This window comes from Flavobacterium flabelliforme (genome assembly GCF_017948675.1).
In the GTDB taxonomy this organism is placed as follows: domain Bacteria; phylum Bacteroidota; class Bacteroidia; order Flavobacteriales; family Flavobacteriaceae; genus Flavobacterium; species Flavobacterium pygoscelis.
Window position 1 is genome coordinate 288,358 of record NZ_JAGFBU010000001.1, and the last position, 57,671, is coordinate 346,028.

The window sequence follows — 57,671 nt, forward strand, 5'->3', positions numbered from 1 at the left end:
AGCCAATAGGCATCATCCAGGAGAAAGTATCATTCGATTTGCCTTTACCGCAATAGGTGTTTTTATTATTGGAAGTCCAATGTGGATGGTTTTTTTATATCAGACTTTATCGGTGATTGCCACACAATTTAATCACGCGAACATTGCACTACCTAAAAAAGTAGATACACTTTTAAGTTATTTTATTGTCTCGCCAGACATGCACAAAGTACATCATCATCATGTAATGCCCTATACGGATAGTAATTATGGAAATATATTTTCTATATGGGATCGTTTATTTGGCACTTTTAAGACGCTGCCAAAAGAAGAAATAATTTACGGAATTGATACACATCCTAATCCTACAGAACACAATAATTTAAAAAATTTATTAAAAATACCTTTTCAAAATCAACCTGTAAAAGAAAAGAAGTAAAAAATATAAAAAAAAATAAGTTTTGATAGAATCTAACTATTTTTTTCTTAATATTGGTATCAAATTAGAAATGTAATTTATTAATCATTAACAACTTATTTGAATTAATTTTCACGTGATGAAAAAGAGTAACCGAAAAGAATTAAACTGGGAACAAACAGAAAAACTTGTTACAATGGCTTTAGAAGAAAAAAACCCTTTTGAAATCATCAAAAAAGAATTTGGTCTGGCAGAAAAAGAGATTCTGGAAATCATGAAGAAAAAAATGCCAGCAGAAAAATTTGAAATGTGGAAAAAGAAAGCAACAGCAAATAAACCAAAACCAAAACCAGTTAAAATTGATGATTTTGATGAAGATTTGGATGGCAAATATTATATAAAAAATAAACTAGATTAGTTTTACAAACTCCTATCATTTAGGAGTTTTTTTTTGTTTTAATCTGAATAAAAAATAAGTTTATAATTAAAAAAAATCCATTCTGCGAATTAATATTCACAGAATGGATTTTTTATATTCTAATCTAAATATTATTTCCCTTCTTTTTGAAAATCTTGTCTAATTTTTTGTTCTTTTAAAATAGACTCTACAAAAGGCTTTGTTACTGTTTCAATTTCATTTTCAGAAATAGTTAATGCTTTTGAATTTTTAACTAATTCTAACCATGGTTTAGGAGCTTTAAAATCATAACTACCAAAAACAATTACTGGTGTACCTTTTACCTTTACTGTTTCTGGATTGGCTAATTCCCATTGGTCTGCGAAATCATATAATTTACGAGCATCTTTTTCTTGAAGCCTCAAACAAGAATGAGAAGCAGGATATCCTGGCAAAGTATATTGATGCCATCCTACACCCAATTTATTTTCGATATTAAAGTTCCAACGCAAATCCCATTCGTCGTCAAAAGTACTAGTAGTTTCTTCAGCTTTCCAGTTCGTAAAAAAAAGTCCAGTTGGTGTTTTATCTTTCTCTCTACCCATATTAGTAGGTCCTGTATATACTAAATCGCCTTTTTCGTACGCCGCAAATGTTTGTGTTGGATAAGAGAAAAACACGATTTTATTAATCTCTTTTAATGAAGAAACCGATAATGGAAATGGCAAATAAAATTCAATGTCTCCACTCATATCATCTGGAATAACTACAGAATCCATTTTTTTAAAATTAGCAGCATCCGTTCTATTGACAGCATAAGCTATAGCAAAGTTCGTACTATCTGCACTATTTTTAGACAACCATTCTTTTGTGTTTTCGAGATGAAAAGAAGTTTTTTTAGGTTCATTTCTTACTTTAACGGCAATTTTGTCAATTGTAGACTCTGTTTTACTTTCTTGCTTGCAACCAATAAATAATAATGCAATACTGATATTTAAAAATAGAACTATTTTTTTCATAATAAAATCTTTTATTTTTGATTTATAACTTCAACTAAAATTCTGTTTTACAAACTTCAGCCATTTATGTGACCTTGATGTTACATAATTAGAGGGTTTTCTTGTCAAATTATTAGATGGAAATAATTTAAATTTTTAAGAGTTGACAAACGTTAATACTATCTTATTTTACTTTTTAATAACAGTTACAAAAAAGGGAATGGCTTAACTTTGTACTTCATTTTAGAAAAACAAAACATGAACGATTTAAAAAATAAAAATGCACTTATTACAGGTGCCGGAAAAGGTATTGGAAAAGCAGTTGCAATTGCATTGGCTAAAGAAGGTGTAAATGTAATCTTGATGGCAAGAACACAATCTGATTTAGATGAAGTCGCTAAAGAAGTAAATGCACTTGGAGTAAAATCTATGACTGTTATTGCTGATGTTGCAGACATTACTTCTGTAAACACAGCTGTAGAAAAAGCTTTAGCAGAATTTAAAACAATTGACATCCTAGTCAACAATGCTGGAATTGCTGCTTTTGGTAAATTTTTAGAACTAGAACCATCAGCGTGGGAAAACATTATTAAAGTGAACTTAATGGGAACGTATTATGTAACACGTGCTGTTTTACCTAATATGATTGAAAGACAAATGGGTGATATTATCAATATTTCTTCCACTGCAGGATTAAACGGAAATGCAATGACTAGCGCGTACAGTGCGTCAAAATTTGCTGTTTTAGGATTAACTGATTCGTTAATGCAAGAAGTTCGCAAGCACAATATTAGAGTAACTGCTTTAACACCAAGTACCGTTGCAACAAATATGGCGAAAGAATTAAAACTTACCGATGGGAATCCTGATAAAGTAATGCAAGCTGAAGATATGGCCGAATTAATTATCGCTCAATTAAAATTGAACCGAAGAGTTTTTATAAAAAACAGCAGTATTTGGTCAACAAATCCATAATCACATTGAGTTTAAAACTACAAAACCCCTTATAATAAAGGGGTTTTGATTTTATATATTGTTATGATTCTGAACTACCTTTTTTATGGACAGGATTTATACCAAAGCCGAAATAAACTCCATTCTTACGCTTCCGTCATCATCAATTTTAGTCAAATTGATTTCGTGTAATGTATTTACTAATTCTGGATTCCACGGTGTTTTTACTTTCACGTAATTTTCTGTAAATCCATGAATGTATCCTTCTTTATTTTCACTTTCAAAAAGCACGGTTCTGTTACTTCCCAATTGACTTTCATAAAAAGCACGACGTTTTTTAACAGACAATCCACGCATCATTTTACTTCTCTTGGCTCGAACATTGGCAGCAACTGCTCCATCCATTGCTGCAGCTTCTGTATTATCCCTTTCCGAATAAGTAAAAACATGTAAATAAGAAATATCCATTTCATTAAGAAAATTATAAGTCTCCAAGAAATGCTGGTCAGTTTCGCCAGGAAAACCAACAATCACATCCACACCAATACAAGCATGTGGCATTACTTCGCGTATTTTATTTACTCTTTCGGTATAAACTTCTCGCTGATAGCGACGCTTCATCAATTTTAGAATAGCATTGCTTCCAGATTGCAAAGGAATATGAAAATGCGGAACAAAAGTGCGACTTTTGGAAACAAACTCAATCGTTTCGTTTTTCAACAAATTAGGTTCAATAGACGAAATACGCAAGCGCTCAATTCCTTCTACCTTATCTAATTCTTGAACCAATTCTAAAAAAGTATGCTCGTGTTTTTTATTACCAAATTCCCCTTTTCCGTAATCGCCAATATTCACTCCAGTAAGAACAATTTCTTTGATGTTTTGTGCTGAAATATCCTTTGCGTTTTTCAATACATTCTCTAATTCATCACTTCTAGAAATTCCTCTCGCTAATGGAATGGTACAATAAGTACATTTATAATCGCAACCATCTTGTACTTTTAAGAAAGCGCGCGTTCTATCCCCAATAGAATAGCTTCCTACATAAAAATCAGCTTCAGAAATCTCGCAAGAATGAACTTCCCCAATATCATTTTTAGACAAGTCGTTAATATAATCTGTGATTTTAAATTTTTCTGTGGCACCAAGAACTAAATCAACACCATCTACTGAGGCTAATTCTTCTGGTTTTAATTGTGCATAACAACCTACTGCAGCAATAAAAGCTTGATTATTTAACTTCATTGCTTTTTTTACAATTTGCTTAAATTGTTTGTCTGCATTTTCCGTTACAGAACACGTATTTATCACATACATATCAGCAACTTCCTCAAAATCGACACGATCAAAACCTTCATCCTCAATAGAACGAGCAATTGTTGATGTTTCCGAAAAATTCAGCTTACAACCAAGCGTATAAAAGGCAACTTTTTTTCTATTTCCCATAATAAATCTTAAACTAATGAAATCGTTGTCAAAAAATTTAAGTGTGCAAATTTACAAACTAAAATCTATTAATGAGTAGAGGTTACGCATTTTATTAAAACACAAATCCGATACCTTATGATTCATACATAAGGTATCGGATTTATTTAATTTTTTAAAAAAAACTTACTGTAATATAAAACGTCTTACTACTTCGGCAACGCCATGATTATTATTTGAGGCAACAATAACAGTTGCTCTATCTCTCAATTCTGGATCTACATTATCAACCCAAACACCTAATCCTGCATATTCTATCATCGACAAATCATTACCAGCATTACCAACCGCTATAATTTCGCTTTGAACAATATTAAGTTTTTCAGCTAAGAATTTTATACTCGCTCCTTTATCAATACCGTTTGGAGCCACTTCTAAGAAAAAAGGTTTTGACATAGAAACACTCAAATGTGGCATCGCAGCTTTCAAGTCGGCTTCAACTTTTTTTAGATAAGTTGGTTCTTCTAATAAAATACATTTTACCGCAGATGAAGTGACCGCATCCTTGAAATGAGGAACTTTATTGTGTTGTAATCCTGTAATATTTTTTTCTACTTCAATATATTCTGAATCCGTTTCGCTTACAATTTTCCCATCAATATAAGTAATGATATGGGTTTTATTTTTTAAACTGTAATCGTATAACTCATGAATTTGTTGTTGTGTCAAGCTTTCTTCAAATAGGACTTTATCTTCTTTCAAATCTGTAATTACAGCTCCGTTATAAGAAAGCATAAAAGAATTATTGACATCTAGTTTTAATTCTTTAGCAAAAGCAATCATTGCTGAAGTAGGTCTGCCGGAGGCCAAGACAATGTAAACACCTAACTCCTGTGCCTTAAATAACATTTCCTTATTCTCGTCTGAGATTTTATGGTCATCAGTCAACAAGGTATCATCCAAGTCCAGAACCAACATTTTGTATTTCATTTTACTCTTTTAAGCAATACTAATGAGTTTAGATACTCATTCTAAATTCTTCGATAACTGGATTTACTTTTGCAAATTCTGTTTCTTGCACGAATAATTCAACTGCTAAATCTGAATTACCAAAACCACCTAATCGAGCCGATTGTATGTTGTTTTTAGCTACTACATCTACACCAATTGCTTCAATTTTTTCTTGTAAAGCCATTGCTAGAATTTCACTTCCCGAAAATACTTTCATTAATCCCATGATGTTTATTTTATTTATTAGTATTATTATTTTTCTTCTAAATTTTCATCTTCTAGATCATCTTCTTCACTTTCATCTTCATCTTCATATTCTTCCTCATATTCTTCTTCCTCATCCATTTCAAAAACGAAAGGTTCTATCAACATTTTATCCACTAAAATCTCAATACGATCTGTTATTCGATCAGCAAAAACGATTCTCTGAGTTTTGTTGATGCTATTAGATATGCGCATGATTTTAGTTTCATTACGCAATCGTAACATAGGATCTGGATCATCTACAATAAACATTTTTAAACGATTGACATTAAAACCTGCCGTGGTAAACATATCATTCAACTTAGTAGCCGTTCCTATTAGTACATCAACTCCTGTAGAAATATAATTTTTATCATATTCCATGTCGCCTTTATCATGAACACCAAACACCTGAAGATCGGTATATTTACCATATTTTTCAAAAAGATCTTCCATTTCTAAAACCTTCGCTTTGTCTTCAACAATAATTAAAGCACGTGGAGATTCTTCGGTTTCTTTAGCCAATTGCTGAATTACATTCAGTACAATTGTAGTTGTTTTTCCGCTACCTTTTTCAGAAATAATAAGGCAATCAGCACCACTTTTTATTGTAGAAAAAGTTTCTTGCTGCAATGCATTCGCTTCGGTTAGACCGTTCTCAATTAAACCTTCTTGTAACTTCTCGTTTATTTTTTTTAATTTCATTTTTTTATAGCTTAAAGCTCAATTCTATAATTTATTCGAATGCTATTATTTACTTGCAAAAAGTTTTACATCATTTTCGGAAATTTCGCTTCCGCCAAGGATAATCAAACGCTCTACTACATTTCTCAATTCACGTATATTTCCAGTCCAATCGTATTCTTTAAGCAAATTTATTGCAGCAGCAGAAAACTTCTTGACTGCGTTTCCTTGCTCTGTAGCAATTTTATTTGCAAAATGACTTATTAACATCGGAATATCTTCTCGTCTATCATTTAGCGCGGGCACTTTTATTAATATAACGGCTAATCTGTGGTATAAATCCTCGCGGAAACGACCTTCAGCAATTTCTACTTTTAAATCTTTATTTGTTGCTGCAACTACACGCACATCTACTTTTATGTCTTTATCGGCTCCTACTCTAGTAATCATACTTTCTTGTAGGGCTCTTAAAACTTTGGCTTGTGCCGAAAGACTCATGTCGCCAATTTCATCTAAAAAAATGGTTCCTTTGTCCGCTGCTTCAAATTTTCCTGCACGGTCCTTTACTGCCGATGTAAAAGCTCCTTTGACGTGACCAAACAATTCACTTTCTATCAATTCTGAAGGAATAGCAGCACAGTTTACTTCGATTAATGGAAAATTAGATCGTACACTTTTTTCGTGCAATTGATGCGCAACTAATTCTTTTCCCGTTCCGTTTGGTCCTGTAATTAAAACTCTAGCTTCGGTTTCTGCTACTTTATCAATCATCACTTTGATGTGATTAATCGCTTCGCTTTCGCCGATCATTTCGTAATTTTTACTTACTTTTTTCTTTAGAATCTTATTTTCGACAACCAGTTGTTTTTTGTCTAAAGCATTTCGAACTGTGTTTAGCAAACGGTTTAAATCGGGTGGTTTTGAGATGTAATCAAAAGCTCCCAAACGCATCGTATTTATAGCTGTTTCCATATCGCCATGACCAGAGATCATTACCATTGGAATTTCAGGTTTAATTTTTTTTACGGCCTCTAGCACCTCAACACCATCCATTTTTGGCATTTTGATATCACATAAAACAAGATCGTAATCGTTATTTTTTATTTTTTCGAAACCAGCAACTCCATCTTCTGCTTCTTCAACTTGATAGGTATCATTTTCTTCAGAAAGTATTTTACTGAGCACTCTTCGTATTGCGGCTTCGTCTTCTATTACTAATATTTTCGGCATTTTTTACTGTTTTTTTAATGGCTATAAATTGACCAAGGCTTAAATTTCTATTTTTTGTTAAAAGCATATATCCTCTTGCAAATAATATGCCCTAGCCCCGATTGCAATGAAAATCCTTTTGTAACTCGCCCTAGCGAGGTATAAAAGATTGTAATGAAAAGCGGGAAATAGCTCCTTAAAATTAATTGTTTATTGTGAAAATTCAAACAATTGAAATCTTAATATTTCAACCATTTGTATAATTCCAACCAACTTGGTTTTTTGCCGTACATCAATATTCCTATTCTATATATTTTTGCAGCAAACCAAACTACTGCAAAAAAGCTAGCAAATAGCAAGGTGACTGATATAGCAATTTGCCACAAAGGTACGCCAAACGGAATTCGCATGAGCATTACTATAGGAGATGTAAGCGGAATCATTGAAAAAACTACCGCGACGGTTCCGTGTGGATCATTGATTACTGTAAAAAAACCGATATAAACTGCTAAGATTAGTGGCATCATTATAGGCAAAAGAAATTGTTGCGAATCCGTCTGATTGTCAACCGCGGCACCAATTGCTGCATAAAAAGAGCTATAAAGGAAATAACCACCGATGAAATAAACGACAAATCCGATTAGAATACTGGCAATAGGCAAATTCCACAATTCCTTAATGTACATTTGTGCTGTTCCTGCCATTTCTTGCTGTGCAGCCTGCATTAATTCGGGTGATATTTTTGCCGTTGGTGACACATTTACGCCAAAAAAAGTAGAGGCTGCAAACATTAATGAAAGTCCTATGGCCGCCCAAATAAAGAATTGTAGTAAACCGGCCAATGAAGTTCCAATAATTTTTCCAATCATCAATTGAAATGGTTTTACTGACGAAATAATAATCTCTACAATTCTACTCGTTTTCTCTTCGATTACGCTTCGCATTACCATATTACCATAAATTATAATGAACATCATAATTAGATAACCAAAAGCACCACCAATTCCTATTTTTATTTCATTCAGTCCTTTGACACTTTCTTCTCCAGAAGCTTTTGTCAAGTTAATATTTACATTGGCTCTGGCTTTATTTATAGCAAGAGTGTCTAAATTAGCTTTAACAAGATTGGTCTTTGTCAACTTAGAAGCAATTATATCCTGAACTTTTTCTGTAAATGAAATACTAGGACTATTGTTTGAAATAAACTGTATGTTGTTTTCAAAATCCTTTGTATCAACTGCTTTTGGAATGTACAAAAGTCCTTCATAACTTTCATTAGTGATACTATCCTTTAGAGACTTTAAATCTATCCCTGATAAATCTAGGTATTTATAAGTTGCATTTTTGTTGTTCTTGGCTGTGAATTCTTGGACAAATAAACCGGATTCATCATGAATTGCAATTTGTTTTGTATCGGCTTTCATAGAACTTAAATATCCTACAAATCCTGCTAATGCAACAAACAATAACGGACTTAAAAAAGTCATTACGATAAAAGACTTATTGCGAACTTTCGAAATAAATTCTCTTTTTATAATTAATGAAATAATACTCATTTAGTTTTTTATTTATTAGTAGTGATTTTACAATATAGATTTAAAATCACAACATTAGAATTTATTTAATTTCCGCTAACGGTTTTGATAAAGATATCGTTGACACTTGGTATTTTCTCTAGAAAATGTGTGACTTGCCCACGTAGCGTTAAGAGATTTAACAACTCATTTGGCGTGGCATTACCCAATTGTATTTCTAATTTCAGAGAATCGTTGAGTGATTTAAAATTGGCTGGACTAACAGTGAATTTTTTAGTAATATCATACATCAACCCTTCAACGTTATCTGTCAATATACCTACTTCGTAAGAATTGGTTTTAAATTGTCGCTTAACATCGTTCAGCTTTCCTTCGATCAATTTGTTTGATTTATGAATTAAAGCAATGTGATCGCATAACTCCTCTACACTTTCCATTCGGTGTGTAGAAAAAATTATAGTAGCTCCATCTTCACGAAGCTTCAAAATCTCGTCTTTGATAACATTTGCGTTTACAGGATCAAATCCAGAAAAAGGTTCGTCAAAAATTAATAATTTGGGCTTGTGCAAAACACAAACAACAAATTGAATTTTCTGTGCCATCCCTTTTGATAATTCTTGGATTTTTTTGTTCCACCATCCTTGAATTTCTAATCTTTCAAACCAATATTCCAATTGTTTTTTTGCTTCTGCTTTTGAAAGTCCTTTCATTTGAGCCAAATACAAGCATTGCTCTCCTACTTTCATGGTATTGTACAAACCTCTTTCCTCTGGAAGGTAGCCTATGTGCTGAACGTGCTTGGGCTGTAATTTTTCACCATCAAGAATAATTTGCCCACTATCTGGTAAGGTAATTTGATTGATGATGCGAATAAGAGATGTTTTTCCTGCTCCATTTGGCCCCAGAAGTCCATAGATACTGCCTTTGGGTACGGATAATGTAACTTCGTTTAGCGCAACATAATCACCATATTTCTTTACTACTTTATTAACCTCAAGTATATTACTCATGCTTTATTTTTAATTGATGTAAAAGTAAATAATTAGTGCCGAAATAGGCATAATTGTTACACAAAAAAACCCATCCTTATCTAATTTAAGGATGGGTTTTTATTTATTGATAAGTCTGCGTTTGATCGCGAACCTATTTATGAAAACATATCTTTTACTTTCTCGAAAAATGATTTGTCTGATTTTTCAGGATTTGGAATAAAGTTATCATCCGTTAAGGCATTTTCAAAAAACTGTTTTTGCTCTTTGTTTAATGTTTTTGGTGTCCAAACATTTACATGAACCAATAAGTCTCCGTTACCATAACCGTTGATACTTGGAATTCCTTTACCTTTCAATCTAAGAATTTTACCGGATTGAATTCCTTCCTCTAATTTAATTCTTACTTTACCATTGATAGCCTCAATATCTTTAGAAATACCAAGAACGGCTTCGGCAAAGCTAATGTACAAATCATAGTGTAAATTCTCTCCTTCACGTTTCAACAAATCATGCTCTAACTCTTCTATGGCAACAATTAAATCTCCTGGAATACTATTTCCTGGAGCATCATTTCCTTTATTAGAAACTTTTAACTGCATACCATCTACCACACCCGCAGGTATTTTGATAGATACTGTTTCATCTTCTAAAATCATCCCTTGCGAATCTGCATTAGATGGTTTTTTATCTAAAATTTGACCAGAACCACTACAAGTAGGACAAGTAGAAGCAGATTGCATACGTCCTAAAATTGTATTAGTTACACGCATCACTTGCCCTTGACCATTACAAGTAGAACAAGTTTTATAAGTAACACCAGGAGCTTGAACCTTACGTTTTACTTTAACTTTTTTCTCAACACCATTAGCAATTTCTTCTAATGTTAGTTTTACTTTGATACGAAGATTACTTCCTTTAGCACGACGAACTCCGCCACCGCCTCCACCTCCGAAGCCTCCAAAACCGCCTCCGAAAATATCACCAAACTGGCTAAAAATATCATCCATATTCATACCGCCATGACCACCGCCACCAAAACCACCAGAACCATCAAATGCTTGATGACCGTACTGATCGTATTTAGCTTTTTTCTGAGGATCACCTAAGACTTCATATGCTTCTGCAGCTAATTTAAATTTATCTTCTGCCGATTTGTCTCCAGGGTTTTTGTCAGGGTGATGCGCTATAGCTTGTTTTCTATAGGCTTTTTTTATCTCGGCAGCATCAGCACTTTTAGTAATGCCTAAAATTTCGTAAAAATCTTTTTTCATTTTTATTTTTTCTTACAAATCTATAGCAGCAATAAATTACCACTATAAATTAAAGTATTACTGACCTATAACAACTTTTGGAAAACGGATAATTTTATCTCCAAGTTTATATCCTTTTTCAAGAACATCAACAATTTTTCCTTTCATCTTATCCGATGCTGCAGGAATTTGAGTAATCGCTTCAGCAAAATCAGCATCAAATACGTCTCCTGCTTTTACATCAACTTGCTCTAATCCTTTAGCAACTAAAGTAGTTTTTAATTTCTCATTAATAAGCGCAACACCTTCTAATAAAGGACCATCATCTGTCTTACTGATTTCTGTAATTGCTCTATCAAAATCATCTAAAACCGGTAACAATGCTAATAAAACTTCTTGGTTAGCCGTTTTGAATAACTCAATACGTTCCTTAGTAGTTCTTCTTTTATAGTTTTCAAATTCAGCAAATAATCTTAAATATTTATCTTTCTCTTTCGCTAAGTCTTGTGTTAATTGCTCTTCTAAGCTTAATTCCTCAACAACAACTTGCTCCTCACCGCCATTATTCTCTAATGTCGTCTCCTCTAATTCCTGATCGATTTCTGTATTTTCAGTAGTCATATTACTTGTATTTTTAAAAATATTCTTAAAGTTCATTGTTAATCTTTTCCATGGATTGCAAAAGTACTGCCAATTGTTTTAAAATGTCAAATTGTCACCTTTTTAGCAATTTGACTTCTGTTATTTATAAAAATGGAGTTTTTAATAAATTTTAGGATTATTTTAAGATTATTTTATTGTCTTTTTTTTTATTTTTGGAGTTGGTGTTATTTAGACCTTCAAAATAAAATTTGACAATTTAAATTTCAACTTTTAAAATTATTAATTCACAGTTTTTATAAAAAAAAGCTTCGTTTATATCTTAAACGAAGCTTTTTTTATATTTAGAAATAACGGACAGTCTATAATAACGTCGATTTTAAATTTTCAAAATCAATGACAACTTGTTCTCCCGTGACAAGATTTTTAAGAGCATACGAATTGGTTTTCATTTCATCTTCTCCAATAATAACAGCATAAGGAATTCCTCTTTTATCAGCATGTTGAAATTGTTTTCCCACTTTTGCATTTTCAGGATACAATTCTACTTTTACACCTAAAGCTCTTAATTTTTGTATGGCTTGCATGGCATAAAAAGCTTCTTTATCACCATAGTTAATAAATAACGCTTTTGAAGTTGCTGTTACGGTTTCTGGAAATAAACTTAACTCTTCTACAACCAAATAAATTCGGTCTAAACCAAATGATATGCCTACACCGCTCATGTTTTTTAATCCAAAAATACCCGTCAAATCATCATAGCGACCACCGCCTCCTATGGATCCCATAGCTACTGTTTTTGGTGGAGCTACTTCAAAAATGGCTCCTGTGTAGTAATTTAAACCACGTGCTAACGTTACATCTAAGTCTAAAACGGCACTGTTTAACCCTAATTTCAATACATTTTCACAAATAAATCGCAACTCTTCAACTCCTTTCATACCTTCTGAAGAAGCAGCAAGCAACTGCGATAATTTTTCTATTTTCTCCGTAATTGTTCCGGTAAAATTGAATAAAGGCTGTACTTTTTCGATAGCTCCTTCATTAATTCCTTTTTCGATCATCTCTTTTTTTACACCCTCTTCGCCTATTTTATCGAGCTTGTCTAAGGCAACTGTAAAGTCAATCAATTTATCCGAAGCACCTATTACCTCAGCAATTCCAGATAAGATTTTTCTATTATTGATTTTTATTGTTGCACCCACCAATCCTAAGTCGGTAAATACAGCATCATATAACTGCACCAATTCTACTTCCTGCCAAAGGGATTTAGAACCTACTACATCGGCATCACATTGAAAAAACTCTCTAAAACGGCCTTTTTGAGGGCGGTCTGCACGCCAAACCGGTTGAATTTGGTACCGTTTAAAAGGAAATTCAATTTCGTTTTGATGTTGCACCACGTAACGTGCAAAAGGTACGGTCAAGTCATAGCGCAACGCTTTTTCTGAAATGCTCGAAGTGAGCTTAGTACTGTCTTTATTTTCTAAATGACTTGCATTGGCTTTTGCCAAATAATCACCTGAATTTAATATTTTAAAGATCAATCGATCGCCTTCTTCGCCGTATTTTCCCATTAAAGTATCGGAGTTTTCAAAAGAAGGTGTTTCTATAGGTTGGAATCCGAATTTTTCGAAATTACTTTTTATAATTTGAATGATATACTGACGTTTTGCCACCTCGCTTGGTGAAAAATCTCTAGTTCCTTTTGGAATACTCGGTTTTGATGCCATTTTATGAATATTGAATTTTAAATTTTCAGATTGAAGAACATAAAAAACGAACAAATCTGATTGGGTGCAAATATCTTATTTTTTAAATTATTCTCTTTACAAATTACATCATTTTATTACACAAACCATAGCCCTGATTGTAGTGAAAATAAAGTTGTAAAAAATAATATTATTTTCTTGACTAAAAGAGCGGCCAGAGGAAGCTCCTTTTAGGCAATTGAAAATAAATTATTTTACAACTGGATTGTAACGTAAAGCAGGAAATTGCTCCAGATAAAAGAGATTACAGGAAATTATATTTTAGCTACAGAAAAATTGTAACAAAAATTGTATTTTCGTGTCAAACTTGTATGATGCTAAAATTATTTAAGGAAAATGTCCGAATTGCGTTTGGTTCAATACGTACGCAATTGCTAAGAACGGTTCTTACTGTGATGATAATTGCGATAGGAATTACGGCTTTAGTAAGTATTCTTACTGTTGTTGCAGCACTTGAAAACACTATTTCGAGTGATTTTGCATCGATGGGAGCGAACACTTTTAACATAAAACAATATGAAAACGTAACGCGAAATCGAGGTGGAGACGAGCGTGAAATCATAAATCCAATTATTTCTTATCCTGAAGCCGTTGCGTTTAAGAATAAATTTCAATATCCATTTACAGAAACCTCACTTTCCTTTACAGCTACCTCAACAGCTGAGATAAAATACGAAGCGATAAAAACAGATCCAGAGAATTCTATTCTAGGAGTTGATGAATATTTTATGTCTAACTCTGGATTAGAAACTAGTTTAGGACGCAACTTTACTGGATTTGACATAGATAACAATGCCTATGTATGTATTGTAGGATCTGATTTTGAGAAAGGTTTATTAAAAGACGTGAACCCGATTGACAAAGTAATTTCGATTCGCGGAGCTAGATTTAAAGTCATTGGTGTTCTTAAAGAAAAAGGATCCACTTTTGGTAACAATCAGGATTTACGGGTATTAATTCCCATACAAATTGCCCGTTCCTTATTTACGGCACCCAATATAAATTATACGGTAAGTGTAATGGTTGATAAAAAAGAATTACTGGAACAAGCATTAGATAATGCAACGAGTACCATGCGTAAAGTTAGAAAATTAAGTCCTGTAAAAGACAATAATTTTGGTGTGGTTCGAAGTGATGATTTAATCAATCGAATTTTAGGAATTACGAAATACTTAGGACTTGCTTCCTGGCTTATTGGTATTATTACTGTATTGGGCTCCTCTATTGCTTTGATGAATATCATGATTGTTTCGGTTACAGAACGTACTAGAGAAATTGGAGTTAGAAAAGCTTTGGGAGCCAAGAAAACGACTATTGCGATTCAGTTTTTTATAGAAACTTTACTCATTGGCCAATTAGGTGGTTTAGTAGGAATTATTTTTGGTATTCTTATTGGTTTTGGTATCGCTACCGCTATGGATTTTGCATTTGTAATTCCGTGGGGAGCAATAATGGCAGCATTCCTCACCAGTTTTATTGTTGCAATTGCTTCTGGATTATATCCAGCTATTAAGGCGGCAGTTTTAGATCCTATTGAGGCGTTGCGTTATGAATAATTTAGAGGTATTCTATTTAGTTTTTAAATCAGAAATATAACTATGACAATACTTTATGTTATTTTTTAAAAAAGCATAATCAATAAAAATCGTTTAATTATTTCTCCTAAACTTATGGTTTAGGAACATTAAAGTAATAGTAAAGTTTGCGTGAATTTTTACCTATTAGCAAAAATCATTCGATCGTTGCCATAAATGTCTTTTCGTAATTGGATATTTTTGAAATTCATTTTTTCGAGCAAATCAATCATTTCTTTGCCTAAATATTGATTAATTTCAAAATACAGTTGCCCGTTTTCGGAAAGGTTTTTTTGAGCTAATTCTGCTATTTTTTTATAAAAAATCAAAGCATCATTGTCTTCTACAAAAAGAGCCAAATGAGGTTCATTATCTAGTACATTTTTTTTGATTTCCTCTTTTTCGAGGTTTCTAACATAAGGCGGATTAGAAACGATAATATCAAACTGTTCCTCTAAGTCGTATGTTTCAAGAATGTTTCTATTCCAAAAAGCAACTTCAACTTTATTGTTTTGTGCATTTTTTTCGGCTGTAGCCAAAGCATTTTCAGCAACATCAATCGCAAAAACTTGAGCATTTGCAAAATTCTTAGCCAATGAAATAGCGATGCAACCACTTCCGGTTCCAATATCTAAAATTTTTATATTTTTGGAAAATGAATCTTTTGTATTGCTTTTAATTATCCAATCGACTAGTTCTTCCGTTTCTGGTCTTGGAATTAAAACATTTTTATTCACTTCAAAATCCAATCCATAAAAACTAGTATTCCCTAATATATATTGTACTGGGATTTCTTGTTTTAATTGTTCTAAAATGACATTCCAAACCTTAATTTCATTCTCAGAAAAAGTTAAATCAATTTGCAAGGCCAAATCAATTCTTTTTAATTGATGCTTTTCTTCTAATATTAAGTAGAAAAAGCTTTCCGCTTCATCTTCTCCAAAAATGGACTCTAGCTCTTGAATAAAATAGGATCTGTATGCTCTAATTTTCATGTTGTATTTTATAAAAGAAGTAGTAAAAGTATTTTAAATTAAAAGTGATGATTTAAAACTATAGTTTTTTCAGCATCCAAATAGGACAACTATCGTGACCAGTACTTCCCATGGGTGCATCAATAGACTCAAAACCGGATTTTTTATATAGTTTTTGTGCGTCAAGCATAAACGGCATTGTTTCTAAATAGCAACTTTCGAATCCAAAATTTATAGCACTTTGCAAACATACAGCCATCATCTCACTACCAATTCCCAAACCGCGAATTTCTGGTAGAAAATACATTTTTTGCAATTCACAAATTGTTTCAGCTTCATTTTCTAGTCGTGCTATACCGGCGCAACCTACTACTCTTCCGTTATGTTCTACCACATAATATACAGATCTAGGCTTATTATACTCTTCGTACATTAAGTCAAGATAAGGATCAGCATAGGCAGTTCCTACTTTAGGAATATCCATTTCATCAAAAACAGCACGTATTAATTGTGCAACTTGCTGATTGTCTTCTTTATTTATTTTTCTGATACTGTAATTTTCCATTTTATCTACAATCTAATTATATACGCAAAAATAGAAATTGTTTGTTGTAAATCTTCGTTGTTTTCAAACAAAATCATAAAAGCAAAAATCACTACTTTTGTATTGTGAAAATACATGAAAAATACATCAGAAGGTGCATAGAATTAGCTAAAAATGGACTAGGCACAACATATCCAAATCCACTTGTAGGTAGTGTAATTGTTTATGACGGAAAAATAATTGGTGAAGGTTGGCATAAAAAAGCTGGAGAACCACATGCAGAAGTAAATGCTATCAAGTCGGTAAAAGATAAAACGCTCCTAAAAAAAGCGACTATCTATGTTAGCTTGGAACCTTGCAGTCATTTTGGCAAAACACCGCCTTGTTGTAATTTGATCATCGAAAATGAAATTCCTAATGTGGTAATTGGCACCGTTGACCCCAATATTAAAGTAGCTGGAAACGGAATCAAAAGACTACTTGACGCCGGAATTAAAGTAACCGTGGGGATTCTAGAAGAAGATTGTTATGAATTGAATAAGCGTTTTTTTACTTTTCATGAAAAGAAAAGACCCTATATAATATTAAAATGGGCCGAAAGCCAAGATGGTTTTATTGCTCCAATAGAAAAATTCGAAAAAAAACCAGTCTGGATTACCAATTCTTATTCTAGGCAACTCGTGCACAAATGGCGCAGTGAAGAACAAGCAATATTAGTAGGAACACAAACGGTTATTGATGATGATCCAAAATTAGATGTGCGAGATTGGAAAGGTCATAATCCCGTTCGTATAGTTTTAGACCAAAATAAAAGAATACCAAATAGTAGTCAAATTCTTGACAATCAGACAAAAACAATTGTATTTTCTAAATCAAAAACTACTATTGAAAAAGAAAATACTATCTTTGAAAATATCGATTTTAAAGAAAACATTGCTTTTCAAATAGCACAAGTGCTTTATAAACATCAAATACAATCTGTTATTATTGAAGGCGGAAGCCAAACTTTACAGACATTTATTGATGCTAAACTGTGGGATGAATCTCGAATATTTATAGGGAAAATCGATTTCAAAACGGGTATAAAAGCACCTTCCTTGGCTAAGAAAAATTTTGAGAAATCAACAATTAGTAACGACGAACTTATAATTTCAAGAAACTATGATTAATACTATAATTTTTGATTTTGGAGCTATTTTTATCAATTTAGATTTACAAGGAACCGTTAATGCTTTTAAAAAACTAGGATTAACAGAATGGAATGAGGAGCTAATGCATTTGAATTCTCAGTTTGAAACTGGTAAAATATCCCGTGAAAATTTCCTATTAGGCATTCAAAAACACATTCCAAATTCGAGTATTGCCGAAATACAAACAGCGTGGAATGCTATTTTACTTGATTTCCCATTGTATCGTTTAGAGTTCTTGCAATTGCTTTCTGAAAAATACCGTTTATTTTTACTTTCTAATACAGATGCTATTCACATCGAAACTTTTGAACAAAAAAATGGCGTTTCTTTTTACAGTGATTTCTATAGTTGTTTTGAAAGAGTGTATTTTTCTTTTGAAATGGGATTAAGAAAACCAGATTTAGACACTTTCAAGCACTTAATTAGCAACCACGAATTAGATCCAAAGCGCACATTATTTGTAGATGATAAAAAAGAAAATACAGATGCAGCACTTTCGTTAGGCTTTAATGTTTGGAACTTACAAGTGGGAGAAGAAGATGTAATACACTTATTCGACAAAAAAATAATTTAGAAAAACCAGCTCTTTTTGGAAATTAAAGATACTTATAAAACGATAGCACAAACTCCAGAGATAGTGTTATTTAAAGAAAAAAATAGCAAATTTTTTGGTTACGCTTTCCCAATACAATCAGAAGATACAGTAAAATCCCAAATAGATGTTTTGCGAAAGCAATATCCTAATGCAGGGCATTTTTGTTACGCTTATCAAATTGGGACTGAAACAATATCATACAGAGCCAATGATGATGGAGAACCGAGCAATACAGCTGGGATGCCTATTTATGGTCAAATCCAATCGTTTTCGGTTACTAATATATTGGTAGTAATTATTCGGATTTTTGGAGGTGTAAAACTAGGTGTTGGAGGATTAATTAGTGCCTACAGAACAACAGCACAATTAGTTCTAGAAAATGCTGAAATTATTGAGAAAACCATCGATAAACATTTTATGATCACTTATGATTATAAAAATATGAATAAAATAATGCGAGTGATTAAGGAAAAAAAGCTCGAAATTGTGAGTCAAGAAATGGAAATTAATGAGGAATCCGGAATTCCATTAGGTAAAATTGAGATAAAAACACGAAAAAAAAATGCCGAAATAGTTTACGACATTTTTAATTCTATGTTTGAAATCGATATAAAACCTCTTTAATTTTTTAAATAAAACAGCATTATTTTCAACTTTATTCCATTGCTTTAAACAATTCTAAAATATAATCTGGCGGAGCCACTGGTTTGCCAGATTTTAATGACACAAATACTAAGATAAAATGGGCGGTTGTTAATAACTCATTCGACTCATTATAAATAGCGCAATCAAATTCTATCTTTACGGAGGACTGACTTTTAAAAACCGTGTGAACTGTCAATAACTCATCATAACGCGCTGATTTTTTATAATTTATAGTCATAGACACAATTGGCAGAGCAATACCACTTTCTTCCATACTTTTATATGAAATCCCTTTGTTTCTAAGCCATTCCACACGTCCTATCTCAAAATAAGGAACGTAATTCCCATGATATACCACTCCCATTTGGTCTGTTTCTGAATAACGCACCCTAACTTCTACCTTATGATCTTTCATTGATTATATATTAAAAATTTTAAATTTAAAGAACCCCTTACGACATTTATTCGTGAAATTTCCACCCCATAAATTTTTTTTTACAGAAATTTGTTCACATATTTGTTACCCCGATAAAAGACATCAAAACATCTTTTTTTTAGTAAGATAAAAATTACCAAATTAAAACAATTTAATAGAATATATGAACAAAACTGCTCAATCAGTATGGGAAAACTGTTTGTCTTTTATCAAAGACAACATTCAAGATCAAGCTTACAAAACTTGGTTTGAACCAATCAAGTCAGTTGAACTTACCGATAACGCATTATACATTCAAGTTCCTAGTAAATTTTTTTATGAATGGTTGGAAGAGCACTATGTAAAATTATTAAAAGTTGCCCTTACCAAAGAACTTGGAAAAAACGCTAAGTTACTTTATAAAATTAGAATGGAAAACACTTATGGTAACAAACAACCGTTTACGGAACAGTTACCAAGTGCCAACAGAGTTCCGATGAAACCGCAAGAAGTTGATGCTCCCTTTAAAAATTTAAACCCAGAATTAAAAAATCCTTTTGTAATTCCAGGAATTAGAAATTTAAAAATTGAATCGCAATTAAATGCTAATTATAGTTTTGATAATTTTCTTGAAGGTGATTCTAATCGTTTGGCACGTTCTGCAGGAATGGCTGTTGCGAATAAACCAGGTGGAACATCGTTTAATCCGTTATTAATTTTTGGTGGAGTTGGTCTTGGAAAAACACATTTAGCACATGCTATTGGTGTAGAAATAAAAGATAAATATCCAGAAAAAACCGTTTTGTACATTTCTGCTGAAATTTTCACACAACAATATATTGATTCTGTAAAGAAAAATAATCGTAATGATTTTATCCATTTCTATCAATTAATTGATGTATTAATCATTGATGATGTTCAATTTCTTTCTGGTAAATCAGGAACTCAAGATGTATTTTTTCACATATTCAATTACTTGCATCAAAATGGAAAACAAGTAATTTTGACTTCGGACAAAGCGCCAGTTGATATGCAAGATATCGAACAACGTTTGTTATCTCGTTTTAAATGGGGATTATCCGCAGAAATTCATCAACCCGATTATGAAACTAGAATTTCTATCTTGAAAAATATTCTTTATAGAGATGGAGTTGAAATTCCTGATGAAATTGTAGAATATGTTGCTCGCAATATTAAATCGAATGTAAGAGAACTTGAAGGAGCCATCATTTCATTGATAGCGCAATCTTCTTTTAACAAAAAAGAGGTTACTATTGAATTGGCGAAAAGCGTTGTCGAAAAATTCGTGAAAAATGTAAAAAGAGAGATTTCTATTGATTACATTCAAAAAATCGTTTCGGATTATTTCCAATTGGATTTAGAAACTTTACAATCTAAAACGAGAAAAAGGCACGTGGTACAAGCAAGACAATTAGCGATGTTTTTCGCAAAGAAATTCACTAAAGCATCTTTAGCAAATATTGGTTCTCAAATTGGAGATCGCGATCACGCAACGGTATTACACGCTTGTAAAACGGTAGACAACTTAGTGGCTACTGACAAACAATTCAAAAAATTTGTCGAAGATATCAATAAGAAATTAACGCTATAAACGCTTTTATGCCTATTAAAATTTTAATGGTTTGTTTAGGGAATATTTGCAGATCACCTTTAGCCCAAGGAATTCTGGCTTCAAAACTGCCAAAAGATAAATTTTTAGTTGACTCTGCAGGAACTGGTGCTTGGCATGTTGGTCATTCGCCTGACGAACGTTCTATTACAGTAGCGAAAAAAAATCAAATAAATATCTCGGAACAAAGAGGACGTCAGTTTAGCACTTCTGACTTTGATACCTTTGATTATATTTATGTGATGGATAGCAACAACTACAGTGATGTACTGGATTTAGCCAAAACTCAAGATCAAAAAGACAAAGTTCAAATGATTTTGAATGACTTATTTCCAAATGAAAATGTAGATGTGCCAGATCCTTATTTTGGCTTACCAAATGGATTTGAAATTGTGTACAACATGCTTGATGAAGTATGTGATGTGATTTCGGAGAAATTAATACAAAAACACCAATAACATTCTTTAGTAAAATAGCACTTCAATCTATTTTTTAGTTTTTATTTTCAATACAAAATAAAACTAATCTCAACTTTACTTTAGAATATAAATAAAGAATATGAAATCAAATACTGTTTTAGGAAAACTCTATCTAATTCCTACCACTATGGGTGATTGCGATCCTATGGATGTTTTTCCGCAGACTATAAAAAGAAGTATTGATCTTATTGATTATTATATCGTTGAAAATGATAAAACTGCTCGAAAGTCTATTAAAACAGTAAATCCGGAGAAGAAACAATCAGAATTAAAACTTTTTGTTTTAAATAAACACACGGAAACTAAAGAACATTTAGACTTTATAAAACCCCTGTTAGAAGGCATTAATATGGGGTTAATGAGTGAAGCAGGTTGTCCTGGAGTTGCTGATCCTGGTGCTGTTATAGTAAAATTAGCGCATGATAGAGGGATTCAAGTAATTCCATTAGTGGGACCATCTTCTATTCTTTTAGCGATGATGGCCTCAGGAATGAACGGACAAAGTTTTACTTTTCATGGCTACTTACCTATCGAGAAAGACGAAAAGAAAGCCAGTTTTAAAACACTAGAAAGAATATCTTTCGAAAAAAATCAATCACAAATTTTCATCGAAACACCGTATAGAAATAACAAATTACTGGAAGATTTAATACAAACCTTACATCCTGACACGCATTTGTGTATCGCAACAGATATTACTTTGCCAACAGAGTACATTAAGACCAAGAAAATTGCGGCTTGGAAAAAAGAGACAATCGATTTACACAAGCGTCCAACTATTTTTATCATTCATAAAATGTAAATATCAGAGTCAATTTTAAAGACTATAAAAGTTTATTTTACTTTCCTTAAAGTATTGTAACACTACCCAAATAGTAAATCATTAATTCTAATTATAAAATGTCTATTTTTATAATTAGAATTAATGATTTTTTTTATGAGCAAACTTCCCAATATTGCCACGAGTATATTTACAGTAATGTCGAAAATGGCTTCAGAACACAAAGCCATTAATTTATCTCAAGGTTTTCCAAATTTTCCAGTTGACAAAAGATTAACAGAAATTGTTGCTAAACTCGCTACCGAAAATGTACATCAATATACGCCCATTTCTGGCTATCCGCCGTTATTATCAAAAATAGCTGCACTTACTAAGAAATCCTATTCAAGAGTTGTTCATCCTGAAACCGAAATTTTAGTAACGGCAGGAGCAAGTCAAGGAATTTTTACAACTATTACCGCTTTACTAAAAACAAATGAGGAAGTACTAATTCTAGATCCGAGTTATGATTGTTATGAAGCACCCGTACTACTTTGCAATGCTAAGCCAATTCGAGTAGCTTTGAACGATGATTACACTCCCAATTGGGAAATTATAGACAAAGCATGCTCTTCGAAAACGAAGATGATTATCATTAATAATCCACACAATCCAACTGGAAAAATTTTAAAAGAATCTGACTTCCAATCATTAGAACTTTTACTAGAAAAATACCCAAACATTTTAGTCCTATCCGACGAAGTTTATGAATACATCACTTTTGAAGAAAAGCATATTTCAGCCAATACAAGAGAAAAATTGATCAATCGTTGTATTGTAGTTTCTTCTTTTGGGAAATCATTTCATATCACCGGATGGAAAATAGGGTATTTGATTGCGCCTGAACACTTAATGAAAGAAATAAAAAAAGTACATCAGTTTTTAGTTTTTAGTATAAATAGCATTTGCCAAGTGGCCATTAGCGACTATTTAGACGTAGTTTCTACTGATGATATTAAGAAAATGTACCAAGAAAAACGAGACTATTTCAGAGGATTATTACACGGAAGTCGTTTTGAACTCATGCCCTGCGAAGGAACTTATTTTCAAGTTGCTTCCTATTCTGCTATTTCAAACGAAAATGATGTTGATTTTTGTAAACGATTAATCACTGAATATGGCGTTGCTGCCATTCCAATCTCTACTTTTTATGGAGATGGAAAAGACTTAAAGTTAATTCGCTTTTGTTTTGCAAAAGACAATGCCACATTAGAAGAAGCTGCTAAAAGATTATGCACGATATAAAAGTGCTGATTTATTTATTTTTATTATGCATGCATACTATTTGATTTCGTTATATTTACAATTCAAAAAATAGAAATTATGAGTTATACAGATAAAATGTTACGCGATGATGCTCTTAAAGGCAAAGTGATTGTAGTAACCGGTGGCGGAAGTGGTTTAGGAAAAGCAATGACCCAATATTTCCTTGAACTTGGCGCTAAAGTTGCCATTACATCCAGAGATTTAGAAAAATTAAAAAACACGGCTAAAGAACTAGAAGCAGCAACTGGCGGATCTTGTCTTCCTATACAATGTGATGTGCGTCATTATGAAGAAGTAGAAAACATGCTACAAGAAGTTTTGAAAACTTTTGGTAAGGTAGATGTTTTATTAAATAATGCAGCTGGAAACTTTATCTCTCCTACCGAAAGATTGTCTGCAAACGCTTTTGATACCGTTATTGATATTGTTTTAAAAGGAACCAAAAACTGTACACTTGCTTTTGGAAAACATTGGATTGATACCAAACAAAAATCATCTACTGTTTTAAATATTGTAACTACTTATGCTTGGACGGGTTCCGCTTATGTAGTTCCTAGTGCTACTGCAAAAGCAGGAGTTTTAGCCATGACCAGAAGTCTTGCTGTTGAATGGGCAAAATACGGAATTCGCACCAACGCGATTGCTCCAGGACCATTCCCTACAAAAGGAGCTTGGGACCGATTATTACCAGGTGACTTAGCGGAGAAATTTGACATGGCAAAAAAAGTGCCTCTACAACGTGTTGGTGATCATCAGGAATTAGCCAATTTAGCAGCTTATTTAGTTTCTGACTTTTCAGCTTATGTAAATGGAGAAGTAGTAGTTATTGATGGTGGAGAATGGCTTAAAGGTGCCGGACAATTTAATTTGTTAGAAGCAATTCCAGAGGAACTTTGGGATCAACTCGAAATGATGATCAAAGCAAAAAAAAATAAATAATACGCATAAAAAGAGAGCCTCACAAAGGCTCTTTTTTTTATCTATTCTCTGCAGGAGCAATGGCGCTTAAAATCTCACTTTGCAGTAAACCACTACCACCTCCATAATGCTGAACTATTTTTATAGTGGGATTTACCTTTGTAAAATAAGAACGCAATTCAGACTCCCTTTCTTGTTCAATGCCAGGGCCCAATAATACAATAGAAAAATTCGTTTGCATAAAAACTTGTTTCGCTTTTTCATCACATAACATTCCAACTCCGTTCCAGTTGTCATTTGAATTAATAAGTCGGATTACGATATCGAGTATTTGAGCATTTCTTCCTATGTATAAAATATTAATAATTTCCATAGTTTTACTTTAAAAACAACAAATCCCCAAAAATTTTGAGGATTTGTTGTTTTATTCTTTAAATAAAAATTATTGTTTGATAAATTGTAATTCAATAACCAAACGTACTTCTTCACCAACTAAAACGCCACCCGTTTCAAGTGCTGAATTCCAGTTTAATCCCCAATCTTTTCTATTAATTTTCCCTTCTAATGAAAAAGCTAATTTTGTATTTCCCCAAGGATCTTTCATTAAGCCACTAAATTCTGCAGGTAATTTTATAGATTTAGTAACACCGTGCATCGTTAAGTCACCAGTTAAATCGTATTCAGAATCTTTAATTTTTGTAAACGATGTTGCTACAAATTTAATTTCCGGAAACTTTTCAGCATCAAAAAAGTCAGCACTTACTAAGTGTGTGTCTCTATCTGCATTACCTGTAGCTATTGAGTCAATTGCTCCGGTAAATTGAATTTTAGCATTTTCAAAATCAGTTTCATCAGATTCAATAGAAGCATCAAATTTGGTAAACTTACCTGAAACATTAGTAAACATCATGTGTTTTACTTTAAAACCAATTTCTGAATGTGTAGGGTCTATTGCCCATTTTGTTGTTGTCATATTAGTATTATTTAAATTAATTATTTTTATTTGTTAAATTATAATTCCATTGGTACTTCCATCAATAAAATTTCTGCTCCTTCGGAATCAGCAGTTATTTTGATAGATTCCGTATCCCAAATTCCTAAACCATCACGTTCATTAAGATGAATGTCTCCTACCGTAAAATCGCCTTTCAAAACAAAAGCATAAATTCCGTTTCCTGATTTTTTTAATGGATAAGAATTGGAGAATCCTTTATCAAATCTCCCTATATGAAACCAAGCATCTTGATGAATCCAAACCCCTTCATCCTCTGGATTTGGAGATAATATTTGCTGTAATTTATTATGGCGATCTTTTAGATCAAGAGTAATTTGGTCATAACGCGGAGTTACATTTTTTTTGTTAGGATAGATCCAAATCTGCAAAAACTTAACTAATTGATTCTGATTCTTATTTTTCTCACTGTGAAATATCCCTGTTCCAGCACTCATAATCTGTATATCGCCTTCTTTGATAACAGTGGTATTTCCCATACTATCTTGATGTTCTAAATCACCTTCTAGCGGAATAGAAATAATCTCCATGTTATCGTGCGGATGTTTTCCAAAACCCATTCCCTGATTTACTCTATCATCATTAAGCACTCGCAAAACACCAAAATTCATGCGATCCTTATTTTGATAATTCGCAAAACTAAAAGTGTGATAGGACTCTAACCAGCCATGATTGGCATGACCTCGAGAATCGGCTTTATGCAAAATGTAATTAGCAATTTTATGGTTTGCGGTAGTATCTTTATTTTCCATTGTCGTTTTCTTTAATTTTATGGTACAAAGTTGCGTCAAAAAAAAAGCCAATACATTGAACTAGGACAAGAAATAAAAAAAACTGAAATTTAATGTTTTGCCATTTTTGTTCTTATTTTACTCAAAAATTCAGCCGAAATACCCAAATAAGACGCTATGTAATGTTGAGCAACACGTTGCGGAAGTGCTGGATAATGTTCTAAAAACTCTATATATTTTTCTGTAGCAGTTTTAGAAATAGTATTAAAAAGTCGTTCTTGAGTAACGGCCAAACTGCGTTGCATCAAAATTCGAAAAGCACGTTCAAACTTTGGTGCTTTACTAAAAAGCTCTTCTTTCGTTTCGGGATTAAACATAAAGAACTCACAATCTTCTATAGTTTCAATATAAACTCTACTCGGATTTTTTTCATAGATACTAAACGAAATATCACTGATCCAAGCATTTTCAATGGCAAACTGAAGAATAACTTCAAAACCATTGGCATCAATATAATACTTTCGAACACAGCCTTTAATAACAAAAGCTTCAAAATTGCACATTTCACCTTCATGAAGCAAAATCGTTTTTTTAGGAACAGCTTTAAACTCCATTAAGGAATTAAAAATAGCTAATTCATTAGTGTCAAAAGAGACGTATCTTCCTATATTAGTATTGATTTGTGAATGCAAAGTGAGTAGTTTTAGAAACTAAAGATAAAAAATGTTTATCAAAAATGAATACTAGACCTATTAAATTAGCAAATATTTCTACTAAAACAAAATTCACTCCCGATTAAATTCCTACTTTTGTACCACTATAAATATAACAGAAATTTTATGCTCATTATTGGAATTGCAGGTGGTACGGGAAGCGGAAAAACAACCGTTGTACATCAGATTATGAATGAATTACCCGAAACAGAAGTCGGTATTATTTCTCAAGACTCGTATTACAAAGAAAATCACGGTCTCTCTTTTGACGAAAGAGCTTTAATTAACTTTGATCATCCTCGCGCAATTGATTTTGAATTATTGGTAGCACATCTCAAAGAATTAAAGGAAGGAAATAACATCAATCAACCCGTATATTCTTTTGTAACACACAACAGAACCGATGATACTGTTTTTACTCATCCCAGAAAAGTGATGATTGTAGAGGGAATATTAATTCTCGCAAACCCAGAGTTAAGAGAACTTTTTGATGTAAAAATATATGTTCATGCTGATTCTGACGAAAGATTAATTCGCCGTCTGAAAAGAGATATCGCAGAACGCGGACGGGATATGACAGAGGTTATTAACAGATATCAAACTACATTAAAACCAATGCACGAACAGTTTATAGAGCCTACAAAAGCATTTGCTGATATCATTATTCCAAACGACAAATACAATACAGTAGCCATAGATGTAGTCCGGGCAGTGATTAATCAAAAAATACTATAAATTAGTCGTATTTTTAAATTTATTAATGATTAGGAGCTATTCCCGCTTTTCATTTCAATCTTTTTCCCTCTAAAGAACGAGGAAAAAAGGATTTCCATTACAATCGGGGCTAAAAATAAAAAAATGAAAAATCCATATAAAGACAAACCTTGGTTTAAATTTTTAAGTAACAAATACGTTTGGGTACTGATGTTCTTTTGTATATGGATGACTTTTTTAGATAATTATTCTTATTTTGATCATCGAATTTTAGACCAGCAAATTCAAGATCTTGAGGATAATGCTTCCTATTATAAAGAAGAAATAAGGAAAGATCAGGAGAACATTAAGCAATTAAAAAACTCCGAACAGATAGAAAAATACGCCCGCGAAAAATACTATATGAAAAAAGATAGTGAAGATATTTATATCATAGAATTTGAAGGCGACACAATTGAAAAAAAATAATTAAGTTTTGATTATTAAAAACCATCACATAATAAACGAATAAAATGGCTGCTACTCTTTTCGATGATTTCAATCCCATTTCTTCTAAACAGTGGAAACAAAAAATTCAATTTGAACTCAAGGGAGCTGATTACAATGAAACCTTAGTTTGGAATTCTCCAGAAGATATTCAGGTAAAACCGTTTTACCATAAGGATGAACTGGCTAAAACATTTTCTGTTGCTACAAAAGCGACTCAATTTAAAATATGTCAAAACATCTTTGTGTATGATGTAGAAAAATCAATTGAAAGAGCCATAAATACACTAAGTCGTGGCGCAGACAGTATTCGATTTTCCATTGAAAATGAATCGATTGATATTACCAATTTATTGGAGAATTTGCCGTTATCTAATGTTACTGTTTATTTTAACCTAAGCTTTATTTCAACCGATTTCGTAAAAAAGATTGACGCTTTTGCTGCCAAAACTAACACAACTATCTTTTGTAATCTAGATCCAATTGGACAATTAGCCAAAGACGGCAATTGGTTTACGACCAAAGAAAAAAATAATTTTGAAACACTGAATTTACTTTCAAGACAAACTAAAGCGATTTCTTTAATCAGCATTAATTCTTCTTTGTATCAGAATGCTGGTGCAACTATTGTTCAGCAAATTGCCTATAGTTTAGGTCATGTCAATGAATATTTTAATAGAATAGAGTCGATCGAGCAACCTATAGTTTTTAAAGTAGCAGTAGGAACAAACTACTTTTTTGAGATTGCAAAATTACGTGCATTGAGACTACTGTTTAATCTTATCGCTAAAGAATACAACCATAATTTAGATTGTAACATTATAGTTTCACCTACAAAACGAAATAAAACATTATACGATTATAATGTAAACATGTTACGTACTACAACCGAATGTATGAGTGCTATTATTGGCGGTGCGAATGCTATTGCTAATTTACCTTACGATGCTTTATACCATAAAGACAATGAATTTGGTGATCGAATAGCCAGAAACCAATTGTTGATTTTAAAAAATGAAAGCTATTTTGATAAAGTAAATAATCCAGCTGACGGAAGTTATTATATAGAAAACCTTACCAATCAATTAGCGGAAAAATCGCTAGCGTTATTCAAAGATATTGAGGCAAATGGTGGTTTTCTTAAACAACTGAATGACGGAATTATCAAAAGAAAAATTCAAGAAAGTGCCGATGCCGAGCAAGATTTATTTGATACGGGAAAAGAAATATTATTAGGAACCAACAAGCATCCTAATAAACAAGATAGAATGAAAGAGGATTTAGAATTGTTCCCTTTCGTAAAGCAAAATCCAAGAAAAACATTAATCAAACCGATAATCGAAAAGCGTTTAGCGGAAAGCTTAGAACAAGAGCGTTTGAAATTAGAAGATAATTAAACGTTTTAAAAAATTGATTAGCAAGTTTTAATTTGGCAAAATAGAAATGAGAAAAGACATACAACATATAAAACTAGGACAGCCTGAAGATAAAGCAGTACGTGCAGACGAAAAAAGTTTTCTAACTGCTGAAAATATTGAACTGAAACAAACCTACTCCGAAAAAGATACAGAGAATCTTCATCATCTTGATTTTGGAGCTGGCTTTGCGCCAAATTTACGCGGACCTTATGCCACTATGTATGTTCGAAGACCCTGGACAGTTCGTCAATATGCGGGATTTTCAACAGCGGAGGAAAGTAACGCTTTTTACAGAAGAAATTTAGCGGCTGGTCAAAAAGGACTTTCTATCGCTTTTGATTTACCTACACATCGAGGTTATGATTCAGATCATGAGCGAGTAGTTGGTGATGTAGGAAAAGCTGGTGTTGCTATCGACTCTGTAGAAGATATGAAAGTATTATTCGACCAAATTCCGTTAGATGAAATGTCTGTTTCTATGACGATGAACGGTGCCGTTTTACCCATTATGGCTTTCTACATAGTAGCTGCCGAAGAACAAGGAGTGAAACCGGAATTACTTTCTGGAACGATTCAAAATGATATTTTGAAAGAGTTTATGGTGCGTAATACGTATATTTATCCGCCAACGCCGTCTATGAAAATCATTGCTGATATCTTTGAATATACCAGTAAAAAAATGCCGAAATTTAATTCAATTTCAATTTCTGGATACCACATGCAAGAAGCGGGAGCTACTGCTGACATTGAATTGGCTTACACCTTAGCGGACGGATTAGAATACATTAGAACTGGTTTAGCAACCGGAATGAAAATTGACGAATTTGCACCAAGATTATCCTTTTTCTGGGCAATTGGAATGAACCATTTTATGGAAATTGCCAAAATGCGTGCAGGAAGAATGATATGGGCAAAATTGGTCAAACAATTTGAACCAAAAGATGATAAATCATTAGCACTTAGAACGCATTGCCAAACTTCTGGTTGGAGTTTAACTGAACAAGATCCTTTTAACAATGTAGCACGAACTTGTATTGAAGCAGCAGCAGCAGCATTTGGCGGAACACAATCGCTACACACCAATGCGCTGGATGAAGCTATTGCATTACCAACTGATTTTTCTGCTAGAATTGCTAGAAATACACAATTGTATTTACAAGAGGAAACAAAAATCACTAAAACAGTAGATCCTTGGGCAGGAAGTTACTATGTAGAAAGTTTGACCAATGAAATCGCTGAAAATGCTTGGAAACTAATAGAAGAGGTTGAGGAATTGGGAGGAATGACCAAAGCAATCGAATCTGGAATTCCAAAATTGCGCATAGAAGAAGCAGCTGCGAGGAAACAAGCACGTATTGATAGTGGACAAGATATTATAGTTGGAGTCAATCAATATCGATTAGAAAAAGAAGACCCTTTGCAAATATTGGATGTAGATAACCAAATGGTTCGCAAACAACAATTAGAGCAATTAGACCGCATTAAGGCAACTAGAGATTCTGAAAAAGTGCAAAATTCTCTAAAAAAATTAATACTATGTGCTCAAACTGGCGAAGGTAATTTACTAGATTTAGCTGTTGATGCTGCTCGAAATAGAACCACATTAGGAGAAATTAGCGATGCATTAGAAACAGTTTTCGGAAGATATAAAGCACAAATTAAATCCTTTAGCGGTGTGTATAGTAAAGAGATAAAAGACGACAAAAGTTTTGAAAAAGCAAAACAAATGGCTGATGAATTTGCTAAGCAAGAGGGACGAAGACCTCGAATCATGATAGCAAAAATGGGGCAAGACGGTCATGATCGCGGAGCCAAAGTTGTTGCTACTGGTTATGCTGATGTTGGTTTTGATGTTGACATAGGTCCTCTTTTTCAAACCCCTGAGGAAGCAGCTAAACAGGCCATAGAAAATGATGTTCACATTTTAGGTGTTTCTTCATTAGCTGCAGGGCATAAAACATTAGTTCCTCAAGTGATAGAAGAGCTTAAAAAATATGGTCGCGAAGATATTATGGTAGTTGTTGGAGGAGTGATTCCCGCACAAGATTACCAGTTTTTGTTTGACTCTGGTGCTGTAGCGGTTTTTGGACCTGGAACAAAAATCAGTGAAGCAGCAATTAAAATATTAGAAATTTTAATGGGAAGTTTTGAAGAAAGCAAAGAATAATATTTTTACTGTTTTAAAAAAAAGAAGGCTATCAAATAATGATAGCCTTCTTTTTTTATTCTATATACTATTTTAAATATTTTTTGCTTTTGCATTTACGTCAGCAACAATGAATGAAGTATCATAGCCACCAAACATTTTCATATAACTTCTTATTGAAGTTCCATAGGCATCCGTAAAATTGCGTTTTCCATTGTAACGAAAGAATTTCTTTACAGAACCAGCACCACCAAGATGAGCAGCTGCTAATATTCCTGATTCTGTAATGCGAAGACCATTCATAACAGTACCTTCGTATTTTTCAATTTCATTTTTTAATTCCCATTTATTCTTAGCTAAAAGAGCCAAAAAAGCTTTTTCTTGCAATTCAGGACTATTCAGAAAAGCAACTCTATCATTAATACCTACAGATTTTAATGTTTCAATACCAAATTGGTATTTTCCCATATAACCTAAGGAATTAATTTTTTTGTATTTACTTTCAGATTCTTTAAAGCCAACTGCTTCTCTGAATCCAACAAAGAAATTACCAGTAAAAGGGATACTTAAATTAGTGTACTCCTCCGCTTCTTGAGATGGATATAAGTAGTGTGTACCATCTTCTTCATTTATTAGAAACCAGGGGTGGGTTTCTAAATTAGCAGGTTTAAAACCTAAACTTAAAAAAACTGTAATAACAGTTAGACTTGTATAAAAATACCATTTCTTTATCATAAATTGTTTTTCTTCAAACGCTGTCCCGTTATGAAATTTCTACGTGCAAAGATACAATAAAATTATTTATACTGATAATCAGATAGTTAAAGTTTTCTAAAAATAGATTAAGTGGTATTTTACATCGTTAAAACGCTTAAACTCAATTGTTGGGGCTGGAACCTTAATAGTATTTATAACAGAAAAAAGAGTTTTAAGTAAAGAAGAATTTGTGTTAATTTTTGTAAGATTAATATCTAAACTTAGATAAAACTGCCTAAATGGCCTTGTACCAGTTGAAGAATAAATACTATTATTTTTTTGATTTGCTGAAATCATTACTTCTGCTCCATAACCAACAGCCAGATTTAGCCATTTAGGAATTTTAGTTCCTTTTGCAAAAGAATATAAATTAAAGGAAAGCCAATATGTTTGACCATTATAATCCTTTAGAATTTGTTCAGAAAAAGAACTTCCCAAAACATCAGGTCTTAAATCAGCATATTTTGTAGTGTGAAAAGAGAATTTTGGGGTTATACGTTGTTCGTTCCAGATTAACTCTTGTGAAACATATAAAGCCGTTCCCGAAGCATTCGCTATAATATCTCCAGTAGAGGCTCCCCATTGTGATGAATATCCATCTAATACCTCAACAGCGGTAAGAAATACAAATCCCAAACCCGATCCGTAGAGTAACTGTTTTCTCTTAGAAACTCCACTCCATTTTAGCATTTCTGAACTCAATCGACCCAAATGGTAGGAAGAAAATGCATGCCCTGCTTTATCCATTTGTAGCCAGTCTGAATTGTCATTTATAAAATGAAAATTTGATCTGGGATAATCAGCATACCAAAGTTGATTTAAACCGATCAAAGTTCCCGCACCAATTGCAATTTCTGAAATAATAACAGTATTTTTTCTGATATGATTTAAAGAATCTGATGGCCTTAATGTATTTTCAAATGGACTCTTTTGAGAATAGCCCATTTGAAAATATATTAAAATAAAAAAAAGAAGTGGTACTTTAAATTTCAAAACTATCTTTTGACTCCTTGACTGTTAATCCAGTCAGAATATTTTTTTGCATTTAAATTATGTTCAGCTAATGTAGCAGCAAATTCATGATATCCAAAACGTTCAATACTTGCACAAAAATAAATAAAGTCATTTTTCTCTGGGTTCAATACCGCTTCAAGAGCAGTAATATCAGGCATAGCAATAGGCCCTGGAGGTAGTCCCAAATTTTTATAAGTATTATAAGGATGACTCATTGTCAAATCATTATAAAAAACTCTTTTAATAATTTGCTCAAAATCATTCGATTTCTTTTTGATGGCATAAATTACCGTAGGATCAGCCTGAAGTGGCATTCCTGCTCTTAAACGATTTAAATAAACACCTGCAATCCTTGGTCTTTCGTCTTTTTTAACCGATTCTTTATGAACGATAGAAGCTAATATTGTTGCTTCAATTGGGGTTAAACCTTGTTTTTCTGCTTTAGCCACTCTTTCCTTAGTCCAAAAACTACGGTATTCCTTGATCATTTTATCACGGAACTTAACCGCAGTGGTGTTCCAGTATACTTCGTAAGTATTTGGAATAAACATCGCTAACACATTTTCTTCATTAAATCCGTTTTCCTTTAAAAAAATAGAATCTTTAAAAGAAGTAAGTAGGGAAAGACTGTCTGCTTCAATTTGTGAACCCACACGTCCGGCTAAATCCTCAATACGCTCTTGATTATTAAAAGCTAATTTCACAGCAGAATTAAGTCTCATTGTTTTTACTAGCGCAAAACTATTCATGTCTTTTGTTAATAAAAAACGACCTGGAATCACATTGTCGGAATACCCTCGTTTATCTGCAACCAAATCAAAACGACCCATATTTTCTACGTAAGGTGCAAGTATTTTTTGTACATCCTTATAGTTAGAATCAGTAGGAACATATACATACACTTCGTTTTCTGAGAATTTTGTATTCGGCGAAAAAATTTGGTTTAAGAGAATAAAACCGTAAATTAATAATACCGTTATTAAAGCAACAGCTACTATTGTTATAATTTTTTTTAATTTCATTTGTGGCATTTTATTTTGTAGAATATCTATTTAAAAGCTTTGGTAACTGATTTTTAAATAAAAATCAGAAAGTAGTATTGATCAATTGAAAAAGAGCTTCGTCTTTGTATTTTCCTTTTACAAAAGTCCATTCTTTTTTCACACCAATCATTTCGAATCCAAATTTAGTAAAAAGCGCTTTACTTGCTACATTTTCAGTACCAATATTTGCATATAATTGATGTAAATTTAAATTAGAAAATGCATATTCAATTAATAGCTCTAATGCTTCAGAACCAATGTTTTGATTTCTGTTTTCAGCGCCTTGTAAAACAATACCCACTCCTGCTCTATTATTTTTTGGATCAAAATCAAATAAATCTACTAATCCTAATGCTGGAAAATCTTGATCTTTGCAAATAGCCAAACGCAATTGCTTGGCTTCGTAAATATCTTGATGTGCATTCTCTAAATATTGTTTCACTAAAAAACGACTATATGGGGTGTGAGTATTACTAACTTCCCAAATAGTTTGGTCATTTTCTATTGCATAAATAAACTCTAAATCATTTGGTTCTAATGCACGAAGATAAATAGTACTGCCTTTTAATGTTTTCATTTTTACGTTATTAAATTTCAATAATTCCATTAAAAACGAATTTTGCCGGCCCTTTAAGCATTACTTTTTTGAAAACAGAATCCTCTTTTACAAAAGAAACGATTAATTTACCACCTTGTACATTCAAATTTACACTACAAGAATCTGTTTTACCCAGTACATTCATTGCTATAGCAACTGCTGTAGCACCTGTTCCGCAAGATAGTGTTTCATCTTCTACGCCTCTTTCATAAGTTCTTAAAGTAAAAGTACTTTCGTCAATTTGCTTGACAAAATTGATATTACTTCCTTCTTTTCCATACAATTCACTGTATCTAATTTGAGAACCGTTTTCTTTTACATTATACTGTTCTAAATTGCTGACTAACTGAACATGATGTGGAGATCCTGTATTAAGGAATACAAATTCCGGATTAACATTCACATCAGAAACATCAATCATTTGAAGTGCAACTAATCCATCGTCACTAATATGAGCATGATGTAAGCCATCTGTTGCCATGAAAGTAGTTGTTTTTTGGATCACATTTAATTTTTTAGCAAAAGCAACTAGACATCTACCTCCATTACCGCACATTGAACTTTGATTACCATCAGAATTGTAATAGACCATTTTAAAATCTGTTTCGGTATCGTTTTCCAACAAAATCAAGCCGTCTGCACCGATGCCAAAACGTCTGTCACACAATTGAGCAATTAGTTTTGTATTCTCTTTTGGAAAAAATTTGGTGCGATTATCTACCATTACAAAGTCATTGCCTGTTCCTTGGTATTTAAAAAATTCTAATTGCATTTTAGGATGTATTAATTTACACAAAAGTACGAACTATTAATGAAATGTTAATCATTGTTAAAGAGCGTTAAACTAGAAATTATGGAATGATTTTAGTGTTAATTTTACGTATAAAATATTTTAAAACGAATTTAATATGAAAAAATTTTCAACACTTTTATTGGTTTCGTTATTAAGTGGAACAGTAACACTAAGCGCTTACAAAGTATTATTTGAAACAAATGGGTATTTTTCTCAGCAGAAAAATGGAACCGTAACCACTGCTCCAGATTCTTATTCTAAAAAAATAGGATTATCAGCTGATGTGCTCGATTTTACTGAAGCTGCAGATAAGACAATTCATACCGTTGTTCACGTTAAGAACGTTTCTAGAAGAACGGTAAGCAATCCGATCTTAGAATATTTTTATGGATACAAAGGAGGACAATCTCAAGAACAAGTAGGAACAGGATCTGGAGTAATAATTTCAGAAGATGGATATATTGTTACTAATAATCATGTAATACAAGGAGCATCTGAAATTCAAATTACCTTGAATAATAAAAAATCGTATCAGGCAAAATTGATTGGAACCGATTCAAAAATGGATATTGCCTTATTGAAGATTGATGCTAATGAAAAATTACCGTACACCGTTTTTGCCAATTCAGATTCTGTTAAAGTTGGAGAGTGGGTTTTAGCAGTAGGAAATCCTTATAATTTAACCTCAACAGTAACTGCCGGAATTGTTTCAGCGAAAGCGCGAGACCTTAACACTAGCGGAATACAATCGTTTATACAAACAGATGCGGCTGTAAATCCTGGAAACAGTGGTGGTGCATTAGTAAATACTCGTGGTGAATTAATTGGTATTAATACCATGATTTCTTCGATGACAGGATCGTATGTTGGATATTCATTTGCTGTACCCTCCAACATTGCAAGAAAAATAATCGAAGACTTGATGGAATTTGGTAATGTTCAAAGAGGAATTTTAGGGGTTGAAGGTGGGGAATTAAACGGAATCGCATCTAAAGAATTAGGTATTTCTCAAACACAAGGTTTTTACATTAATAAGGTAACTAAAAATTCTGGTGCCGAAAAATCTGGATTAACAAAAGGAGATGTTATCATCAAATTAGACGATCAAAGCATTTCCACTTTTGCAGATCTTTCTGGATACATTAATACAAAAAGACCCAATGATAAAATACAAGTTACTTATATTAGAAATGGAAATACAAAGGTCGTTCCTGTAATTCTAAGTAAAAATGAATTTTTTAGTACTGAATTTAAAGGAATCGAATTAGAAAACTTAGACGCAGCAGACAAAAAGAAATTTAAAATTGATTATGGTGTCAAAATAAAATCGATCACAAGTGAAAACTTGAAACAATATGATGATGAATTAAGAGGAAATATTATCTTGAGCATTGATAATGTAAAAGCAACAGATATTGAAACTGTAGCTAAGATTATTAATAAAAAAGAAGAAAATCAAACTGTACGTTTAGAAATGATTAATAAAAATGGAGAAGTAATCCGTGTTATCATTTAAACTAAAATAAAGTTATTGTTAAATACCAAATTGTAATTAAGTCTCCTAAATTTATTTTTAGGAGACTTTTTTTTAAAATTATTACAAGTAACTTTTCAGCAAGTTTTTTTTAAACTTTCTTAATAAAATAAATCATGTATTTATATTTAAATTATTTTCTAGTTTTCCGTATCGACTTCCTAACTTATTTTTCAATCTTTGTTTTGATTTCTTTATCGCGTCAATGGTAACACCTAACAATTCAGCTATTTCACTATTACTAAAATTAAGTTTTTGCAACAATAAAATACGCATATTAGAATCGGTAATTTCTTTAAATTCAGATAAAATCATTTGATAAAAATCAGGAAACTCTTTTTTAAATTCCCTTTTAAAGAGTAACCAATTATTTTCTGTCATCAAATGAGACTCTAATAGAGCAGTTAATTTTCCGTTTTTTTCTTCCAAATAATAGGAAGAAGAGTGTTGAATAGCACTTATTTCACTTTTCAATTTCTTAATTTGAATATTCTTATTTTTTAAATAATCAATTTGCGTGTTTAAATTTTCATTTGCCTCCGACAATTTTTTTTCCATTTCAAGCATATTCATCTCTATTTGAATTACCTTTTGATTGTATTCTAACTGTCTATTTTTAATTTTTCTTTTAAAATTAAAGTAAATAAATAAAGTTAAAAACATAATTAGTAAAGCAGTAATCAAGTAAATATTTTTAAAAAATGATTCGTTTTGATATTTCAGTTTAGAAAAATTTATTTTCTGCTCGAATTTTGTCTTCTTTATATTCCAGTTTGCTGTACTAACAGCCATTTCTCCGTCAGTATTTCTTAAGGAATCTTCTAAGGTTATTAATTGGCGTCTAAGTGCTAATTCTCCTTCAGTCTTATGCTGTTTTTGCATAATTGATAATTGAAGCTTAATTATTTTATATTCTGAAACATTAAAATAAGATTTTGATTTCGCAATATATGTTGCTTTGTTAAGAAACTTTTCTGCCATTTCCAATTCATTACAATCAAGATACAGCTCCGATAACAAAATGGATGCATACATTGTATTTTTATCGTTTTTGCAACTTTCTGATAGTAAAATATCTTGATTTATTAACGAAATTGCTTTTTTAAGATTCCCTTGTTTTTGGGATACTAATGCCAAATATCCTAATGACTTAGCGTAACTTAATGTGTCTTTAATTTGTTTAGATAAATGAGCAGTTCTATTAAAATAATAAGCGGAGTTCTTTAAGTCATTTTTATATAAATAATTGGATCCAATAGCATTTAAAACATCTAAATATTCAGAAGAATTTTTAGATGTATAATTCTTGGCTAATTTTAAATAATATTCTGAATCTTCATAATCCCCAAAAGTCTGTAAAATCCAACCTATTTTTTTAAAAGATAAGCCAGGCAAAATCATCTCAGAGGGTTTTATACTTTGTATTTGTTTAATTACTTCTAACAAAATAGGTGTTAGCTTTGAATAGTCTCTGTAATTATACAAATAGTTAACATAATTAATTTGTGTCCAAATTACTATAGCTACATCTGTTTGTTTTTTGGCTAATGAGATCGACTTTAAAAAATGAAAGTCACTAAATTTATTAATTTTATCAAAATCCTTCAGAGCACCATTGGCCAATAGTGCATGATAAACAACTTCGAATTCTGCAGTTTTTAATAAAGGATTTAAATATTTTTTTAAAGAAAGACTATCTTTTCCAAAATTTTCATTTTGAAGCAGTATCTGTTCAATCGTTTTATTTTTATTCTTAAACAGCGTTAGAGTCGAGACCTGAGCCTTACTTTGTAATAATACAAAGACAAATAACAAAAAAAAGTTGCATCTTTTTTTATGCATTGATTTCTTAAAATTTCATGGTAACAGATTAATAAATAGAGATTTATTTATAAGAAATCAATTTAAACTGACTTAAAACAAACTAATCAATTAAGATATAATTTACAAATAAAGTAATTACTATTAAAAAAACCTAAAATATAATATTTACATATTAAAAAATTATTAAAGTATAATTAGATTGTTTTTTGAAAATTGTAGTTAATTAAAAAACAAAAATCTAATTCAGCTATAAAAGTTTGAAAAGTGTGAATTAATAAAAATAAAAAAACCTTCAAAATCAAAAAAATGAAGGTTTTTAATAAAATTAATTTTAGTGCTTCAAAAAAGCTGATTTATATTGTTTGGCAATTATTCGACTAATTCAAAATCACCTTGAGTAATATAGTTAAAAGAAGATTTATAATCAGTTCCTATTATGTAGGCTGAATTATTCCCTTCAGCTAATTCAATTGGATTGATTTGGGCGCCACTCATTGTAAAATTCATAGTGTATAAAACTCCGTTCACAGAGTAATCTACTTTTAAGGGTATTCCATTTGCATTAGACTTAGATGTCGTTTGAATTTTTACTGCATATTTTAAATTAGAATTATTACATTCATTAACAGAAATTGCTGTTCCATCTGCGTGTACAAAAGAAATCTCAGAGGCATAAATAGTATTAGGAACTTCTTCAGTAGAACAACTAAAAAAGGTGATAATTAACAGTGCTAGAATAAGAAAATATTTGTTTTTCATGATTATTTCTTTTGTTTGATGATTATTTCTTTATTCAATCCTGCAATCTCAATTTGATATGTTCCCGATATTAAATTATTAAAAAAGGTTTCACCATTAATTATACTTTTCCTGTCAATAATAGCACCGTCTTTTGATAAAATTGTTTCTGCGTTATTCTCTGGATAAACCACTTTTATCTCACCACCTGCATAACATACTACATCTTTTTTATAAAATTTTGCTGCTCCTACTTTCAAGTAAACTATCCATTTTTTTAAAACAGATCGATTCTCTGATAGTACTTGAAATACAACTGGTTTACTAAAATCTATACTATTTGATCCTGGAATTTGAATTGTATTTTCTAAATATAACTGGGCTCCAGTACTTAACTCGAATAATGAATTAAGTGTTGAAATATTTACTACATTATCAACAAAAATTGTAATATTAGATCCAACTATAGTTTTATTACTTATTTTCAAATCCTTAAATCCAAAATCAACAATATCAGCTTCATTGTTTAAAGTTGGACTTGCAAAACTGAAGGCTTGAAAAAGATTACCAAAATGTTTATTGTTTTCAAATACTTTTGAATTTTCTACATTTTTAATTGAATTACTTACCGAATCATAAATTTTAAAACTGATATTTTCGTTCTCTGTATTAGAAAAAACAGTTAGATAAACAAAGTATTTTTTTTCACTTGCAACATAAAGTAATGAGGCAACACCGCGGCATTCTCCGTTTACGAAAGCTGCAACTTTATCATTGGGACTAGACAAATCTCTACCATCAACAGTAACAAAGCCTTCAAAAGACATGGTGTACTGAAAATTATTTTCATTTACTACCCAGTTTGGAGATTGCCCAAATGCATTTATACTTATAAAAATAAGTAATAACGTATGTATATAATTTTTCATATTAAATTGATTATAAACTCTTAAAAGTAGCAATAAATGCTACTTTTAAGAGTTTAAAGATTTTACAATTAATTTTTTATTACTTTAAAAGTTTCTATTTTTCCGTCAATTTTTATTTGTAAGATGTAAACACCTTGAGCAACATTAGGAACTATTTCTACAACACTTTCTCCAACTTCTACTTGCATATTTTTAGTGAAAAGCAGTTGATTTGCCATAGAAAAAAGCTGAATAGAAATTTCTTGTTTTTTATCTGCATTTAACTTTATATTTAATTGCGATTCAAATGAATTTGGATACACACTAACTTGGGTAGAAACTGCTTCTAAAACAATAGGTGACAACACAGTACCAAGTACTTCGTTCCCTTTAAAAACAAATGATTTAGAAGTAGTTTTTTTATTGAATCCATCGCCAATAGAAAAAGATAACTTTTGAGGATTTTCTCCAAAAATTGTGATAAAACTAAGTTCTTTGCCATTCACTATTTGATTTTTGGCAATTCCTTTAAGCACTCCTCTATCATCATACACAAACAGTTCATTGTAGCCTTTTGGCAATAAAACAATAGCATTCATATTCTCAGAGTATTGTTTAAACTCCGTTCTAATACCCTCTTGTTCGTTGTCTAAAACCCCTTTGGATATTGTTCTTGCGTTATCTTGATAATAAGGGTATTTAAAAACCTGCTGTTTTGCTGACTTCATCATATATCCTTTTCCAGTTTCTAAGTACTTTAGTGTACCATGCCATCCGATAATTGGATCATATACCGCAAATAAATTTTGAGATTTTATTACATCACCATCAGTCGCTTCAAAATAAGCTAAAGCCTCATTAGTTGCTCTATTTGATGCTAGAGGATAAGGGAGCCAGTTCCAATTTTCTTTAATTGGAAAACTCCATTTAGATAAATCTACCCGTTTTCCTTTGATCTCTAGTATTTGCTCATTACTGGTATTAAACTTATACATTTTAGAAGCAAACAATCCTCCATTAGCACTTATGGATCCAGACCACTGGCTGTTTGAAGGTTTTGATAAGTCCTTAAAATAGGTTTCAAGTTGTGCCGGAGAATGGCTCAAAATGCGGTTGGAAGTTTCTAGGACTAGACCTTTAGTTAGTTTGTTTATATCTGAAAAGCTCTCATCATAAATATTTAAGGAGGTCCATGTCCAGCCTTTATTAAGTACAATTTGTTGTTCAATCAAACCTGTATTTGAAAATATACTTGATTTACTTAAAGTTCCAATTACATCATTATCTAAAAAAGTAATAGCCATTTTAGAATCTATAGTTGCTTCTAAGACCTTACCTTGTGAGGCATCCCATATTTTAAACCTCAACTCTTCACCAGAATTAGTATTGCTGTAAACTGTTAAAAAGACAAAATATTCTTTATACAACTCGTTATAAACAAGCTTAACTGTTCCTCTAACTTCATCCTTATGAAAAACTGCAATTTTATCATGAGAATCAGTTGATAATAGTTCATCAACTTTTATTTTACCAATGATATTCATACTATAGTCAAAAAGCTTAGGATCTACAGACCAATTTGGTTCTTGAGCTAATACTCTTAGTTTTAAGGGTAACTTTTGATCGTAAGCAAAATCTGTTTGCAAATATAAATTCTCTACATACTCCCCTACTGCGATTTCTTTATCAATAGTAGCCGTTACAATTATTTTACTATTAGGCTCAATAACACCCGATTTTTTAGTCAATGTTAACCAAGTTGGGATATTATTAATCGTAAAAGGATGTTTTTTTCCACCTTTATTAATCAATGTAATTTCAAAAACGCTCTCTTTGTTACTGTTCTTTTCAATGTCAACTATTTCATTAAATCCTTCAGCAAACCAACTTACTTCATTGCGATTAACATAAGCAGTCCAGGTAACTGGAGATTGTTGCATGTTATTTACACCATCAAACATTCTATGAACGGTAATATCTAATGTCTGCCCTTCTAATGATGCCCAATCGGTGACAATAGGAGCAATAATCATTTCACCGTCTTTGATTACATGAGTAGTCAAAAATTTAACTAACTGTCGTTCTGGCTTAATTGGTGGAACATCATTAGCATATTGCAGGTTTCCGCTACTTAAATTAGCATTACTTACCACTACAGTCTCATTAGCATCAGCATGATAATATCTTGGACCTTTTGCGATAGCTGGTTCAGGAACATTCATTCGGGCATACAATAGTAACCCAATACTTTCTACATCAACTTCATTGTAACTATCTCGTTCTATTTGTTCTAAATTACGTAAGGTATTCCATAAACGAAATTCATCTAATTTACCGGTAAAAATTCTATCAACTGTTTCTTTACCTGATAGGTCACGTGATCCTCTAGCACCCATCCAAATCTTATTACCAGAGAAACCTCCAATTTCACTCATTGGGTTAGAAGATACCAGTTGTGTATCGACATACGTTTTTAATGAACCAACTCTATTGAATAATAATGTTACATGATGCCACTGATTATCAGTAATGCTTTTTGTTGTTAGAACATATGTTTTGCCTTCACTTTGAAGAAGTAATGAACCCGAATTATTCATTTCAAGAGACCACTTATTAGTTAATCCATTACTTTGAACAACATCTGAACCATCTCCTTTTCCATTTGAGAATAAGGTTGCTTGTTGTGCAGTTCCTGTTTTAATCCAAAACTCCATCGTAGCATCCATTTCTTTAGTCAATTGAACAAAATTTACATTATCCATAACTAAATATTGTCCGCTATTAAAATCATAGGATGTTCCCTTAGGCTTAATGTCCCAGGATGCACTTATTGTAGCGTGTTTGAAACGAACTAAATCTTTAGCGATCAAACCTCGACCTTCATTCATTGGCCAATATCCGTTTAAATTGGCTTCATTACCTGAAAGTTTAGCATACATTTTTGCATAAGACTCATCTCTACTTATAGTTTTATTCCAAAAACGTAGATCATGTAAATTCCCTATAAAAGTATTTCCTCCAAGCACTAAAGGATTATTATTAGCAAACTGCATATTAGTATTTCCAGTACTACTACCAATTTCTGAATCATCTTCAAAGATTCTCAAATCACCGTTACTACTTTTATAAGTAAAAGAATAGTGATGAAATAAATTATCCTTTTTAATTTTTGCTAAAGTTGTGATTCCTCCTAATGTAAAAGAAAGACCATCTGTATCTTTGAGACCTATAGTTAACCCATCCTTTTGTGAAATAATAGAAGTTGCTGCAGTAGTTTTGGTTGCATTATTCATCCAAAACTCAAACGTTAAATCACCTGGAATAATTTTTGGATCATTAATTACTACCGTATTGGCATTCCCTTCAAAATATAAAGAAACATTATGATCAATAGGCAACTGATTTGTCTGACCTTTTATTTCAATAGTACTTACCGCTGAATTATAAGATATATTTTCGTTAAAGCTAATCTTTAAATCTTCACCTGTTCCTAATATCCCATTAATAGGTAGAGGAGTTCCGAAAAGCTGTGGAGAATGTAGATCTACTCTTCCTGTAATAATATCCGATATAAACTCGGTATCATTAGTACATGTACTTCTAGCTCTTATCTCATAATTTCCATCTATTAATCCTAAATTAGCAATATCAAAACTATAAACTAAATTAGTAGCTGCACCAATTTCAGTTATTTCAGTTTCATTATTTGCTATAGCTTCATCATAAAAAGTTTTGCTACCGTAATAGGTTTTCAATCGGACCCAATTAGGGCTTGAAGCTAAACGATATTCTAAATCAATTTTCTTGAAACTTTTAAATTTAGTACTATACCCCATCAAATTAATTGACAAAGGTTTTGTGGTTCCATCCGTGTTAAAAGCTTTTTCTTTATTAAGTACCCAATTATTTAATGGTGCACTTACTATTACACTTGAACAAGAGGGCATAAAATGTGCCGAAATAAGAACTTCGGAACTTACATCCTCACCATCGCATAATGATTGCAAACGAACTTTAATATCTTTATAATCATAAATATCTGAAATAGACTTTCCTAATGTCAATTTATAAACAACTGTTTTTCCGTAAGGTACACGTACGATAGTACCATTGGGTTCAATATTTGTAATTGCATTGTTAGGATTTGTCGTATTGTCTACAATTAATAAGAAATCTGTGTCCGAACCTGTTGCGCTGTTGTTTTCTAATTTTAATTCAAATTCTGCTTTTTTGGTTTCTGCAATGTTACTTACATTATTATCAACAACAGAAAGTATTGGAACTTCCACTTTTTGAGTAGCAAAACTTAATTCTTCTCGCATATCATCAGCAAGCTCACTAATTATAGTTGCAAAAGGATTATAAGTATTTTTGTTATAAAAATGAGAAAGTTCAGCTCCTTCATGCGGACAAGAAGTTTTACCACCTTGTGTAATAAAAACAGGTCCGTTACCGTCAAATAAGTTTACTACATCAACACTTAAATAATTAGATTTATCATTATCTTTTAAGGTATAACTTATTTGTGTAGTTGATGTACTTTCTTGATTATCAGTATTACTAATGTTTTGATTAGAACTACCTGACACGTTTTTTATAAAACCAAGATCATTTAGTGTCATTCCAAAATCTAATGAGAATTTTTCATCTAGACTTAGTGTAATATTTAATGAACTTCCTTTTACAATTCCTGATTCTATAGTTTTTGAAATTTCTCCAACACCTGCATCAAAAGAGATGTTTTCTGCAAAATTTTTATTTACTAAAGCCTTAAATTCAGCAAGATCATTTATTTTTCCTGCAGATGAACTAATATTATCAAGCAATCCTTTCTTGTAGGTATTACGATCATTTTTTGCGATATATTTACTTTTCTCATTATTCATAATAATGGTTCTCCATAAATTGATATCACTCTCGTATGAACTTTTCTTTTTTACTCCAGGATCCGTTTCTTTAATAACACCCTTGTTAATATTATCAATTATAGTTTGTATCTCAGGAATAATCGTGTTGAGAATATTTTTTTGTGAATACACAAAAAAGGTAGGTGAAGGTTCCTCTACAAAAGACATTGCTTTTTGTTTACTAATAAAAACACTTTCTCCTTTACTGTTTATTAATTTAGAGGAATCTGGGCTTATACTGGTTTTTGTCGCCTGTACATCAGCATAGGAACCATAGAAATAGTTTGAGGAATTCCCTATATAAAGATCACCATCAGAGCCATCAAAACTAGGATCATCACTTGTAGAAATGGTTTGATTAAAGGTATATGTTTTGGTTAAAGAACTACCGAATTCTGACGAAGTAGTTAATCCTATTGAACCACTTACGTCAAGAATTGTTTTTACTTCTGTAACTGGCCCAAGTAAACCACCACCAAAAGCAAATGTTGCTCCTAAAGAAGTTTTTATACCAGCACTTAATTCATTTGAAATCGAAATCATTTCATCTGTAGTCACAGAAAAACTTTCACCCTTGTTTATGGATGCAAAACTATTTGACCCAGGAGGATCTCTTAAAATGATATCAGGAACAGTAGGTCCTTTTGTTACAAATGTTTTACTACCATCGTCTTTTCCGCCTAAAATAATTCCTATTGGTTTAAAATTCTTTACGTTATAATCCTTTTCATTTAGTCTATACTTTAAAGTACTTGTAATTTCAAATGGAGGAGTTATTGAAGGTACTCCTGCTTTAAAAGTATAGGTAAGCTTATTGCCATCTACAGTTACATTTTCTGAATTTACTAAAGCAAGATTATTGTTTTTAATTAACTCACCATCAGTTACGGGAACTGAAACTTCAACAGCTGGTAAACTATTTTCTAATGGATCCTTATTGACATATCGTTCAAATCGATTCATTACAATTTTATAAGGATGAAATTGAGAATAAACAGGATTAGTAAAACCATCTGTTGAAATAGATTCTTCTTTCCCTAATTTCACTGTTAAATCCGAAGTTTGTTCAATCACCTCTAATTCTGGAATAGCTCTGTAAGTAAAACTTTTTTCGTAATGATAAGGTTTTCCTTTTATTGTTTTTTCTACACTCTCATCTTTATATACATATTCTGGAATTTTTGAATCTGGAATTTTTGAAAAATCGAACTCTTCCCTCGCTTTTAAAATCTTAATATCTTGAGAATTATTTACAATAAATAAATCTTCAGGCTCTACTTTATATTTCAAAGGCATCACAGATATTCTATACTCACCAGAGGCTACATTTGTTGTGAAACTATAGCTAGTTTCGGGTGTGGCAGATGCACCATTTGGCTCATATCCAAAATTAAATTTAGCTTTTCCAATATTGTTTTTAGCACTAATTTCAAGTGTTTTTGTAACTCCAAGATTTGTAACGGATTTTGTCACTAAACCAGATTCACCAAATCCAATAGGTTTGGCTGCCTCTACGGTTCCGCCTACTACTTTACCAACCGCCACAACCCTTGTAGTGTCAATAAAACAAACAGGTTCATTAAAGTCTTCGAAAAACTCCTTTAAGTCATTTGTATCTGCAGGGAAACGACCATTATAGGTAAATTGATGTCCCTCTTTTTTTACGGTAATATAATGTTTACCTATTGGTACACTAATATCAAATTCTCCTTTACTATCGGTTACAACAGGCAGATTATTTGCATCTAATACAATATTTCCGTCTATATATACATTAGCTCCTTCTGTAAAAATGTTAGCATAAACATCTAAAAAATCATCCGATTTATCTGTAGGAGTTCCAGCATCATTTTTCCAATATGTTCCTTTAGAAAATTTTTCACCATTAATTTCATAATAATTATACCCTTCATCTAATATATTGTTTCCTCCAGATATAAAATTACTATTGGAGCCTTTTCCATATAGGCTAACATAGGAAGGAAAAACATCACGCGTATCAAATTGTACCTTTCCTTTAAAACTAAAAGAGGATTGATCTATAAAATCAATTTTATTGACTACCTCTGATCCTTGTCCTAAGTATACTAATTGTTGAATAGGGTCAAATTTATGTTGTCCGTATAAAGGTGTAATGTTATAAGATTCCCCAGTACCTGAATATTGTATCGCTGTAATTTGATAATTTCCTTTACTATCTGTTACGCCCAAGATACCTAATTGAGAGGTAGAAGGATAATTTTCTGCAGCGGTCTCCCAAGTAACCCTATCTTCAGCGGGTTTTTTATCATCCCATAATTTACCATGATTTTTATTGTAAGTAAAACCATTCCTAGATAAATCATAAGCATAAGCACCCACTTTTTCATTAGCTCTTAGATATGAAACCATTTTAGAATCGTTTCCACTAATAAAACGGGAATAATCCGTTCGAATTGTAGCTGCCTCCAATGGCATTTTCCAAATTCTAACTTCATCAATATAAAAAGCATATCCTCCTCCTATTTTTATACTATCCCAAACTTTACCTTTAAAACTCGTTGTAGCAGTAGGAATAGTAACATCAAAATACGGAGCAACATAAGCACCATCAACTCCTCTTAGTTTACTATCCACCTCTGTTTTATAAGATTGATTAATTGGTCTACCATTTATATATAATAATGGAATTTTCCCTTCATTTAATACTATTGAAAAATGAACGAAAGAAGTATTGAAGTCAGCCATCTTAACCAGAACATCATTACCTCTTGAATTTATTTTTCCTGAAGGAAAATAATTCATCAAAGTATATTTATCTCCCCCAATAGTAACATCCATTGAATTACTTTGCACATTAAGCTTTACTGTAGCTTCAATAGTTTCGATCGGATTAGTACTTTGAATATTAAATAATTTAATAGCTGGTTCAGCATTACTTGTAAATGCTATTTTTGGTTTTATCCAAGCTTGAAAAGTAGCTGAATTTCCTATTGTTGTACTTAAATTCTCTAGACTAATAAAAGTTGTAGCTGGAATAAGCAGCGAACTACCTTCACTTAATGCGCTTCCGCTAGGAGTTGCAGTTACAATAGCATCTTTTACAGGATTTCCTCCTTTATAACTTATATTACCCGTTACAACTGCTGTAGGATTTCGATAACCTATGCCTGTAATAAAAGTGTTATACAAACTTGATATAGCACTCACACCTTCAGCTTGTACTTTATATTCGTATAAAACACCTCCTTCAACATATTTATCTTCATATGTGGTTTCAGTAGGAGAAAGGCCAACCACTAATGTAAAAGGTTTTTTATTGAGTTCTGTAAAGACTCTACGGTAAATCTTTATACTTTTTACTAAATTAATATTTGCTTTTAAATCCCAATTAATTACTACTTTATCACCAAAAAACCCTTTTGACACGTCAAAAGATTCTTCTGCGAAAGTGTTATATATATAAAGAACATCCCATGGGAAACGAACATCAGCAGGCTGAAGAAGTCGTATATCGCTTCCTTTTTTTACTCCCAAAAAAGGAACACCAACCTGTATCGTATATCTATCATTTTGAATAGCTTGTGAAACTGGGACTACTTTAGCCCCTTTATTATTCTGGGCCCACAGTCCTGTTACCAGAAAAAAGAGTCCGAGTGCTGTTAGTATTTTTTTCATAATTACAGCTTATAATTTAATAATATAATTTACACCGTAGTTTACTGGACGCGTTTCTGTAGTACCCGTATTAGCTGTATTTCCCGTAACATTATGGGAGTGATTACCTGCAGGCAACAGCGTACCTAGGTTTTTTACATCTACCTCACCCTTGGTAGAATCTATACCTGAAGCGGTAGTACTTTCATTCCCAGTAGTATTACGTGAAAGTCCAGTGAAAGAACCATTAGTGTGATTGTGTTCTCCGGTTGTTGATGTAGTCAAACTTACATTATGCAAATGGCTTTTTAAATCATCTTGTTGTACCGTTTTTAAAGCCGGTCCTGTTTGTCCTGAACCAGCAGTACCAGTACCTCTAAGGAACATACCTAGTAAATTGGGTGCGTTTGAATTTCCTAACATTGCGATTAAATCAGTAGCTGTGTTTGGCAAAGGTTTTCCATCACATAAAACCCATCCTTGCGGGGCTATAATTCCTATAAAAGGCATAATACTACCTGTAGGAACGCCATTATTTGCAGAAATAGCATAGGGAACGTGGCGTAGAGGCTCGTCAGAAATTAGCTCATCGCCTTTTTCAATTTTAAGAGAAACGACTTTATTTGCAAATAATGCATTATTTACAGCCGTAGGATCTACTACATCTGAAAAAACACCAAAAGCATCCGTTGTCAAATTTTTTGTTACAGAATAGATAACCTTTTGAATACTTGATGCGTCAAGGTAGTAGAAAGTAAATTTAAGATTTATTGGTTGACTTACGATAGCCGTGTTATTTTCACCACGAGCAATTCCTTGTATTGCAATTCCAGCTTGAGATACTGACGTTTGAGCGAAATTCGCTGTTATAGCACAAAACAAAAATAATGTTGATAATAGTAATTTTGATTTCATAATTTATATTTTTTAAAATTTAATTGTTTACCTGTTTTCGCATACTATATAGAATACCTGTAATACATTGGTAAAATTATTTTTAATAAATAATTTTACCTAAAAATAGAGGGGGACAAAAAAGGGACAAAAATAAAAATAACTAACTATAAACTAGTTAGTTATGATTATTAAAGAGTAATAAACAATAATAAAATACAAATAATACTCATTAAAAAAATCTCTAAAATTCTCTTACCCGTAAGAACACATTACAAATCATTACCAAAAACTCTTACTGAATAATTTAATTAAAGTAATATTTCAATTCATCTAATTCTAATGTAATCTTGAGCAGATACGGATTTATAAAAAAGATTTCTTTAAAAATTTTTATATCTAAAATCTTAAATCACCTTTTTAAACTTTCAAGAGTAACACAAATTTAAAATGACAAATATTTTTTTATAAATATTTCGAAAAACAAGTTACGAAATCGATTGAAATGGGTACTTTTGCACCAAATTTTAAAAAATACACTAACTTATTTTCATTAAATTTTCAACATGGCTACTACAACTTTATACGAAAAAGAAGTCTCTTTTCAAGCCGACAGGCGACGTGCAGGAGTAAAACTTATCAAAATCATTAGTGATTTATGGTACGATAAATCCATAGAAATGGTTTTATTCCGCAATCAATTAATAGATCGAAATGTAAGCGATATCATCAACCTACATGGTTATGCTGGTGAATTCGTTGGAAAACCAATTTCTATCTTCGATTCTGTTAAAATTGCAAAAGCTATTTTAGAATTGGATCTACCACCTGCTAAACTAGATATCGGAAAACTAGCCTATGAATTTGCTTTAGAAGAAGACAAATATCCTGATGCCAAATATTTTGTTATTGACAAATTAAAAAATGCAAAAAACTCTGAGGAAATTCATCCAAAAGATGTGGTTTTGTATGGTTTTGGTAGAATTGGTCGATTATTGGCTAGAGAATTAATGTCAAAAACAGGTAAAGGAAGCCAGTTAAGATTGAGAGCTATTGTAACACGTGATAAAAATGATGCTACAACACTTGAAAAAAGAGCTTCTTTATTAAGATATGATTCGATTCATGGTGATTTTGAAGGCTCAGTAACTGCTGACATAGAGAACAACGCTTTGATTATCAATGGAACAACTGTACATATTATTACAGCTAATTCTCCAGAAGAAATTGATTATACTCTTTATGGAATCGACAAAGCTTTAGTTATTGACAATACGGGTGCATTTACTACTCACGAAGCTTTAAGCAGACATTTGGTATCAAAAGGTGCTGATAAGGTATTACTAACCGCTCCTGGAAAAGGGGTTCCAAATATTGTTCATGGAGTTAATCAGAACGAATATAATCCTGACGAAATTGATATTTTTTCTGCAGCTTCTTGTACAACTAATGCAATCACTCCTATTTTAAAAGCAGTTGAAGATACATTAGGCGTAGTAAAAGGACATTTAGAAACTATTCATGCCTACACAAATGACCAAAATTTAGTAGACAACATGCATAAAAAGTACCGTCGCGGAAGAGCAGCGGCTTTGAACATGGTAATTACTGAAACAGGGGCTGGAAGTGCTGTTGCAAAAGCATTGCCATCTTTAGAAGGAAAACTAACCTCAAATGCAATTCGAGTTCCTGTTCCTAACGGTTCATTAGTAGTTTTGAATCTTGAAGTTTCAAAAGCAACTTCAGTTACTGAAATCAATGCGATAATGAAAAAATATGCTCTAGAAGGAGAACTTGTTGAGCAAATTAAATATTCAATGAATAATGAGTTGGTTTCTTCAGATATTGTTGGAACTTCTCAACCTGCCATTTATGACAGTAATGCTACTATAGTTTCAAAAGATGGTAACAATATTGTTTTATACATATGGTATGATAACGAATACGGTTACAGCCACCAAGTAATAAGATTAGCAAAATATATTGCTAAAGTAAGACGTTTTACTTACTACTAGCCAACTATATACAGGTTGTAGATACTGATTGTGATTTTTAGTCTTAATCCTCATACTCAATAAAAATAATAATACAATCTAAATTAAATATAAAATCCGTCTCGTTTTAATAACGGGACGGATTTTATATTTAATTTATTTATACATCAAAAATAAAAACCTCTCACGAACTAAAGTTAAATAGATGATCGTTTATAACTAGATAGAAAAACTATTCTTTTGCTTTGGTTAGATAATAAATTGGAATCCCAGCTAACATTATTAGCACACCCCAACCGCAAGTACTTGTTTTTACAACCAATAATGCAATACAAATTGCTGTAGAAACCACAATGTAAAATCCTGGTAAAAAAGGATAACCAAAAGCTCTATAAGGACGTTCTACATTTGGTAACTTCCTACGAAGGATGAATATTCCTAATATAGTTAGCATGTAGAAAATCAAAACTACGATAACCACAAAATCTAATAAATCTCCATATTTTCCAGTCAAACATAACACAGAAGCCCAAAGACATTGTACCCAAATCGACCAAGCTGGAACACTTGCTTTATTAAGTTGAGCGGCTTTTTTGAAAAACAGACCATCTTGAGCCATCGTATAATAGACCCTTGCTCCTGCCATGATCATTCCGTTATTACAAGCAAAAGTGGAAATCATAATCATTACCGCAATTAGAAATGTTCCTATCGGACCAAAGATATATTGCGACGCTACAACTGCAACTCTATCAGACTCGGCTGTTGCAATGCCTTGCATAGGCACAACTGCTAGATACATTAAATTTGCTAGCACGTAAATTACACAAACGATAACTGTCCCTAGGAATAAACTCAAACCTACATTCCGTTTAGGGTTTTTAATCTCGCCTGCAATAAAGGTAACTCCCTCCCAAGCTCCACTTGAGAATAGTGAACCGACTAATGCTGCAGATATAGCAGAAATCAATGCCATACCGCTTATTGGCAACCAGTTCCCAGTTTCTACATTGAACGATTGTGAAGCCCAAGCATTGGTCCAATTTGCATCCCATACCTCAGCCTTAGCTGCCATGAAACCAAAAATTATCAAACCCGCCAATGAAACAATCTTAATCAAAGTAAGAACTGTTTGTAATATTTTAGAGTTTTTTACACCGCGACTATTAATATAACTCAAAAAAATAATGGTAATTATAGAGAGAACTTGCGCAGCATTTAGCTTAAAACTTCCTATTTCGTATAAAATATTTTTATCACTTAAAGGCGCGTATAAATAAGCTGAAAATTTTGCAAAAGCAACGCCAACTGCGGCAATAGTACCTGTTTGAATTACAGCGAAGAAACTCCAACCGTATAAAAAACCAACTAACTTTCCGTATGCTTCCTTGATATAGACATATTGCCCTCCTGCCTTTGGAAACATAGCACTCAATTCTCCATAACTAACTGCTGCAATAACTGTAATCACACCAGTAAGAACCCACATAGCAATAAGCCAACCTGCAGATCCTAATTGGCGCACCATGTCTGAACTTACAATAAAGATTCCTGAACCAATCATGGATCCTACAACGAGCATTGTTCCGTCTAGTAATCCTAATTCTCTTTTAAAATCTTCGGGTTTATTTTCTTCCATATAATCGTTTTTGGTTTTGGTTTCGATAAAGATATATCTTTTTTTAAAAATGCAAATCATAAAATTAAATCACATGACATCAAGCAAAAAAAATGTAATAAAAAAAGACGCTATCTTTACCAATAGTGGAAGATAGCGTCTATTATTCTATATTAATCCAAAATGCAGACAGGATTATTTAAATTTATAAAAGAAATATTTAGAAATAAATCTTTTATTTTGCTTTAACCGGTGGCAAATCAAATGCTAAGGCATCATGTTCAAATGCATTGCGGTGCGAACCATCACAAAAAGGTTTGTTTTTAGATAAACCACAACGACAAAGTCCTAGAGCAGTTCTTCCCTCTAATCCGTATACATTACCATCAGCATCTATTATTTCAAAATCTCCTTCGATTTTTATAGATCCGTTACGATTAATTGTAAGTTTTGTTTTGCTCATACTATTTTATTTTTTTTAATGTCCAAAGATTGTAATTATAAGTTGATCAATCAAGACCGTTTAAGTTTTTTATAACCGCTTGCCACAATTTACAACGGTTCTATTTAATAAAAAAACCACCAAAATTAAATTTTGATGGTTTTAATCGAGAGTAGTTATTAAAAAGATAAATCATCATTTTAAAACTACCTCAACCTAATTACATTATTGTAATAAAGCGTCAAACTCAGCCTCAATTGTAGGACTAGAAGGACGTTGTGCATCGGCTTTAACTATTTTTCCATTGGGATCAATTAATATAAATCTAGGAATTCCTGTTATATTATAGTCTTTAACAAATTGAGAATTCCAGTCATTATCAGCAAAAACTTGTACGCCACCTAATTCTTTATCTTTAATTAATTTGCGCCATTTTTCTACATCCTTTAATTGATCAATTGATAAACTTACAAACACAATATTTTTTTGATGGTATTTTTCCTCTAATTTTTTTAAAAAGGGAATTTCAGCACGACATGGAGCACACCAAGTTGCCCAAACATCAATATATACATATTTACCTCTAAAATCCTCTAATTTAGTTTTCCCTCCTTTATAATTGTCATACTCAAAAGTTGGAGACACAGCGCCATCCATTTTTTTAGTTTTCATTGCTTCATCATAATATTTTGCCATACTCACCAATGACTTATCAATATTTTTCTTTTGCAATGTTACAAAATTGGCATCTAATTTTTTGTTGTCCAATACTAGTAAATCAACAATTTTTTTATCATTTATGCTTTTAGTAAAAATCTCTTCAGATGAAGCCAAAAGTGAATCGTAATCATATGCTGCATCTTTTATAGCGTTTTGCGCTAATATATTATTCTCTAAAGCTCCTTTACCACTATAAACAATAGATTCATCAAATTTCTTAGCATCCATTTTTAAACTTAGATCATATCCGTTCTTCAAAAATAATTGCGTGTATTCTTTACCATCAAACAACATATAAAACCCTTCCTCTACAGGAAATGAATCTTTAAAAAAACCATCTTTATTTACTGAAATCTTTTTTATTTCTTTTCCGTTGTTGCTGTCTAAGAAACTTATAGCATCGGTATTTCTGTTCGCAATTTCAGCTTTAAAAGACAAAGCAGTTTTAGATTGTCCTATCACATTTGCAGTAGTAATAAATGTTAATGCGATAAAAAGTAATTTTCTCATTGAGTTATAATTTTATTATTCGCTCCAAAAATAATTTATTAAAATTAAGTCATATTATTAATTAACATAAAATTAATGATAAGTATTCCTTATAACATCTTTTTTAATAAAATATATAAATAGAATTTATAAATTAATAGATATCCTTTATTTAAATACTAAAAAATGACATAAAATATCATCAGATATTATATTTGTTTTTAAAATTCTAAATATTATAAAATTGAAAATATCACATCAAATTGTGTAATGTTTTTTAAGTTTAAGTTCACCAACTTTGTAATCAAGCATATAAATAATTGTTGAAACATAAAAAATAAAATATCATGAGCGATAATGAAACTAAACACACTATTGAAGGCGTTGATAAATTGAAAGAACTAGTAGAAGCGATTCGTATTTGTCTTTTTTCAACTAAACTAAAAACTCAAGATGGTGCAACTACAAGACCAATGAGTGCTGTAAAAGTATGTGATCAAGGAAATATTTATTTTTTTAATCAAAAAGACAGTGATAAAAATAAAGAAATTGAGGAAGACCCAAAAGTTCAATTATTTTTTTCACATCCTGCGAAGGGAAGCTATTTAGTAGTTAATGGAACTGCATCAATTACTACAGATCGAAAAAAGATTGAAGAATTATGGAATCCTGCAGTAGAAATTTGGTTTGAAAAAGGAAAAGACGATCCCAACATATCTATTATAAAAGTTACTCCATCCAGCGCCTATTTTTGGGATACCGATGGCAATCAAATGATCAATATCTTAAAGATGGCAGCATCATTTGTTACAGGAACTAATTTAGTGAGTGGTTCTGAAGGGGAAATTGTAATTTAATAAAAAAAACGCTCTACAAGTAGAGCGTTTTTTTTTATTTCCAATAAGTCTATTGAAGAACTCGATTGATCTGAGTGAAATTTTTCTGATAATATTTTTCTTTAGTAGATGAAATGATAACTCCACTACTCACAGAGGAATGAATAAACTTAATTTCACCTTCATTAACTTCAACAACCATTCCTACATGGTTAATTTGACTTCTTCCATTTGTTTTAAAGAAAATTAAATCGCCTTTTTGTGCTTCTTCTGTATTAATTTTAGTTCCAATTCCAGATTGTTCTCGAGAAGTTCTTGGCAACTTGATATCAAAAGCTCCAAAAGTTGTACACATAAGTCCTGAGCAATCAAACCCAGATTTTGTTGTTCCTCCTGTGCGGTAACGTGAACCTATATTTTGTGAAGCACTTTCAATTAATTCATCCAAAAACTCATGATCAAATGTTGGTTTTATTGAATTATTAAAATCAATCTTAGTATTTTGTATAGTTGCATTAGCATCTGCTACTGCATTATTTTCTAAATATAGATTAGCAGCAGTTATACTCAATTTATGACCTACACGGAGTTTATTTTTTATCTCCGGATTCTGTCTTTCTAACTCCTTTACTGTTATTCCATATTCTTTTGCAATTGCAAATTTTGTTTCCTTTGGCATCACTTCTCTAATTATAGTATTCAAAGAATTATTTTCTTTAATAACATCTATAGAAGCTACCATATTAGTATCATTTTTTATCTCCTGATTACTTGTATCCATTGCTATTTGAGCAACTGCATTTCCAGGTATAAAAACTTTTTGCCCCACTTTAAGAGATTTAACTCCTAATCCTGGATTGACTTTGTCAAAATCCTTAATGGTGATTCCGTATTTTTTTGTAATGGAGTATTTAGTTTCTTTAGGTAAAACTTCCCAAATAAAAGTAGATGATGACACAACTGGAGTGGCTGCTATTTCTTGCTTTATTACAATATCTTTTGTTGATTCATATACAACATCAACAGGAATTGCGTTAGCTGGAATATTTATTTTTTGCCCAATTTTTAAATCTGAAGAAGCAAGAGTTGGATTAATTTGATTTAATTCTTTAATACTTATTCCATATTGCTTTGCTATACCATAAAGGGTTTCTTTAGCTTGAACTTGATGTTCTTTTCCAGTATAATTT

At 31.8% G+C, this 57,671-nt stretch carries 51 protein-coding genes (2 of these 51 only partly in view); 19 read left to right on the top strand and 32 right to left on the bottom strand.

The window, feature by feature from the left end; genetic code table 11:
• Together J3S90_RS01215 and J3S90_RS01220 are read left to right on the top strand one after the other, a co-directional pair.
• A protein-coding gene (locus J3S90_RS01215; RefSeq protein ID WP_210644168.1) for a sterol desaturase family protein crosses the window boundary here: on the top strand, positions 1 to 418 show its 3' portion. Its footprint begins 410 nt before the window's first position; the window shows 418 of its 828 coding nt (coding positions 411–828); its start codon lies off the left edge, out of view; it ends in the stop codon at positions 416 to 418.
• Between the two features lie 118 nt (positions 419 to 536).
• Positions 537 to 815 carry a DUF2805 domain-containing protein gene (locus J3S90_RS01220; RefSeq protein ID WP_066081282.1) on the top strand — a complete coding sequence of 93 codons (279 nt, stop codon included), beginning with the start codon at positions 537 to 539 and terminating at the stop codon, positions 813 to 815.
• Positions 816 to 946: 131 nt separating this feature from the next.
• Here J3S90_RS01220 and J3S90_RS01225 read toward each other — a convergent pair whose 3' ends face one another.
• Complete coding sequence (locus J3S90_RS01225; protein WP_210644170.1) at positions 947 to 1,813, bottom strand: L,D-transpeptidase; 867 nt, start codon at positions 1,811 to 1,813, stop codon at positions 947 to 949.
• A gap of 237 nt (positions 1,814 to 2,050) precedes the next feature.
• Between J3S90_RS01225 and J3S90_RS01230 the strand changes: the two genes are divergently transcribed.
• Positions 2,051 to 2,767, top strand: a complete 717-nt coding sequence (locus J3S90_RS01230) for a 3-ketoacyl-ACP reductase (protein ID WP_188049666.1) — start codon at positions 2,051 to 2,053, stop codon at positions 2,765 to 2,767.
• Positions 2,768 to 2,863: 96 nt separating this feature from the next.
• Here J3S90_RS01230 and mtaB read toward each other — a convergent pair whose 3' ends face one another.
• The 10 genes from mtaB to hisS form a co-directional block, all read right to left on the bottom strand.
• Positions 2,864 to 4,192, bottom strand: a complete 1,329-nt coding sequence (gene mtaB, locus J3S90_RS01235; RefSeq protein ID WP_188049665.1) for a tRNA (N(6)-L-threonylcarbamoyladenosine(37)-C(2))-methylthiotransferase MtaB — start codon at positions 4,190 to 4,192, stop codon at positions 2,864 to 2,866.
• A 165-nt stretch (positions 4,193 to 4,357) separates the two neighbouring features.
• On the bottom strand, positions 4,358 to 5,161 hold the full coding sequence (locus J3S90_RS01240) for a Cof-type HAD-IIB family hydrolase (RefSeq protein WP_210644172.1): 804 nt from the start codon (positions 5,159 to 5,161) through the stop codon (positions 4,358 to 4,360).
• 28 nt (positions 5,162 to 5,189) lie between these two features.
• Entirely contained in the window at positions 5,190 to 5,408 is a 219-nt protein-coding gene (locus J3S90_RS01245; protein WP_121925889.1) for a DUF2007 domain-containing protein, read from the bottom strand.
• 26 nt (positions 5,409 to 5,434) lie between these two features.
• Positions 5,435 to 6,130 carry a DEAD/DEAH box helicase gene (locus J3S90_RS01250; RefSeq protein WP_210644174.1) on the bottom strand — a complete coding sequence of 232 codons (696 nt, stop codon included), beginning with the start codon at positions 6,128 to 6,130 and terminating at the stop codon, positions 5,435 to 5,437.
• 45 nt (positions 6,131 to 6,175) lie between these two features.
• On the bottom strand, positions 6,176 to 7,339 hold the full coding sequence (locus tag J3S90_RS01255) for a sigma-54-dependent transcriptional regulator (protein WP_188049662.1): 1,164 nt from the start codon (positions 7,337 to 7,339) through the stop codon (positions 6,176 to 6,178).
• A gap of 218 nt (positions 7,340 to 7,557) precedes the next feature.
• Positions 7,558 to 8,874 carry an ABC transporter permease gene (locus tag J3S90_RS01260; RefSeq protein WP_210644176.1) on the bottom strand — a complete coding sequence of 439 codons (1,317 nt, stop codon included), beginning with the start codon at positions 8,872 to 8,874 and terminating at the stop codon, positions 7,558 to 7,560.
• Positions 8,875 to 8,939: 65 nt separating this feature from the next.
• Positions 8,940 to 9,863 carry an ABC transporter ATP-binding protein gene (locus tag J3S90_RS01265; RefSeq protein WP_210644179.1) on the bottom strand — a complete coding sequence of 308 codons (924 nt, stop codon included), beginning with the start codon at positions 9,861 to 9,863 and terminating at the stop codon, positions 8,940 to 8,942.
• Between the two features lie 137 nt (positions 9,864 to 10,000).
• Positions 10,001 to 11,116 carry a molecular chaperone DnaJ gene (gene dnaJ / locus J3S90_RS01270; RefSeq protein WP_188049659.1) on the bottom strand — a complete coding sequence of 372 codons (1,116 nt, stop codon included), beginning with the start codon at positions 11,114 to 11,116 and terminating at the stop codon, positions 10,001 to 10,003.
• Positions 11,117 to 11,173: 57 nt separating this feature from the next.
• Positions 11,174 to 11,752 (bottom strand): nucleotide exchange factor GrpE, encoded by a 579-nt coding sequence (locus J3S90_RS01275; RefSeq protein WP_210644181.1) that lies wholly within the window; start codon positions 11,750 to 11,752, stop codon positions 11,174 to 11,176.
• Positions 11,753 to 12,057: 305 nt separating this feature from the next.
• On the bottom strand, positions 12,058 to 13,428 hold the full coding sequence (gene hisS, locus J3S90_RS01280) for a histidine--tRNA ligase (RefSeq protein WP_210644183.1): 1,371 nt from the start codon (positions 13,426 to 13,428) through the stop codon (positions 12,058 to 12,060).
• Positions 13,429 to 13,778: 350 nt separating this feature from the next.
• On the opposite strand from hisS, the gene J3S90_RS01285 reads away from it, so the two are divergent.
• Complete coding sequence (locus tag J3S90_RS01285) at positions 13,779 to 15,023, top strand: ABC transporter permease (protein ID WP_210644185.1); 1,245 nt, start codon at positions 13,779 to 13,781, stop codon at positions 15,021 to 15,023.
• Between the two features lie 158 nt (positions 15,024 to 15,181).
• On the opposite strand, the gene prmC is transcribed toward J3S90_RS01285, so the two are convergent.
• The gene (prmC, locus tag J3S90_RS01290) at positions 15,182 to 16,036 is read right to left on the bottom strand and encodes a peptide chain release factor N(5)-glutamine methyltransferase (protein WP_210644187.1); all 855 of its coding nucleotides are present in this window, start codon (positions 16,034 to 16,036) and stop codon (positions 15,182 to 15,184) included.
• 58 nt (positions 16,037 to 16,094) lie between these two features.
• On the bottom strand, positions 16,095 to 16,580 hold the full coding sequence (locus tag J3S90_RS01295; RefSeq protein ID WP_210644189.1) for a GNAT family N-acetyltransferase: 486 nt from the start codon (positions 16,578 to 16,580) through the stop codon (positions 16,095 to 16,097).
• A gap of 104 nt (positions 16,581 to 16,684) precedes the next feature.
• Between J3S90_RS01295 and ribD the strand changes: the two genes are divergently transcribed.
• The 3 genes from ribD to J3S90_RS01310 are packed head-to-tail and all read left to right on the top strand — an operon-like array spanning position 16,685 to position 18,968.
• The gene (gene ribD / locus J3S90_RS01300) at positions 16,685 to 17,728 is read left to right on the top strand and encodes a bifunctional diaminohydroxyphosphoribosylaminopyrimidine deaminase/5-amino-6-(5-phosphoribosylamino)uracil reductase RibD (protein WP_210644191.1); all 1,044 of its coding nucleotides are present in this window, start codon (positions 16,685 to 16,687) and stop codon (positions 17,726 to 17,728) included.
• Positions 17,721 to 18,323 (top strand): HAD-IA family hydrolase, encoded by a 603-nt coding sequence (locus tag J3S90_RS01305; RefSeq protein WP_188049652.1) that lies wholly within the window; start codon positions 17,721 to 17,723, stop codon positions 18,321 to 18,323. The genes ribD and J3S90_RS01305 overlap by 8 nt, the downstream gene beginning before the upstream one ends.
• Positions 18,324 to 18,338: 15 nt before the next feature.
• A complete protein-coding gene (locus tag J3S90_RS01310; RefSeq protein ID WP_210644193.1) occupies positions 18,339 to 18,968 on the top strand; it encodes an IMPACT family protein in 630 nt (209 codons plus the stop codon).
• Between the two features lie 31 nt (positions 18,969 to 18,999).
• Here the strand turns inward: J3S90_RS01310 and J3S90_RS01315 are convergent, their stop codons facing one another.
• Positions 19,000 to 19,404, bottom strand: a complete 405-nt coding sequence (locus J3S90_RS01315; protein ID WP_210644195.1) for an acyl-CoA thioesterase — start codon at positions 19,402 to 19,404, stop codon at positions 19,000 to 19,002.
• A gap of 184 nt (positions 19,405 to 19,588) precedes the next feature.
• Between J3S90_RS01315 and dnaA the strand changes: the two genes are divergently transcribed.
• The 5 genes from dnaA (at position 19,589) to J3S90_RS01340 (ending at position 24,538) form a co-directional block, all read left to right on the top strand.
• On the top strand, positions 19,589 to 21,016 hold the full coding sequence (dnaA, locus tag J3S90_RS01320) for a chromosomal replication initiator protein DnaA (protein ID WP_188049649.1): 1,428 nt from the start codon (positions 19,589 to 19,591) through the stop codon (positions 21,014 to 21,016).
• 8 nt (positions 21,017 to 21,024) lie between these two features.
• Entirely contained in the window at positions 21,025 to 21,492 is a 468-nt protein-coding gene (locus J3S90_RS01325; RefSeq protein ID WP_210644197.1) for a low molecular weight protein-tyrosine-phosphatase, read from the top strand.
• A gap of 100 nt (positions 21,493 to 21,592) precedes the next feature.
• The gene (locus J3S90_RS01330) at positions 21,593 to 22,315 is read left to right on the top strand and encodes an SAM-dependent methyltransferase (RefSeq protein WP_210644199.1); all 723 of its coding nucleotides are present in this window, start codon (positions 21,593 to 21,595) and stop codon (positions 22,313 to 22,315) included.
• 135 nt (positions 22,316 to 22,450) lie between these two features.
• On the top strand, positions 22,451 to 23,578 hold the full coding sequence (locus J3S90_RS01335) for a methionine aminotransferase (protein ID WP_210644201.1): 1,128 nt from the start codon (positions 22,451 to 22,453) through the stop codon (positions 23,576 to 23,578).
• Between the two features lie 78 nt (positions 23,579 to 23,656).
• Positions 23,657 to 24,538 carry an SDR family oxidoreductase gene (locus tag J3S90_RS01340; protein ID WP_188049645.1) on the top strand — a complete coding sequence of 294 codons (882 nt, stop codon included), beginning with the start codon at positions 23,657 to 23,659 and terminating at the stop codon, positions 24,536 to 24,538.
• Between the two features lie 37 nt (positions 24,539 to 24,575).
• Here J3S90_RS01340 and J3S90_RS01345 read toward each other — a convergent pair whose 3' ends face one another.
• The 4 genes from J3S90_RS01345 to J3S90_RS01360 form a co-directional block, all read right to left on the bottom strand.
• The gene (locus tag J3S90_RS01345; RefSeq protein WP_210644203.1) at positions 24,576 to 24,890 is read right to left on the bottom strand and encodes a hypothetical protein; all 315 of its coding nucleotides are present in this window, start codon (positions 24,888 to 24,890) and stop codon (positions 24,576 to 24,578) included.
• 69 nt (positions 24,891 to 24,959) lie between these two features.
• The gene (locus J3S90_RS01350; protein ID WP_210644205.1) at positions 24,960 to 25,490 is read right to left on the bottom strand and encodes a YceI family protein; all 531 of its coding nucleotides are present in this window, start codon (positions 25,488 to 25,490) and stop codon (positions 24,960 to 24,962) included.
• 38 nt (positions 25,491 to 25,528) lie between these two features.
• Entirely contained in the window at positions 25,529 to 26,281 is a 753-nt protein-coding gene (locus tag J3S90_RS01355; RefSeq protein ID WP_210644207.1) for a pirin family protein, read from the bottom strand.
• 89 nt (positions 26,282 to 26,370) lie between these two features.
• Entirely contained in the window at positions 26,371 to 26,952 is a 582-nt protein-coding gene (locus J3S90_RS01360; protein WP_236023866.1) for a Crp/Fnr family transcriptional regulator, read from the bottom strand.
• A 147-nt stretch (positions 26,953 to 27,099) separates the two neighbouring features.
• Between J3S90_RS01360 and udk the strand changes: the two genes are divergently transcribed.
• The 4 genes from udk (at position 27,100) to scpA (ending at position 31,758) form a co-directional block, all read left to right on the top strand.
• On the top strand, positions 27,100 to 27,708 hold the full coding sequence (udk, locus tag J3S90_RS01365) for a uridine kinase (protein WP_188049642.1): 609 nt from the start codon (positions 27,100 to 27,102) through the stop codon (positions 27,706 to 27,708).
• A gap of 123 nt (positions 27,709 to 27,831) precedes the next feature.
• Positions 27,832 to 28,155, top strand: coding sequence for an FtsB family cell division protein (locus J3S90_RS01370; RefSeq protein WP_188049641.1), 324 nt, complete (start codon positions 27,832 to 27,834; stop codon positions 28,153 to 28,155).
• 44 nt (positions 28,156 to 28,199) lie between these two features.
• Complete coding sequence (locus J3S90_RS01375) at positions 28,200 to 29,570, top strand: methylmalonyl-CoA mutase subunit beta (RefSeq protein WP_210644209.1); 1,371 nt, start codon at positions 28,200 to 28,202, stop codon at positions 29,568 to 29,570.
• A gap of 46 nt (positions 29,571 to 29,616) precedes the next feature.
• Positions 29,617 to 31,758 (top strand): methylmalonyl-CoA mutase, encoded by a 2,142-nt coding sequence (scpA, locus tag J3S90_RS01380; RefSeq protein ID WP_210644212.1) that lies wholly within the window; start codon positions 29,617 to 29,619, stop codon positions 31,756 to 31,758.
• A gap of 72 nt (positions 31,759 to 31,830) precedes the next feature.
• Here scpA and J3S90_RS01385 read toward each other — a convergent pair whose 3' ends face one another.
• The 5 genes from J3S90_RS01385 to dapF all read right to left on the bottom strand — a co-directional run bounded on the left by J3S90_RS01385 (position 31,831) and on the right by dapF (position 35,920).
• Positions 31,831 to 32,472: a peptidoglycan-binding protein LysM gene (locus J3S90_RS01385; protein WP_188049636.1), complete on the bottom strand. Its 642-nt coding sequence runs from the start codon at positions 32,470 to 32,472 to the stop codon at positions 31,831 to 31,833.
• A gap of 96 nt (positions 32,473 to 32,568) precedes the next feature.
• Positions 32,569 to 33,438 carry a DUF2279 domain-containing protein gene (locus tag J3S90_RS01390; RefSeq protein WP_210644214.1) on the bottom strand — a complete coding sequence of 290 codons (870 nt, stop codon included), beginning with the start codon at positions 33,436 to 33,438 and terminating at the stop codon, positions 32,569 to 32,571.
• Positions 33,439 to 33,488: 50 nt separating this feature from the next.
• Positions 33,489 to 34,529, bottom strand: coding sequence for an endolytic transglycosylase MltG (gene mltG, locus J3S90_RS01395; RefSeq protein WP_210644216.1), 1,041 nt, complete (start codon positions 34,527 to 34,529; stop codon positions 33,489 to 33,491).
• A 64-nt stretch (positions 34,530 to 34,593) separates the two neighbouring features.
• Positions 34,594 to 35,127: a GNAT family N-acetyltransferase gene (locus J3S90_RS01400; RefSeq protein ID WP_210644218.1), complete on the bottom strand. Its 534-nt coding sequence runs from the start codon at positions 35,125 to 35,127 to the stop codon at positions 34,594 to 34,596.
• Positions 35,128 to 35,137: 10 nt separating this feature from the next.
• Positions 35,138 to 35,920, bottom strand: a complete 783-nt coding sequence (gene dapF, locus J3S90_RS01405) for a diaminopimelate epimerase (RefSeq protein WP_210644220.1) — start codon at positions 35,918 to 35,920, stop codon at positions 35,138 to 35,140.
• A gap of 136 nt (positions 35,921 to 36,056) precedes the next feature.
• Between dapF and J3S90_RS01410 the strand changes: the two genes are divergently transcribed.
• Complete coding sequence (locus J3S90_RS01410; RefSeq protein ID WP_210644223.1) at positions 36,057 to 37,457, top strand: trypsin-like peptidase domain-containing protein; 1,401 nt, start codon at positions 36,057 to 36,059, stop codon at positions 37,455 to 37,457.
• Positions 37,458 to 37,589: 132 nt separating this feature from the next.
• Here the strand turns inward: J3S90_RS01410 and J3S90_RS01415 are convergent, their stop codons facing one another.
• From J3S90_RS01415 to J3S90_RS01435, 5 genes are all read right to left on the bottom strand, one after another.
• On the bottom strand, positions 37,590 to 39,317 hold the full coding sequence (locus tag J3S90_RS01415; RefSeq protein WP_210644225.1) for a tetratricopeptide repeat protein: 1,728 nt from the start codon (positions 39,315 to 39,317) through the stop codon (positions 37,590 to 37,592).
• Positions 39,318 to 39,668: 351 nt separating this feature from the next.
• A complete protein-coding gene (locus J3S90_RS01420; RefSeq protein WP_210644227.1) occupies positions 39,669 to 40,058 on the bottom strand; it encodes a hypothetical protein in 390 nt (129 codons plus the stop codon).
• Positions 40,059 to 40,060: 2 nt separating this feature from the next.
• On the bottom strand, positions 40,061 to 40,966 hold the full coding sequence (locus tag J3S90_RS01425) for a hypothetical protein (RefSeq protein WP_210644229.1): 906 nt from the start codon (positions 40,964 to 40,966) through the stop codon (positions 40,061 to 40,063).
• Positions 40,967 to 41,034: 68 nt separating this feature from the next.
• Positions 41,035 to 49,509 (bottom strand): LamG-like jellyroll fold domain-containing protein, encoded by an 8,475-nt coding sequence (locus J3S90_RS01430; RefSeq protein ID WP_210644230.1) that lies wholly within the window; start codon positions 49,507 to 49,509, stop codon positions 41,035 to 41,037.
• Positions 49,510 to 49,518: 9 nt separating this feature from the next.
• A complete protein-coding gene (locus tag J3S90_RS01435; protein WP_210644232.1) occupies positions 49,519 to 50,403 on the bottom strand; it encodes a tail fiber protein in 885 nt (294 codons plus the stop codon).
• A 545-nt stretch (positions 50,404 to 50,948) separates the two neighbouring features.
• On the opposite strand from J3S90_RS01435, the gene J3S90_RS01440 reads away from it, so the two are divergent.
• Positions 50,949 to 52,397 carry a glyceraldehyde-3-phosphate dehydrogenase gene (locus J3S90_RS01440; RefSeq protein ID WP_188049629.1) on the top strand — a complete coding sequence of 483 codons (1,449 nt, stop codon included), beginning with the start codon at positions 50,949 to 50,951 and terminating at the stop codon, positions 52,395 to 52,397.
• A gap of 211 nt (positions 52,398 to 52,608) precedes the next feature.
• On the opposite strand, the gene J3S90_RS01445 is transcribed toward J3S90_RS01440, so the two are convergent.
• The 3 genes from J3S90_RS01445 to J3S90_RS01455 all read right to left on the bottom strand — a co-directional run bounded on the left by J3S90_RS01445 (position 52,609) and on the right by J3S90_RS01455 (position 55,666).
• Positions 52,609 to 54,015 (bottom strand): APC family permease, encoded by a 1,407-nt coding sequence (locus J3S90_RS01445; RefSeq protein WP_210644234.1) that lies wholly within the window; start codon positions 54,013 to 54,015, stop codon positions 52,609 to 52,611.
• 214 nt (positions 54,016 to 54,229) lie between these two features.
• Entirely contained in the window at positions 54,230 to 54,457 is a 228-nt protein-coding gene (locus J3S90_RS01450) for a CDGSH iron-sulfur domain-containing protein (RefSeq protein WP_210644236.1), read from the bottom strand.
• Positions 54,458 to 54,661: 204 nt separating this feature from the next.
• Positions 54,662 to 55,666: a TlpA family protein disulfide reductase gene (locus J3S90_RS01455; protein ID WP_210644238.1), complete on the bottom strand. Its 1,005-nt coding sequence runs from the start codon at positions 55,664 to 55,666 to the stop codon at positions 54,662 to 54,664.
• Positions 55,667 to 55,992: 326 nt separating this feature from the next.
• Between J3S90_RS01455 and J3S90_RS01460 the strand changes: the two genes are divergently transcribed.
• Positions 55,993 to 56,502, top strand: a complete 510-nt coding sequence (locus J3S90_RS01460; protein WP_188049625.1) for a pyridoxamine 5'-phosphate oxidase family protein — start codon at positions 55,993 to 55,995, stop codon at positions 56,500 to 56,502.
• A gap of 49 nt (positions 56,503 to 56,551) precedes the next feature.
• Here the strand turns inward: J3S90_RS01460 and J3S90_RS01465 are convergent, their stop codons facing one another.
• Positions 56,552 to 57,671: the 3' portion of a C40 family peptidase gene (locus J3S90_RS01465; RefSeq protein WP_210644241.1), read on the bottom strand. It continues 251 nt past the right edge of the window; the window shows 1,120 of its 1,371 coding nt (coding positions 252–1,371); the start codon falls outside the window, past its right edge — the gene reads right to left on this strand; the stop codon is at positions 56,552 to 56,554.

Bases quoted from the DNA above. Each gene is read 5' to 3' on its own strand.
- udk (WP_188049642.1), top strand. From the start codon at position 27,100: ATGCTCATTATTGGAATTGCAGGTGGTACGGGAAGCGGAAAAACAACC.
- dnaA (WP_188049649.1), top strand. From the start codon at position 19,589: ATGAACAAAACTGCTCAATCAGTATGGGAAAACTGTTTGTCTTTTATC.
- J3S90_RS01265 (WP_210644179.1), bottom strand. From the start codon at position 9,863: ATGAGTAATATACTTGAGGTTAATAAAGTAGTAAAGAAATATGGTGAT.
- J3S90_RS01390 (WP_210644214.1), bottom strand. From the start codon at position 33,438: ATGGGCTATTCTCAAAAGAGTCCATTTGAAAATACATTAAGGCCATCA.
- mtaB (WP_188049665.1), bottom strand. From the start codon at position 4,192: ATGGGAAATAGAAAAAAAGTTGCCTTTTATACGCTTGGTTGTAAGCTG.
- J3S90_RS01420 (WP_210644227.1), bottom strand. From the start codon at position 40,058: ATGAAAAACAAATATTTTCTTATTCTAGCACTGTTAATTATCACCTTT.
- dapF (WP_210644220.1), bottom strand. From the start codon at position 35,920: ATGCAATTAGAATTTTTTAAATACCAAGGAACAGGCAATGACTTTGTA.
- J3S90_RS01315 (WP_210644195.1), bottom strand. From the start codon at position 19,404: ATGAAAGATCATAAGGTAGAAGTTAGGGTGCGTTATTCAGAAACAGAC.
- prmC (WP_210644187.1), bottom strand. From the start codon at position 16,036: ATGAAAATTAGAGCATACAGATCCTATTTTATTCAAGAGCTAGAGTCC.
- J3S90_RS01250 (WP_210644174.1), bottom strand. From the start codon at position 6,130: ATGAAATTAAAAAAAATAAACGAGAAGTTACAAGAAGGTTTAATTGAG.
- J3S90_RS01305 (WP_188049652.1), top strand. From the start codon at position 17,721: ATGATTAATACTATAATTTTTGATTTTGGAGCTATTTTTATCAATTTA.
- J3S90_RS01425 (WP_210644229.1), bottom strand. From the start codon at position 40,966: ATGAAAAATTATATACATACGTTATTACTTATTTTTATAAGTATAAAT.
- hisS (WP_210644183.1), bottom strand. From the start codon at position 13,428: ATGGCATCAAAACCGAGTATTCCAAAAGGAACTAGAGATTTTTCACCA.
- J3S90_RS01385 (WP_188049636.1), bottom strand. From the start codon at position 32,472: ATGATAAAGAAATGGTATTTTTATACAAGTCTAACTGTTATTACAGTT.
- J3S90_RS01430 (WP_210644230.1), bottom strand. From the start codon at position 49,509: ATGAAAAAAATACTAACAGCACTCGGACTCTTTTTTCTGGTAACAGGA.
- J3S90_RS01375 (WP_210644209.1), top strand. From the start codon at position 28,200: ATGGCTGCTACTCTTTTCGATGATTTCAATCCCATTTCTTCTAAACAG.
- J3S90_RS01350 (WP_210644205.1), bottom strand. From the start codon at position 25,490: ATGACAACAACAAAATGGGCAATAGACCCTACACATTCAGAAATTGGT.
- J3S90_RS01295 (WP_210644189.1), bottom strand. From the start codon at position 16,580: ATGGAAAATTACAGTATCAGAAAAATAAATAAAGAAGACAATCAGCAA.
- J3S90_RS01440 (WP_188049629.1), top strand. From the start codon at position 50,949: ATGGCTACTACAACTTTATACGAAAAAGAAGTCTCTTTTCAAGCCGAC.
- J3S90_RS01255 (WP_188049662.1), bottom strand. From the start codon at position 7,339: ATGCCGAAAATATTAGTAATAGAAGACGAAGCCGCAATACGAAGAGTG.
- J3S90_RS01345 (WP_210644203.1), bottom strand. From the start codon at position 24,890: ATGGAAATTATTAATATTTTATACATAGGAAGAAATGCTCAAATACTC.
- J3S90_RS01275 (WP_210644181.1), bottom strand. From the start codon at position 11,752: ATGAACTTTAAGAATATTTTTAAAAATACAAGTAATATGACTACTGAA.
- J3S90_RS01240 (WP_210644172.1), bottom strand. From the start codon at position 5,161: ATGAAATACAAAATGTTGGTTCTGGACTTGGATGATACCTTGTTGACT.
- J3S90_RS01340 (WP_188049645.1), top strand. From the start codon at position 23,657: ATGAGTTATACAGATAAAATGTTACGCGATGATGCTCTTAAAGGCAAA.
- J3S90_RS01435 (WP_210644232.1), bottom strand. From the start codon at position 50,403: ATGAAATCAAAATTACTATTATCAACATTATTTTTGTTTTGTGCTATA.
- J3S90_RS01455 (WP_210644238.1), bottom strand. From the start codon at position 55,666: ATGAGAAAATTACTTTTTATCGCATTAACATTTATTACTACTGCAAAT.
- J3S90_RS01450 (WP_210644236.1), bottom strand. From the start codon at position 54,457: ATGAGCAAAACAAAACTTACAATTAATCGTAACGGATCTATAAAAATC.
- J3S90_RS01355 (WP_210644207.1), bottom strand. From the start codon at position 26,281: ATGGAAAATAAAGATACTACCGCAAACCATAAAATTGCTAATTACATT.
- J3S90_RS01415 (WP_210644225.1), bottom strand. From the start codon at position 39,317: ATGCATAAAAAAAGATGCAACTTTTTTTTGTTATTTGTCTTTGTATTA.
- J3S90_RS01230 (WP_188049666.1), top strand. From the start codon at position 2,051: ATGAACGATTTAAAAAATAAAAATGCACTTATTACAGGTGCCGGAAAA.
- mltG (WP_210644216.1), bottom strand. From the start codon at position 34,529: ATGAAATTAAAAAAAATTATAACAATAGTAGCTGTTGCTTTAATAACG.
- J3S90_RS01335 (WP_210644201.1), top strand. From the start codon at position 22,451: ATGAGCAAACTTCCCAATATTGCCACGAGTATATTTACAGTAATGTCG.
- J3S90_RS01400 (WP_210644218.1), bottom strand. From the start codon at position 35,127: ATGAAAACATTAAAAGGCAGTACTATTTATCTTCGTGCATTAGAACCA.
- J3S90_RS01410 (WP_210644223.1), top strand. From the start codon at position 36,057: ATGAAAAAATTTTCAACACTTTTATTGGTTTCGTTATTAAGTGGAACA.
- J3S90_RS01325 (WP_210644197.1), top strand. From the start codon at position 21,025: ATGCCTATTAAAATTTTAATGGTTTGTTTAGGGAATATTTGCAGATCA.
- J3S90_RS01445 (WP_210644234.1), bottom strand. From the start codon at position 54,015: ATGGAAGAAAATAAACCCGAAGATTTTAAAAGAGAATTAGGATTACTA.
- J3S90_RS01245 (WP_121925889.1), bottom strand. From the start codon at position 5,408: ATGGGATTAATGAAAGTATTTTCGGGAAGTGAAATTCTAGCAATGGCT.
- dnaJ (WP_188049659.1), bottom strand. From the start codon at position 11,116: ATGAAAAAAGATTTTTACGAAATTTTAGGCATTACTAAAAGTGCTGAT.
- J3S90_RS01260 (WP_210644176.1), bottom strand. From the start codon at position 8,874: ATGAGTATTATTTCATTAATTATAAAAAGAGAATTTATTTCGAAAGTT.
- J3S90_RS01460 (WP_188049625.1), top strand. From the start codon at position 55,993: ATGAGCGATAATGAAACTAAACACACTATTGAAGGCGTTGATAAATTG.
- J3S90_RS01220 (WP_066081282.1), top strand. From the start codon at position 537: ATGAAAAAGAGTAACCGAAAAGAATTAAACTGGGAACAAACAGAAAAA.
- J3S90_RS01225 (WP_210644170.1), bottom strand. From the start codon at position 1,813: ATGAAAAAAATAGTTCTATTTTTAAATATCAGTATTGCATTATTATTT.
- J3S90_RS01370 (WP_188049641.1), top strand. From the start codon at position 27,832: ATGAAAAATCCATATAAAGACAAACCTTGGTTTAAATTTTTAAGTAAC.
- scpA (WP_210644212.1), top strand. From the start codon at position 29,617: ATGAGAAAAGACATACAACATATAAAACTAGGACAGCCTGAAGATAAA.
- J3S90_RS01285 (WP_210644185.1), top strand. From the start codon at position 13,779: ATGATGCTAAAATTATTTAAGGAAAATGTCCGAATTGCGTTTGGTTCA.
- J3S90_RS01330 (WP_210644199.1), top strand. From the start codon at position 21,593: ATGAAATCAAATACTGTTTTAGGAAAACTCTATCTAATTCCTACCACT.